This is a genomic window from Modestobacter sp. VKM Ac-2979, from assembly GCF_026967995.1.
Lineage (GTDB): Bacteria > Actinomycetota > Actinomycetes > Mycobacteriales > Geodermatophilaceae > Modestobacter.
In genome coordinates this window covers 113,133-169,682 of the sequence record NZ_JAPVBO010000006.1, presented here as the reverse complement: position 1 = coordinate 169,682, position 56,550 = coordinate 113,133, and the positions used below count along the sequence as shown (strand labels likewise).

The following is a 56,550-nucleotide window of genomic DNA, read 5'->3' as shown; positions in this document are numbered from 1 at the left end:
ACCGGCACCCCGTCGGGCACCAGCTGGACCCGGTCGGCGATCTGCAGGCTGTCCAGGAACGGCGATCCGGAGGCCTGCCGCCGGCACTGGTGCGCCACCGCTGCCATCAGCGGGGCACCGACCTCGGCGACCCCGCCCCCGAGCACCACGTGCTCGACGTCGCAGGTGAGCACCAGCAGCCGGACGGCGGCGGCGACCGCCCCGGCGAAGGCGTCCCGGACCCGCACGGCGGCGGCGTCCCCGGCAGCGGCCGCCCCGAACACCTCCACGGCGGCGGGCCGACCGGTGCGGCTGGGCCAGGCCGCGCCCAGCGCCGCCCCGGAGGCGTAGAGCTCCAGGCAGCCCCGCTGACCACACGGGCAGCGCGGGCCCGCCGGGTCGTACGGGATGTGCCCGATCTCCCCGGCGCCGCCGCGATGGCCGCGCCGCAGCTCCCCGCCGAGCAGCAGCCCCGCGGCCACCCCGGTGCCCAGGGAGAGGAAGGCCAGGTCGCCCCGCAGGCCGAGCACCCGGGCCGCGCCGACGGCGGCGACGTTCAGGTCGTTCTCCACGGCGACCGGCACACCCCCCAGCCGGTCGGCCAGCAGCGGGGCCAGCGCGACCGGCTCGTCGGAGATGCCCAGGTTCACCGCGTGGGAGACCTCGCCGGTCAGCGGGGCGACCAGCCCGGGCACCCCGGCGCCGACCCCGGTCAGCTCGCCCGGGGGGATGCCGGCGGTGCGGCACAGCTGCGCGACGACCTCGGCCGCGGCACCGACGACCCCCTCGGTGCCCGGCCGGCTGGGCACCCGCACGCTGGCCCGCACCGTCGCCGCGTCGTCCAGCAGCACCCCGAGCACCTTGGTGCCGCCGATGTCCAGCCCGACCGTGCACCCGCGCGCGCCTGCCGAGAGCGCGGTCACCCCTTCACCGCCCCGGCCACCAGACCGGAGCTCATCCGCCGTTGGACGAACAGGAAGAACACGATGACCGGCACGGTGATCAGCGCGGCGCCGGCCATGACCACCCCCCAGTCGGTGGCCCGGTTGGCCTCGACCAGGCCCTGCAGCCACAGCGGGAGGGTGCGCTCGTCCGGGTCGGTCATCACGACCAGCGCGAGGGTGTACTCGTTCCAGGCCTGCAGGAACCCGTAGACGCCGGAGGCGACCAGCCCGGGCGCGAGCAGCGGGAAGGTGATCCGGAAGAACGCGCCGGTCCGCGACAGGCCGTCCATCATCGCGGCCTCCTCCAGCTCGATCGGCACCCCGCTGACGAAGCCGCGCAGCATCCAGACGGTGAACGGCAGGACGGCGGCGACGTAGACGATCGACAGGCCCACCACCGAGTTGACCAGCTGCCAGGTGTCCAGCATCTGGTACTGGGAGATGAACAGCCCCTCGGCCGGGATCATCTGCACGACCAGCACCGTCACGACGAAGCTCTTGCGGCCCCGGAAGCGGAACCGGCTGATCGCCAGCGCCGCGACGAAGGCGAAGAGGATCGCGGCGGCCAGGGTCAGCCCGGTGACGGCGAGGGAGACCTTGACGGCGTCGTAGAACGACGGGTCGGTGAGCACCCGGCGGAAGTTGGCCAGGGTGCCGCCGAAGGGCAGGAACGACGGCTCCGGGGTGCGCAGCCGGTTGGTCGGCAGGAACGCACTGTTGATCATCCAGTAGACCGGGAAGACCCAGGCCAGCGCGGTCAGCACCGCCAGCACGTCGAGCAGCCGGCGGGCCGCGGTGCCCCGGCGACGCGGCCGACGCCGGGCGGGCACCTCCCGGGCCCTGGCCGGCACCGCAGTGGCCGGCGGCGGGACGACGGAGGTCATGCCTCCTCCTCGCGCAGCATCCGGCGGATGTAGGCGGTGGTCAGCACCAGCGTGATCACCAGCATGATCGTCGCCATCGCCCCGGCCATCGAGAACTCCTTGGACAGCGAGTAGATGTAGGTGCCCAGCAGGTGGGTCTCCCGGGTCGGCGCACCGGCCCGCTGCAGCACGTGGATCTGGGTGAACACCCGCAGGTCCCAGATCACCTGGAGCAGGGCCACCACGAAGAGCACCGGCTTGATCATCGGGAGCGCCAGCCCCCACAGCCGCTGCCAGCTGCTCGCCCCGTCCAGCTGGGCCGCCTCCATGCACTCCTCGGGCACCTGGAGCAGCCCGGCGTAGACGGTGAAGACGACGAACGGCACGCTCATCCAGACCACGATCACCGTGGCGACCGCGTAGAAGGACAGCGGCTCGATCAGCCAGGAGTGGCCGCGTTGCCCCTCCATCCCCAGCGGCCCGGCCAGCACCCAGTTGACGACGCCGTACTGGGAGTCGAACAGCCACTGCCAGACGGTCATCGTGGCCAGCACCGGCGTGCCCCAGGCCAGCAGCATGCCGACCTGCAGGGTGATCCGGGCGCCCCGACCGACCTTGGTCATCAGCACCGCCAGGGCGATGCCCAGCGCCATGGTCAGCGCGGCGTTGACCAGGCAGAAGGCGATCGACCGGGCGATCACCCCCCAGACGTAGGGGTCGGAGAGCAGGGTGACGTAGTTGTCCAGGCCGACCCACTCGGCCGGGCGGCCGAACTGCTGGGCCAGGCCGTACTCCTGGAAGGAGAAGACGAACTGGCGGACCAGCGGGTAGCCCAGCCCCACCCCGAGCGGGACCAGGGCCGGGACGAGCAGGAGGTAGGGCACGAGGCGGGAGCGGAGCGGCCGACGGCGGCGGCGCAGCGGGGCCGCGGAGGTGCTCCCCGTCGCCGGGGGCGACGTGCGGGGCGGAGGGGGTGCGGTCGCGGCAGGTGCGGGTGGCGCGGACATGGCGGGCTCCTGGATCCGGGCAGGACCGGGCCGGGCCGGGGACGCGATCGCGGCGCGCGGGCGCCGGACGGCGGGCGGGCGCGGTCGCGCCCCCGGCGGACGGGGTCAGGCGGTCAGTTGAGCGTGTCGGTGATCAGCTGGTCCGCCTCGGCCGCGGCCGTGGCCGGGTCGGTGCCGCTGGCGATCTCCTGGAAGAGGTCCTCCAGGATCCGGGCGCCCTCGACGTCGGCCCACTTCTCGGCCGGCGGCGTGAGCTCGGCGTCGACCGCAGCGGCCAGCGCCGCCTGGGCGTAGACGTCGTCGCCGAGCGCGTCGGCGTACTCCGTGTTGCCCGGGATCAGCCCGTTCTCGGCCAGCATCGTCTGGTACTCGGGGCTGAAGATGATCCGCAGCAGGTCCCGGGCCAGCTCCTGGTTGCCCGACTTCGCCGGGATGCCGATGTTCGAGCCACCGGAGAACACCGGCGCGACCGAGCCCTCCTCGAGACCGGGGAGGGCGAAGATGCCGGTCTTCTCCTCGTTGCACGCCTGCTGCTCGTCCAGCAGCGCCTTCGCGGCCTCGGACTCGTCGTCGGCGGCCACGCCCTTGTTGCACTCGGGCAGGTCGATGCTCCAGCGCGCCCAGGTCGGGGCGGAGAACATCGCCGCCTCGCCGTTGTTGAACGCGATCCACGGCTCGTCGGAGTCGGCGTCCCGCGGTGCGCTGGTGGCCGTGGTGAACAGCTCCTGGACCTCGGCCAGCCCCTCCTGCGACTCGGGGCTGGACAGCGCCCCGGTCCACTCGCCGTCCTCCTCGACGGCCAGCTCGCCGCCGTGGCTGTTCAACCAGGCGACGCCGTTGTACCAGTCCTGCCCGGGCAGCCAGAACCCGGAGAAGCCCGGCTGCCCGGACGGGTTGGCCTGCTGGAGCGTCTGCGCGACCTCGGTGAACTCGGCCAGGGTGGTGGGCACCTCGACCCCGGCGGCGGCGAAGAGCTCCTTGTTGTAGAAGACCGCGCGGGCGCCGGAGTAGTAGGGCACCGCGTAGAGGGTGTCGTCGACCGTGCCGGCGTCGACGAAGCCCTGCAGCAGGTCCTCGCCGCCCAGCTCCTCGTACATGTCGGTGATGTCGCTGAAGGCGCCGGCGTAGGTGAACGTCGGGCTCTGCGTGTTGCCGAGCTCGACCAGGTCCGGGGTCTGGCTCTCCGACGTCAGCGCCGTCTGCAGCCGCGGGACCAGCCCGTTCCAGTCCTGTTCCTCGATCACCAGCGTCGAGTCGGGGTGCTGCTCCTCGAAGGTCTCGACGAGGTGGTCGCGGAGCTCCTGCGGGGTGTCGGAGCCGGCCAGCCACAGCCGCAGCTCGCCACCGCTCTCACCGCCGGCCTCGGCGGCGTCCTCGCCGCCGCCGCAGGCGGTCAGTGCCAGCATCCCGGCGGCCAGAGCAGCCAGGCCTCTCGTGCGTACCCTCTTCATGTTGGGGTTCCTTCCCGATGCGCGGACGGTGCCGGACAGCGCCGTTCCAGGGGGGCGTGCTCTCCCGACGTGCAGGGGTCGGCTCGGGGTCGTCACGTGACCCCGAGCTGACCGGACAGCACGAGCACGGCGGCCCCGGACAGGGCGCCGTGCTCGCCGAGCGAGGTCATCCGCAGCTGGACGTGGCTGCTGACGACCGGGATGGTGCGCTCGCGCAGGGTGGCCAGCGCCGCCTCACGCAGCGGCCCACCCAACAGCTCCTCCGGGCCGCAGAGCACGACCTCGGAGAGGTTCAGGGCGCTGACCACGGGGGCCAGCACGATCCCCAGCCGGCGCCCGACCGAGGCCAGCGCGGCGTCGGAGGCGGCTGGGTCGAGCCCGGCGATCCGCCGGCGCATCGCCGGCACGGACAGCACCGTCTCCAGGCAGCCGCGGCGCCCGCAGGCGCAGGGCTGGGGGCGGCCGAGCGGGGCCTGGTCGTGCTCGTCGCGCTCGTCGAGGGCGGTGACGTGCCCGAGCTCGCCGGCGGCGTGCTCGTTGCCCTGGACGAGGGCGCCGTCCAGCACGATCCCGGCGCCCACCCCACCGCCGACGGTGAGCACCAGCAGGCCGTTGCCGGAGGCGCCGCCCCAGGTGAACTCGCCCAGGGCCGCGGTGTCCGCGTCGTTGGCCACGTGCACCGGCAGCTCCAGCGCGGCGCTCAGCTGCTCGGCGAGCGGCAGGTCGTACCAGCCGCGGTTGGGGGCCTGCAGCACCCGGCCGGAGGGGTCGATGACGCCCGGGGAACCCACGCCCACCCCGAGCACCGGGCGGGTGGTCGCCGCGACGAGCTCCCGGCACAGCTCCAGCAGCACCTCGACCGCCGCGGCGCCGGTGCGGCCGCCGACCGCCGCCGTCCGGCGTTCCTGGACGGCGCCGGACAGGTCGAGCACGGCGCCGTGCACCCGCTCGTCGTCGGCCAGGTCGACGGCGACGATCTGGAAGGCCCCGGCGTCCAGACCGACCAGCGTGCCGGGCTTGCCGACCTTGCCGTCGGCCTGCTGACCCAGCTCGGTGACCAGGCCCTGGGCGAGCAGGGAGGCCACGAGGTCGGAGATCGTCACCCGGGTCAGGCCGGTCGCCCGGGCCAGCTCGGCCCGCGACCGCGGCCCGGCGTGGAAGAGCAGCTGGAGCACCATCGACCGGTTGCTCGCCCGGGCGTGCTCGGGCAGCACCTTGGCGGTCGAGCGCAGGGCTCGTCGGTGCTGCGGGGTGTCTGCGACGGCGGTCACATTTGTTAGGCAACCGTCCTTACAAACAACTGTCAAGGGGGTGGCGCGCGGGTGAGCAGAACGAGACCTGCGGATGGCCTGGGCACATCGGCCCGGTAACGGCGGCACGGCCGGCGGTCATGCGGAGGGCGTGGGATTCGAACCCACGAAGAGCTGTGAATTCTCAGCGATTTTCAAGATCGCTCCGACGCACTCCTCTCACGTGTTCTTTCCGCAGTATCTGCAGCTCAGCGCGCTGATGGGACTCGCCGTCAGTCACCCCCCGCTGACCCTCCCGTGCCCGTCCTACGGGCACGTAGCGGGCACGGCCAGGGAGTTGATCGGTCCGTGCTGTTTCTGTATCTGAAACGGGCGGTCGACGCTCGAGCACCTGCGAGTCACCTCCTGGGACAACCTCGCTACAGCCCTTGAGGAAGCCGACCGGATCCTCGACCCGCCCATGCCCGTACGTGTCCGGTGGGGCCGTGAATGGCACACGCCCGCGCTGCTGCACGCCTGGGCGCAGAGCGAGGAACGCGGCGACGGCTGGCTCGGCTATGTCGAATACCACCGCGAGACCGCGCCCGGATTCCCCTTCGCCGTAGGCCGCTGGACGCCGGCGTGGAACGTCCAGCCAGAAGGCGCGACCACCCCGCGCTTCTGACTCCCAGCCCTACGCTGAAGCCAGCCTCCGCCGGTACCCCCGTATCGGCGGGGTCCCGCGCCATCCAGCGGCACAGGAGGTCCATCCCGTGGGTCGAGGACGAGCCAAGGCCAAGCTGGCAACGCCCATGCGAGAGCTGGCAGGCGCGGCGCTGGTAGCAGTGCCGGCCGTGACCGGGCTGACGGTCCCCGAGGCCCTCATGGTCGCCGGACCGTTCGGGCTTTCGCTGGTGAGCGTGAGCGGCGAACCACCCCTCGCACTGACCGGCCTCATCACCGCCCAACGGCCCGCACCAGGCACAACCGCGCCCCCTGGCACCGCCCTCACCATCTGGACGACCGGGCCGCACGGACCCGACGGACCCAGTCCCTCGCTGGTCTCGTGATCACGGTCGGCTCACGCCGGCGCAACCAGCCGGCGCCACCGCACGTGCTCTACGAAGCGCTGACCACGCCGAACCACGACCTCGCCCGTCCGTGGTTGCTGCTGCTGGATGACGAGCTGCAGCCCGACATCCTCACAGCCGAAAAGCCAGACCTGGTGGTCTGGTCATCGCTGTGGAAGCGCAGACCCGAGGCGCGGATCCGGTTCGAGCTGCCCGGTGACCGCAGCGGCTACGGCACCGACCTGAGTTGAGCCCAGCGCCACGATCAGCGACCACCCGAGCGACACAGCCGCGAGCACGCCGGCAAGGACCGGGGCGGCCGTCCCACGGCCCGCACGGTCGGTCCAGAGGGCACCGGCCGCGCAGCAGGGGCACGCCGAACAGGGCCACGGCGAACGTCCCACTGCCCTTCCACACCGCCCGGCCGCACCAGGCGGCGAAGCCGGCAATGAGCGACAGCGATACGACGAGCAGCGCGGACGAACCCCGGGAGGGAGCGGTCATGATCGGCCTCTTTCAGCGGAGGCCGGACAGTGGCAGCCGGGCACCCAGAGCACAAGGCACCACGCCTCGGTACCGGTCGAACAGCAATTCGAAGGCCTCCCCACCACCGGCCACACTGCGTGACCTCGTCCCAACCCGGCTGACCGAAACCGCTCGTTAACGGACTGCCCGAAACCTGACCGTTTTCGGGACGATAAGCGCTGGCGCCCCTGCGGGTGCGGTTCACGATTGCCTCACCCGATGTGCCGGGAGAGCCGGGTCGATCTTCGAGAGCCCGCGGGTGATGGGAAGGCGCTTCGCGCGTGTCGCCCTGGCTGGTGGCACGCGTCGTGCGCGACTCAGCGACGGCAGGCGATCAGATCGAGACCAGTCCGACAACTGCCGGCGGAACGCTGTCGCCTCAACGCGGCACGCCGTCGGACTGGTTCACGTGCTTCAGCCGAAGACCCAGGAGAGGATCCCCACCGCAAGGTAATAGGTGGGGATCATCAGGGCCGGCACCAAGGCGATCCAGCCTGATCGCTGGGCTGCCCTGTTCGCTCGCGGCTCAGGGGCGAGAGGGGAGGTGACGAGATCGTCGGCGGAGTCACCAGTCAGCTCGCGGTACTCGAGCCAGGACAGGGCGAGCACCACCACGAAGAGCCCGATCGCGATCACTGCCGGTGACACCGGAACAACGGTCGCTGACGAAGTCCCACTGGCTGCTGCGGCTCCGACACCAGCCGCGGCGACCACGGCGACGAGGGCGAAGAGGGCGGTGCCCAACACCCAAGGGCGCGCCATCAGCGGGCGCAGCACTCGAGGTAGGCACAGCAGCGCGGCCGCGACCACGGCGAGACAGCCGAGCTGCACCAGGTTGTAGGTCAGTGGCTCACCACTGACCCAGTTTCGGACCGCAGCGGTGCCCACGAGCATGGCCAGCACCTGACCGGCGCCGAGGGCGGCGATGGTCCACACCCCGGACACGCGCTCGGGAGAGCTCTCCGCATCGATCTCCCGGGCGTAGTCGGTGGGATCACCGAACGCTGCCGATGGGGGTTCACCGGTCTCCGTGCAGTGGCCCTCCACCTCGCCCAGGCGCTCCCCGATCACCGGACCGGGGACGTCCCGCAGCCGCAGCTCGAGCACGAACGCACTACACCACTCCTTGTGGGCCCGGACGAACGGACGCTCCCAGACCTCCTGCGGTGCGGCCTGCACGCCGGGGGACTCGCTCATGCTGAACTCCTCGAGGAGTGGGTGGAGTGGACGAAGGCGTTGCCGCCCGCGGCAAGGTGGACGCCGACCCGGGCCGAGAACGCCTCCCACCGGGTGACGCCGTGCTCCAGCTCGGCGCGGCCGGCGTCGGTGAGGGTGAAGTACTTGCGTCCCGGACCGGTGTCACCGGTCCGCCAGTCGACGATGACCAGCTCGTTCTTCTCGAGCCGGGCCAGCAGCGGGTAGAGCGTGCCGCCCTTGATGTCGCCGAAGCCCGCGTCGGCCAGCCGACCGGCGATGGCATAGCCGTAGGTGGGCCCATCAGCCATGACCCGCAAGACGCACAGCTCGAGGACCCCGCGGAGCCACTCGCTGGGCTGCGGTCCGGTCGGCACACCTTGATAGTGCCTCTACTTAGAGCGCCTGTCTAGCAGCTGCTAACCGAACTTCCCGGCGTGTCTCAGGCCGGGACCGTCCGCCCGTCCAAACGAAGTCCGAGCTCGCCACGCCGCCCACGAGCTCGAACGCCCGTTAGCGGACTGACCGGTACATCAGCGTTCTCGGCATGCAGAGCCGCCAGTGGCCCAAGGTGAGCGCTGCGTCCTGCGGCGGCCGACCGGCCGGCTACTGGCCGTTCTGCCGAGAGCAACTAGCGGAAACGGCCATCCTGCTCTGCGTGACCAGAAACGGGTTCCGAAACTGCAGCTCACAACCACCCGTCAACGGACTGACCACTACCCGACCGTTTTCGGGCCGCCCAGCACCCTTGGCCCGGCGTCCGCGGCGGCGCGGAGGGGGACACCGGAGTCAGGCGCACCCCGCAGCGTCGCCTGGAGACAGCCAGCCCGAGCTTCATCCACCACGCCCTTCGTCGTTCCTCCCGACCGTGACCGTTGCCGCACTGCCCAGGCGCTGCCACCGTCCCACACGTGGACTGAAGGCCCGGCGACGGACTGGGTCCGCCACGGCTCTCCCGTCCCCACGAAGTGGACGGGCCGTCACCGTCCGGCTCGCGCCCGGGCCTCCGGCGTGACCGGGGTGAAGAGGTTGACGAGGTTGCCGTCGGGGTCGCGCAGCAAGAGTGAGCGGTTGCCCCAGGGCATGGTCGTAGGCTCGTTGACGAACTCGGGTGCGAACTCCTGGAGGCGCACGTACTCGGCGTCGACGTCCTCGACGAGGAACTCGACGATCACCGTGTGGTTGTCCGCCGGCCGTGCCGACCCGGCCCCGAACAAGGCCACGGTGCGCGTGCTGCCGATGGCCACGGTCCCGATGGGGGTCCGCAGCTCGGCGAAGTCGGGGGTCGACCACGCGACGGGGGCGCCGGTGACCTGCTCGTAGAAGGCGGCCAGGCCGGCGACGTCGTCGGTGATGACCCGGATCGAGACCAGGGCCGGGCGGGCGGGGGGCGGCGGTGTCTGCGTCATGTCCGGCACGCTAGGAGCGCTACCGGACAAGATCCGCCCGGTTTGGGCGACGATGTCTGCGTGACCCGTCCCACGGCCAGGGTGCTGGCCCTGCTGGAGATCCTGCAGACCGGTGGCATGCACACGGTGGGCGATCTGGCGGCCCGGCTGGGTGTCGACGAGCGGACCGTCCGCCGCTACGTGGGCCACCTCGTCGACCTCGAGATACCGGTCGAGACGGTGCGTGGCCGCTACGGCGGCGTCCGGCTGGTCCCCGGGTACCGGATGCCGCCGCTGATGCTCACCGGGGAGGAAGCGCTCGCCGTCGTCCTGGGGCTGGTCGCCGGCCGCCGCGCCGGACTCGTCAGCACGTCGGTCCTGGCGGTCGAGAGCGCCGCCGCCAAGCTGCGGCGCGTGCTCCCGACGGCCCTGTCGTACCGCCTGGAGGCGGTACTGCAGACCGCGGGGTCCACCTCCGCACCGGGGCCGCAGGTGGCCGAGACGACGACCCTGCTGGCCGTTGCCGAGGCGGCGCGCGACCGCCGCGCGGTCGACCTGGCCTACGTCGACGGCCGTGGGCGGGCCAGCCGGCGCACCGTGCACCCCTACGGGATCGTGGCGCACGCCGGACGCTGGTACCTGACCGGCGCCGACGCATCGACCGGGGAGGCGCGCACCTTCCGGATGGATCGGGTCGCGGCGATCGAGCTGCTGCCCGGCACGTTCGAGGTCCCTGCCGGCTTCGACGGGGCGGCCGCGGTCGTGACCGCCATCGCCGAGGCGCCCCGGCAGCACGTGGTCTACCTGATCGTCGACGGCACGGCCGAGCAGGTGCGCCGGTCGTTGCCCGCCACGCTGGCGACCGTAGAGGAGCATCCCGACGACTCGGACCGGGTCCGCGTGCTCATCCGGGCGGAGCGGCTGGACTGGGTGCCCGGACTGCTCGCCGCGATGGACCTGCCCTTCCACGTCGAGGGCCCGGACGCCCTCCGGCCGATGCTGCGGGCGCTGGCCCAACGGCTCACCACAGCCGCCGAGCCCACGCCCTGACGAGGAAACGGGCCCTGCTGAGCGAGTTCTCCACCGATCGAATCGAGCGATGTCCTCACACGCCACCAGATCGAAGGGAAGATCATGCGCTACCTCAGCGCGCGCCAGGTGCGCCTGCCAGAACCGGACGGCTCGGCTAGGGCGCTGATCAAGATCGCCCGTTTCCGGACTGCCCGATACCGAACCGTTTTCGGGCCGATCAGTACCCAGGGGGCGGCGCGAGCGCCTCGTACGCATCCAACGCCCGAGGGTGGCTGCGGGTGACCGGTAACTCAGCGCGGTTGGGCGTCAGTCGACATGCCGATGAAGCGGACGCCGGGAACTGAGGGATAGGCGAACTGGCCGGTGACGAGGGCCAGGGACGCCTCCGGGGTCAGCGACACATCGTCGGCCTCTCCTGAGGCACCCTCGGCTACTGCTTCGCCATCGGACCGGACCGCCCACCCTTCGGCGGCTGACCCATTCCAGGCAGCAGCACCAGCGGTCGACAGCTGTTCTTCGTCCAGGACCTCGACGATGTAGGTGATTGTCACCGTGTAGTTCGCCACCAAGCCGAGCTTGCACCCAACCCACCGGCCACCGCGCATCCGGCGCTCGGAACAGCCAGCAACCGATGCCGCCGCAGAGCAGTTGCAGTCGGCCTCCCGATGGCGAGGGCCCAGGCGTCTTGCTCATCGAGTCGACGGCCAGCCACATGGCTTCTTCCGGCAAGCGATGTTCTAGGCGCACCGTCGGCTACGCGACTAGCGGAAATCGGCCGGCTCGCTGCGAGTGACCAGAAGGGGGTTCCGAAACACGTTCCGGGCGGGCGTCGCTCTCCGTGATCGACGGCTGAGCTGCGTGGAGGCATACGAGGAGCCGCACCCGCTGCGATGGCTGCATGTTGGCTGCGCGAATGTCCGAGCGACGTCAGCGCTGTCCAGTCCACGCGCGGACGCGCAGGTCAGCGGAGGGCGTGGGATTCGAACCCACGAAGAGCTGTGAACTCTTAGCGGTTTTCAAGACCGCCGCCATCGGCCACTAGGCGAGCCCTCCTGGCGGTCTGAGGCTAACGCCCCGGCCTGGAACGGGTCCGGCCCCGCCCCGCGGATGCGGGACGGGGCCGGAGTGGTGCAGTGGAGCGGGTTACTGCGCGCGGCGGCGCGAGGCGACGAGCAGACCGCCACCGACCCCGAGGGCCAGCACACCGGCGCCGACGAACGGCAGCGGCGAGAAGCCGGTGAAGGCCAGGACGGCGGTGCCTCCGGAGACGGTGACCTCGACGACCAGGTTGCGGACGTTGCCGTTCACGTCGACACCGGTGGCCACCAGGTGGTGGACGCCGTTCGCCAGGTCCTTCGGCAGGGTCACCGTGGCACTGAAGGTGCCGTCGGACAGGACGGTGACCGTGCCCAGCGAGACCGGGTCGGAGTAGACGAGCAGCTGGACCGTGGAGCCGGGCAGGAAGTCCTTGCCGGAGATGGTGACCTTCTCGCCGGCGACGACCTTGCCGTCGGCGTCGTCGCTGGTCAGGGTGCCATCGGCCTTGGGCAGCGAGGCGGCGACCGCAGTGGCCGGGACGGCCTCGGTGGTCACCCGGTCGGAGACACCGATCCGGTTGCCGTCGGCGTCCAGCGACTCGACACCGACGACGTACACGACACCGGGGGTGGCGCCGAGGACGCAGGAGGTGCCGAGCGCGGTCGTCGGCATGCAGAAGACGCTGCCGTCCGAGGACTGCTGGCCCTGCGGACCCGCGAAGGCGCGGTAGCCGGCGACGCCGGTCGCGTTCTCCGGTGCGGTCCAGCTGACCTTGATCTGGGACGCGCCGGCGACGGCGGTGACGGCAGCCGGGCCCGGCACGGCCGGCGACCCGGTGAGCACCGAGGAGGCCGCGGTGTGGCCCTTGGCGGTGGCGAAGCGGAAGGTGACCGAGTACGTCTTGCCGGTCGTCAGGCCCGTGATGGTGCCCTCGTACTGGTAGTCGCCCTGGTTGACCGTGGTCACGGCGGTCCACGTGGTGCCACCGTCGAGGCTGTACTCCACGCCCTTGACGAGGTCGTCGGAGGCGACCGTGGACGTGGTGAGCTGGAAGTCCAGGCCGTTCTTGACGCCGTACACCCACTTGGCCTGCGGTGCGCCGGTGACCTGCGTGTCCACGGGCGCCGGGGGTGCGGGGACGGCACAGGGGATGACGATGCCGGTCACGGCGCCGGGGCCGCTGCCGGCGACGGTGTCATCGGCGTCGGGGTCGGCCGGGAAGACGTCGGCCTCGTTGCCCGCGCCGGCGCCGCCGTTGGCGGGCTTGCCCGCGTCGGACCCGCCGTCGCCACCGAAGGCGCTCATGAAGGACGCGCCGTTCTTCGTCACCGTGGTGAGCCCGCCCCCGCCACCTCCCAGGCCGTCGGCGTCGTTGCCGGTGCCGGCCGCGCCCCCGGGGGCACCCCCCGCACCCGGCGTGCCGGGGACCGCGGGCTGCAGGACGGTGACGCCGTCCTGCTCGTAGGTCTCCGGGGTCCCGGGCTCGGCGTCCCCGCCCTGCTCGCCGACCGTGAAGGCGAAGACGTCGCCGGCGACCACGGTCGTCATGGTCTGGAAGCCGCCCCCGTCGACACCGAACGAGTTCTCGCTGGAGCCACCGGATGCGCCGTAGACCAGCCAGTCGATGCTGCAGTACCCGTCCGGGACGGTGAGGGACGCGAGCTCGTCCTGGCTGTAGGTGGCGTCGGTGTCGGTGGTGAAGTCGAAGGGCTCCAGCGGGGCGGCCGAGGCGACGCCGGTGACGCTGAGGACGGCGGTGGACAGGCCGATCGTGGTGACGGCCAGCAGGCCGGCCGCACGACGGGCCGGAGACGTGAGACGCACGTCGAACTCCAGGTGAGGGTGCCCGGAACGCCGGGCGCGTCTACCCGGAGGTCCGGGCGCTGCACGGAACCTGGCACCGACCCGGGAGCCGACTGTGCGCCGCCGAGCCGATGGTGCGTCGCGTTACCTGATCGTTATCTGCTGACGAATGTGCCGGTCGTCGGCATCATCAGACGTGAGACTCGCTCAATGTGGAGCCGCTTCACTGCCGCTCACCCCAAGTTGTGCCAGTGAAACGGCACGATGGTCTCCAGTCTCGCAATAGGGCATGATGGGCGCGCTGGCGGTGTTCCACCCAGCGACGGTCCGCGCACGTGCGCGTCGACCTCCCACCGCCTGATCCCTCAGCGAAGGACACTCCCTGCCTGTGACCGGCCCCCAGCACTCCCCCACCCGGCGCCGTGAGCGCAGCGCGGCCCGCGAGACCGCCTCCCGTGACGCCGACCGGGTGGCCGCGCGCGACGAGAAGCGCGCCCAGCAGATCTGGGTGGACGGCGCCGCGCCCGAGCTCCCCACCCGCGCCACCCGCCCGGAGAAGGTGGTCTTCCACCTCGGCCCGACCAACTCCGGCAAGACCTATGAGTCGCTCCAGGCGCTGGCCGCCACCGGCTCGGGCGTCTACGCCGCCCCGCTGCGGCAGCTGGCCCACGAGGCCTACGCCAAGCTCTCCGCCCAGCTCCCGCCGGGCACCGTGGGCCTGTCCACCGGCGAGGAGGAGATCGACCCCAACGCGGCGATCGTCTGCTGCACCGTGGAGAAGGCCCCCGACCGCGGCGAGCTGCTCGTCCTCGACGAGTCCCACTGGGTCACCGACCCCGACCGCGGCCACCACTGGGCCCGGCTGCTGCTGACCGGCGAGTACCGCGAGATGCACCTCATCTCCGCCGCCGAGGCCTACCTGGTGCTCAAGCCGCTGGTCACCGACGCCCAGCAGGTGCAGGTCGTCAACCACAAGCGGCTCTCCCGCCTCGACGTCCTCAAGGCCCCGGTGCGCACCGACGCCGTCCGCCCGCAGACGCTGGTCGTGGCCTTCTCCCGCAAGGCCGTCTACGCCGTCGCCGCCGAGCTCGACCAGCACCGGCCGGGCAAGGTCGGCGTGCTCTACGGCGCGCTGCCGCCGGCCACCCGTCGCCAGGTCATCGACCGGTTCACCCGCGGCGAGCTCGACGTCCTGGTGACCACCGACGTCATCGGCCACGGCATCAACGTGCCGGCCACCACGGTGCTGTTCGCCGAGACCACCAAGTTCGACGGCCAGGAGCTGCGCCCGCTGCGCACCTGGGAGGTCGCCCAGATCGCCGGGCGCGCCGGCCGGTACGGGCTCACCGGGCACGGCCAGACCGGGATCCTGATCGGGGTCGCCGGGCTCAAGCCGGTCGGCGCGCTGGTCGGTGCCGGTGCCGCAGTGGCCCGGGGTGACGAGATGAGCGACCTGCCCAAGCGCCGGCCCCGGCTCCGCCCGGAGCTGGAGGACCTCGGTGCCCACGAGGCGGTCGACCTGCCCGAGGCGCTGACCCGCTGGATGGCCTGGGCGCGGGTGGCGACCCAGGGCGAGGGCATGACCGCCGACGACGTCACCGGCCTGGTGCTGCGCGTGCACGCCCTGCTGCCGATGCTGCGCGGGCCGCTCGGCGAGGCCGGCGACCTGCAGACGGTGTGGCGGCTGATCAACCTGGCCATCGACTACAACCCGCCGCGGCGTACCCGCTGGCTGGTGCTGGCCCGGGCCGCCCTGCAGCACGCGGTGGGCCTGCCCGTCCCGGTGGCGACCGTGCTCCCCGAGTACCCGGTCAAGGGCTCGGTCGAGGAGTACGAGCAGGCCGCGGCCGCCGCGCGGGACGCCCAGACGCTGCTCCGCCAGTTCCCCGGCGTGGCCGGGCTGGACAGCGACGACGCCGCCGAGCTCGAGGAGGCGTGCGCCGAGACCATCACCGAGCTGCTGCCCGACGCGATCGCCATCGGCCGCTCGGGCACGTGCACGGAGTGCGGCACCTCGATCGCCCCCTGGTTCACCACCTGCCGCCCGTGCAGCGGCCCGCGGTCCGGCCGGGGTGCCGCCGAGCGCTCCCGGCCGGCGGGGGGTCGTGGCGGTCGCGGCCGTTCCGACGGTCGCCCGGCCCCGACCGCGAACACCGGCGGGGGCGCCGGACGGCGCAACCGCTCGTCCCGGGGGTCGCGCCACAGCTGACCGTGGTCGCCGGTGGGGGTCCCCCTACCGGCGCCCGGCCGCCACGGTCTGCGCGGCGTCGCGCACCTCGCCGACCAGTTCCTCCAGCACGTCCTCCAGGGCCACCACACCCACGGTCCGGCCGGTGTCGGCGTCGCGTACGACCGCCAGGTGGGCGCCCTCCCGCTGCATGGTCGCCAGCACCTCCCGCAGCCCCTGGTCGGTCGTCGCCCCGGCGAGCGGGCGGATGAGCGCGGGGTCGACCGGTGAGTCCCGCTGCTCGACCGGGACGGCGAGGAAGTCCTTGAGGTGGACGTAGCCCTCGAGGTCGCCGTCGCCGTCCACCACCGGGAAGCGCGAGTAGCCGGTGGCGCCACAGACCTCCTCGAGCTCGCCCACGGTGATCCGGGACGGCACGGTGACCAGGTCCGCCGTCGCGATCGCGACGTCCGCGGTCCGCTGCTCGTCGAACTGCAGGGCGCCGGTGAGCAGCTGGTGCTCGCGCTCGTCCAGCAGCCCCTCGCGGTGGGACTCCCCGATCAGGCCGGTCACCTGGTCCCGGGTGAACGTGGAGTTGACCTCGTCCTGCGGCGTGACGCGCAGGACGCGGAGCACCAGGTTGGCGACCTGGTTGAGCAGCCAGATCAGCGGGTGCAGCCCGCGGACGACCCAGTACAACGGCGGCCCGAGCAGCAGCGCCGCGCGCTCCGGGCCGGCCAGCGAGATGTTCTTCGGCACCATCTCCCCCAACACCATGTGCAGGAAGACCACGACGGTGAGCGCGATGGCGAACGCCACCGGGTGCACCAGCGCCTCGGGCATGCCGGCCGCGGCGAAGGGTCCCTCCAGCAGGTGGGCGACGGCGGGCTCGCCCACGGCACCCAGCCCCAGCGAGCAGACCGTGATGCCCAGCTGGGCGCCGGCCATCATCAGCGAGACGTGCTCGATGGCCTTCAGCGTCGTCCGGGCGCCGCGTGCACCCTCGGCGGCACGCGGCTCGATCTGCGTGCGGCGCGCGGAGACGAGCGCGAACTCTGCCCCGACGAAGAAGGCGTTGCCGGCCAGCAGGGCCAGGCCCACCAGGATGGCGACGGTGTCGCTCATCGGCCGACCTCCTCTGTCGTCAGTGCGTGCTCCGTGCGGGAGGCAGCGGTCGCGCCGCCGGTCCGCCGCAATCGGACGCGGTCGACCCGGTGCCCGTCGAGCCGGGTCACCGTCACCGCCACCTCCGTCGGGACGGGGACGCCGTCGGGGTCGGGGTGGGCGACGTCGTGGGCCTGGAGGACGACGCGGTCGCCGACCTGCGGGAGCCGGCCGAGCCGCTCGGTCAGCAGTCCGCCCAGCGTCTCCGACCCCTCGCCCTCGGGGAGCTCCAGACCGACGGCGTCGCCGGCCTCGTCGGGCCGGAGGAGCCCGGAGAGCACCCACGACCCGTCCGGTGCGCGACGTTGCCGGGTGACCGGTGCGTCCTGCTCGTCGTCGATCTCCCCGACGATCTCCTCGATGAGGTCCTCCAGGGTCACGATGCCCGCGGTGCCGCCGTACTCGTCGACCACCACGGCGAGCTGCAGCCCCGGCTCACGGAGGGTCTCCAGCAGCGGGTCGAGCTCCACCGTCTCGGGCACCGCGCGCACCGGCACCATCACCTCACCGACCGTGCGGGTCGCCCGCTGCGCGGCCGGGATCTTCATCGCGTGCTTGAAGTGCACCACCCCGATGACGTCGTCGACGCTCTCCCCCTCGACCGGGAACCGCGCGTGACCGCTCGACGCGGCCAGCTGCAGCAGCTCGGCGACCGACTGGTCGGCGCTGAGGAACCGGACCCGGGGGCGCGGCGTCATCACGTCGGCCGCCGTCCGGTCGCCGAACTGGATGGACCGGGCGACGAGGTCGGCCGTGCCCACGTCCAGCGTGCCGGCCTGGCCGGACCGGCTGACCAGGGACGCCAGCTCCTGGGGCGCCCGGGCCGAGGCGAGCTCCTCGGTCGGGGTGATGCCCATCAGGCGCAGCAGCCGGTTGGCCGACCCGTTGAGGAAGGCGATGAGCGGTCGGGTGGCGGTGGTGAAGGCCCGCTGCGGCCCGGCCACGACCTTGCCGACCCGGGTGGGCTCGGCGATCGCCCAGTTCTTCGGCACCAGCTCGCCGAACACCATCTGCACGCCGGTCGCGACCGCGAGCGCCAGCCCGACCGAGATCGCGGTCACCGCCCCGTCGCCCAGCCCGGTCAGCCCCAACGGACCACGCAGCAACGTCGCCAGCGACGGCTCGGCGATGAACCCGACGACCAGGCTGGTCACCGTGATGCCCAGCTGGGCGCCGGAGAGCTGGGTGGACAGCGACCGCATCGCCGCCACGACGCCGGCCGCCCGGCGGTCGCCGGCGTCCGCCTCGCGCTCCAGCGTGACCCGGTCGGCGGCGATGAGCGAGAACTCAGCGGCGACGAAGAGCGCGTTGGCGGCGACGAGCAGGACGGCGGCGAACAGCAGCAACCACTCGATCACCGGCTGCCGTTCCCTGCGACGTGGGTCCGTGAGCCGTGCGTCAACACGCTGTGTTCCTCTCGAGGGGCGGTCCGGGGTGCCGCACGGCAGGTGGGTGCCCAGCGCGCGGCGTCCGCACGCATGGCGGAGGACATCAGCGAGCGCAACGCCCGCGCGGACCAGCCGGTTCCACGGTAGGACTGAGGACTGGCCCACACCGGCCGGCACCGCTGCGCGCGGGACCGCCCGGGGAGCACCGATGACGTAGGGAGCCGCCTGGATGACCGAACAGCCCCGCCCCGAGCACGCCGTGCCGGACCCGGGCAGTCTCACCGACGAGGCCCCCAGCCGACTGGTCCGGATCGCCTACCGGCTGGAGAACGGCCTGCGGGACCAGCTCGCCCGGGTCGCCCGGCGGCGGGGCTGGCACCCGGCGGCCCTCAGCTACCCGGGCTACGGGGCGAGCGGCAGCGCACGGGTGCTGGGCCGGTTGCTGCTCGCCCCGGCCGGCACCGACCCGGGGGCCCGGCGGGACATCCCGGGCTGGCGGCGGCTGCTCACCCTCGAGCAGCCGCAGGGCGAGGTGGAGATCGAGCTGGGCGGGGTGCGGCACCGGGCCCGCTCCGACGCGGCAGGGCTCGTGGACGTCACCCTGGACGTGGAGCTGCCCCCGGGCCGGGCAGAGGCCCAGTTGGTCGTGCCCGGGCGCGAGCCCGTCCGGGCCACCGTGCACGTCGCCGGCCCGGACGTGCGCCGGGGGGTGGTCTGCGACGTCGACGACACCGTCTGGGTGACCGGGCTGCGGCACCCGCTGCGGGCCGCCTGGCGCACCCTCGCCCGGTCCAGCAGCGGGCGCACGATGGTGCCGGGGATGGCCGGGCTGCTGACCCGGCTGGTCCAGGACCATCCGCACGCCCCCGTGGTGTACCTGAGCAACGGACCGTGGAACCTGGCGGGGCCGGTGGCCCGCTTCCTCGACCGGAACCGCTTCCCGGCGGGGGCGCTGCTGATGACCGACTGGGGGGTCACGCCGCGCGGCTGGTTCCGGGACGGCCGGGCCCACAAACGCGGCGCCCTGGAGCGGCTGACCACCGATCTGCCCGGCATCCGCTGGGTCCTCGTGGGGGACGACGGCGAGCACGACCCGGAGATCTACCGCGACTTCGCCCGCCAGCACCCCGACCGGGTCGAGGCCATCGCGCTGCGCCAGGTGCACCCGGCCGACGCTGCGGAGCCGGACGGCGACGTCGACGGTGTACCGGTCGTCCGGGCTCCCGACGGCGCCCAGCTGGCCGCCCACCTGGACGGCGCGCTCGACCTGCCACCCGCGGCCCCGGTCGGTCTGGAGGCATGGTTCCTCTCCGCCACCGAGCGCGGCAACGACGCGACCCGGCTCCAGGCGTGGACCGAGGGCAACCGGGTCCGGCCCCTCGTGCACGGCCGCAGCTACCTCCCCGTCCTGGCCGACGTGCTGGCCGACGCAGGACGCGGCGACCTGGTCTACCTCGCCGGCTGGCGGGGCGACACCGACGAGCTGCTCACCGACGACGGCCCGACGGTGGGCAAGGCCCTGTCGGACGCCGTCCGTCGCGGTGCCCTGGTTAAGGGGCTGATCTGGCGGTCACACCTGGAGTCGATGGCGTTCTCCGCCGAGCAGAACCGCGACCTCTCCCGCGACGTCAACGAGACCGGCGGCGAGGTGCTGCTCGACCAACGGGTCCGGCCGATGGGCAGTCACCACCAGAAGTTCGTCGTCGTGCGGCACCGCGACCGCCCGGACGAGGACGTCGCCTTCCTCGGCGGGATCGACGTCGCGCACAGCCGCCGGGACGGCGAGGCACACGAGGGCGACCCGCAGCCCCGGCCGTTCGCCGACGCCTACGGCGACACCCCGGCGTGGCACGACGTCCAGGTCGAGCTGCGCGGTCCGGTCGTCCGCGAGGTCGAAGCGGTCTTCCGGGAGCGCTGGGAGGACCCCGCTGCGCTGTCCCGGATGCCGTGGCACGTGCTCCCCGACCTGTTCCGCGGCCAGGACCGGGCGCCCTCCTCCCTCCCCGAGGCGCGGCCGGCGCCGCCCGGCGAGGGGTCGTGCGCGGTGCAGCTGCTGCGCACCTACCCCAACCGCTGGCCCGGGTACCCGTTCGCACCGGACGGCGAGCGCAGCGCGGCCCGCGGTTACGCCAAGGCGCTGGCCCGGGCCGAGCGCCTGGTCTACGTGGAGGACCAGTACCTGTGGTCCACCGACGTCGCCCGGGTGTTCGCCGACGCGCTGCGCGCGCGACCTCGGCTGCAGCTGGTCGTCGTGGTGCCCCGCCACCCGGACAAGGACAGCCCGGTCAGCGTGGTGCCGGTGGCCCTGGGGCACGCCCGGGCGCTGGACATGGTCCGCGAGGCCGGCGGGGACCGCGTGCAGGTCTTCGACGTGGAGAACGAGCAGGGCGTCCCGGTGTACGTGCACGCCAAGGTGTGCATCGTCGACGACGTCTGGGCCACGGTCGGCAGCGACAACTTCAACCGGCGCTCCTGGACGCACGACTCGGAGCTGACCGCGGCCGTCGTCGACAGCGACCGCGACCTGCGAGAGCCCTTCGACCCGGGCGGGCACGGGGACGGAGCCCGTCGGTTCGCCCGGGACCTCCGTCTGCGGCTCATGCGCGAGCACCTGGGCCGGGCCGACGGCGACGACGCCGACCTGCTCGACCCGGACGAGGCCGTCGCCGCGGTGCGGCACGTCGCCGCCGCCCTGGACGCCTGGCACGCCGGCGGACGTCGCGGCCCTCGCCCGGCCGGCCGGCTGCGCGCGCACGTCGTCGAGCGCCCGCCCCTGTGGCAGCGGGTCCTCGCCGTCCCGCTCTACCGCTACGCCATCGACCCCGACGGCCGCCCGCCCCGGCTCAAGGTGCGCCGCAGCGTGTGAGCTGCGGGGCGTCCGGGCGGCGGCGGCCGCGTCAGCTCACTGGTCGATGGTCACGTCATTGAACGGGAGCATCGGCTCGACCCACGGGAAGACGACCAGCAGCAGCAGCGCGCAGACGGCGAGCACCAGGACCAGGGAGAGGAACGCCTTGCTCGCCCGTCCACCGGGGAGGGTCCGCCAGAGCCACCCGTACATCAGGCCTCCCCTCCGCCGTCGCGCAGTGCCGGCGGGCCGTCGGGCGCCTCGGCCTTGGAGATCGCGGCACCGTCCAGCCGGGCGTGCACGATCAGGCGCTGCCGCGCGGAGTACTTCGGGTGGCAGGTGGTCAGGGTCAGGTACTCACCCGAGGGCGGCGCACCGGCTGCGCCCGGCGTCGGGGCGATGACGTCGATGTCGGCCGGCGTGACGATGTGCTGGCCGGGGATCCCGCTGGGGTCGGTGGTGGCGTCGCCGGTGGCCGGGTCGCCGAGCACCCGGTAGACGAACCAGCTCTGTTCGGTCTCCACCACGATCGCGTCGCCGGGCCGGAGCTGGTCGAGGTCGAGGAACGGCGACCCCTTGCCCACCCGGTGCCCGGCCAGCGCGACGTTGCCGGGCTGCCCGGGCATCGCCGTCCCGGCGTAGTGACCCGGCCCCTGGGCGAGCTGGGCCTCCTCGGTGCCCTGCAGGACGACCTGCTGGTAGTCCTCGCCCAGCCGGGGGATGCGCAGCACGGCGATCGGCTCGCCGGCCGCCGGTTCGACCAGCACCGGCGGCGGGCCCGACGTCGGGGTGTCCGCCCAGACGTCGCGGATCTCCTCGGTGAGCTGGTCCTGCCGGCGGTCGTTGAGCAGGTCGGTGACGTAGACCTCGTAGACGACGAACAGCAGCAGGACCAGCCCCGCCGTCACCATCAGCTCGCCGAACCCGCGGGTCAGCACCCGCCAGACCGGCTCCCGTGCCGGCGACTCCGCCGCGGGCTCGTCCCACTCGGGCTCGTCCCACTCGGGCTCGTCGAACTCGGGCTCGTCGAACGACGACTCGTCCCACAGCGGCGGCAGGGCGCGCTGGGGAACCACCTGCTGGATCGGCTGCGTGTCCATGACGCACCGATGCTAGGGGCCGAACGCTCCGTGGCCGTGCGCCGCGCGGGTGGTCAGGACGGACGGATCCTGCCGAGCAGGTGCTCGGTGCCCGCCTTCGCGTTCCGGACGGCGACGTCCCAGCCACCCTCGACCGGCTCGGTCGACAGCGTCACCGTGCCGGGCAGCAGCAGCGGCTTGCGGAACGCCACGTCCACGCTCACGGCGTCGGGCAGCCGGCCGGCCAGCGCCGCCAGAGTGCGGCCCTTCACCCACATGCCGTGCGCGATCGCCCGCTTGAACCCGAACGCCTTGGCGGTGACCCCGGAGAGGTGGATCGGGTTCACGTCCCCGGAGACCGCTGCGTACCGGCGGCCGGTGTCGCCGGGCACCCGCCACTGCGCACCGACCCGGTCCAGCGCCCCGACCGACACACCGACGTCGGCCTCCGGCGCGCCCTCGGGCGCCGTGGCCCCGCGGGCCAGGTACGTCGACCGGCTGCGCCAGACCTCCGCACCACCCGCGGCGACCGAGGCACACAGGTCGACGGTCGCCCCGCGCACGTGTGCGGAGAACCGCTCGGCCCACACCTCGACGTCCAGCGCCTCACCGGCGCCGATCGGTCGCAGCTGGTCGACCTGGTTGCGGACGTGCACCAGGCCGGGCAGTGCGAGCGGGAACTCCCGCTCGGTCATCAGCGCCACCTGCAGCGGGAAGGCGACCAGGTGCGGGTACGTCACCGGCAGGCTGTCGGCGAGCGGGAACCCGCAGACCCGGCTGTAGGCCGCCACGGACGCCGGGTCGACCTCGACCCCGAGCCGGGCCAGCCGGGTGTCGGGCAGGTCTCCGCTCCGGCCGCGCGCGGTCAGCGCGGCCCGGGCGAACAACGCCGGCAGCGCCGGCGGGGCGTCGAGCACCGTCCGCGTCACGTCAGGCCCCCAGCAGGGACTGGCCGCAGACCCGGACGACCTGGCCGTTCACCCCGGCGCTGCCCGGTTGCGCCAGCCAGGCGATCGTCTCGGCGACGTCGACCGGCAGGCCGCCCTGCTGCAGCGAGTTGAGCCGGGAGCCGACCTCGCGGGTGCCCAGCGGCATCTTCGCCGTCATCTCGGTGACGATGAAACCGGGCGCGACGGCGTTGATCGTGGCCCCGCGCTCGGCGAACTCCGGTGCCCAGCTGCGCACCATGCCGATGACACCGGCCTTGGACGCCGCGTAGTTGGTCTGCCCGCGGTTGCCGGCGATGCCGGACTGCGAGCTGACGCAGACCACCCGGGCGTCGGGCTTCAGCGCCCCGTCGGTGGCCAGCAGCGCCTGCGTGAGGTCGAGCTGGGCCTGCAGGTTGACCGCCATCACCGAGTTCCAGCGGGCGGCGTCCATGTTGACCAGCAGCTTGTCCCGGGTGATGCCGGCGTTGTGCACGACGACGTCCACCCCGCCGTGCCGGGCCACCAGCTGGGCAGCGAGCCGCGGGCCGGCGTCGTCCCCGGTGATGTCCAGCGCGACCGCCGTCCCCCCGACCTCGTTGGCCACCTGGGCCAGCTGCTCGCCGGCCGCCGGCACGTCCACGGCGACGACGTGGGCGCCGTCCCGGGCCAGCACCCGGGCGATGGCCGCACCGATGCCGCGCGCGGCACCGGTCACGACGGCGACCTTGCCGGCCAGCGGCTGCTCGGCGTCCGCGGCGGCGGGCAGCTCGACGGCCGTGACCGCGAGCACCTGGCCGTCGACGTAGGCCGAGCGGCCGGAGAGGAAGAACCGCAGCGGGCTGGCCAGCGAGCCCTCCGCGCCGAGGGGCACGTGCACCAGGTTCGCCGTCGAACCGCTGCGCAGCTCCTTGGCCAGCGAACGGACCAGCCCCTCCAGCGCCTGCCGCGCGGCGGCCTGGGCCGGGGAGGACGTCTCCGTGGGCGGGTCGGCCAGCACCAGCACCCGGCCCGACGGCCGCAGCCGCTTGAGCGCGGGGGCGAGGAAGTCGTGCGCCCCGGCCAGGTCGGCCGGCCCGGTCAGCCCGGTGGCGTCGAGCAGGACCGCCGCCAGCCGCTCCCCGTCGGTCGAGCCGTCGGCGGCCACCGGGGACACGACGGTGACCCCGGCGTCGCGCAGCAGCCCGGTCACCTTTTTGCGCAGCCGGCCCTCAGCGGCCGAGCCGACCACCGCCGGGCCCGGCAGCAGTGGCTGCCCGGGCTCGTAGCGGCGCAGCTCCGCCGGCCGGGGCAGGCCCAGCTGCTTGGTGATGGTCGTGCCGAGGCCGGAGTTGGCGAAGTCGCGGTACCAGTCGCTCATGGGGCTCTCCTCAGGGACGTGCGCGCGGGCAGGGGATCAGGACTCGAGGATCGCGACGACGCCCTGGCCGCCGGCGGCGCAGATCGAGATCAGGCCGCGCTTGCCCGGCCCCGCCTCGTGCAGCGTCTTCGCCAGCGTCGCGACGATCCGGCCGCCGGTCGCGGCGAACGGGTGCCCGGCCGCCAGCGACGAGCCGTGCACGTTGAGCTTGGCCCGGTCGATCGAGCCCAGCGGCGCGTCCAGCCCCAGCTTGTCCTTGCAGAACGCCGGGTCCTCCCAGGCCTTCATCGTCGCCAGCACCGTGGAGGCGAAGGCCTCGTGGACCTCGTAGAAGTCGAAGTCCTGCAGGGTCAGCCCGTTCCGGGCCAGCAGCACCGGCACCGCGTAGACCGGGGCCATCAGCAGCCCCTCGCCGCCGTGCACGTAGTCGACGGCGGCGGTCTGCGCGTCGACCAGGTGGGCCAGCACGGGCAGGTCGTGCTCGGCGGCCCACTCGTCGGAGGCGAGCAGGACGGCGGAGGCGCCGTCGGTCAGCGGGGTCGAGTTGCCCGCCGTCATCGTGGCGTCCGCACCCTGCCCGAACACCGGCTTCAGCGTCGCGAGCTTCTCCAGCGAGCTGTCCGGCCGGAGGTTCTGGTCGCGGGTGAGGCCGAGGAACGGCGTCACCAGGTCGTCGAAGAAGCCGCGGTCGTAGGCCGCGGCGAGGGCCTGGTGCGAGCGGACGGTCAGCTCGTCCTGCTCCTCGCGGCCGATCTCCCACTCGGCGGCGGTGATCGCCGCGTGGTCGCCCATCGCCAGGCCGGTGCGCGGCTCGGCGTTGCGGGGGATCTCCGGGACCAGCTGACCGGGCCGGATCCCGGACAGCGCCTTGAGCCGCTGCTGCAGCGTCTTCGCGCTGTTGACCGCCAGCAGCGCCCGTCGCATGTCCTCGTTCAGCGCCATCGGCGCGTCGGAGGTGGTGTCGACGCCCCCGGCGATGCCGGACTCGAGCTGCCCCAGGGCGATCTTGTTGGCGACCAGGACGGCCGCCTCCAGACCGGTGCCGCAGGCCTGCTGGACGTCGTAGGCCGGCGTCGCGGCCGACAGCCGGGAACCGAGCACGCTCTCCCGGGTCAGGTTGAAGTCGCGGGCGTGCTTGAGGACGGCGCCGGCGACCACCTCGCCCACCTGCTGCCCCTGCAGCCCGAAGCGGGCGACGAGCCCGTCGAGGGTCGCGGTGAGCATGTCCTGGTTGCTGGCCCGCGCGTACGCGCCGTTGGAGCGGGCGAACGGGATGCGGTTGCCGCCGACGATCGCGGCCTTCCGGGTCTGCGGTGCCATGGGGACCTCCAGGAGGTGGTCACCACCAAAATGGCCATTTTGGTGGGGGGGTGTTCCAGTCGCGATTCCGATACCGAGAGTATCAGGTACCGTCGGTGTCGTGAACACGGAGACGGCGGCCAGCCCGCGCGACCGGCGCGACTCCCGGTGGGACGAGCACCGTCGGGCCCGCCGCGAGCAGCTGGTCGACGCCACCCTGGCCGCGGTCGGCAAGCACGGCGCCCGCGTCGGCATGGAGGAGATCGCCGCCGAGGCCGGCACCAGCAAGACCGTCGTCTACCGGCACTTCGCCGACCGCAGCGAGCTGTACGTCGCCGTCTGCGCGCGCGTGGCGGAGCAGCTCACCCGCAAGCTGCGCGAGGCGATGGGCAGCAGCGACCACCCGCGGCAGATGGTCACCGCCGCCGTCGAGACCTACCTGGCCTTCATCGAGGCCGACCCGGAGGTCTACCGGTTCGTCGTCGGGCAGGCGCTGGTCGACCGCCCGGTCGATGCCGACCCGATCAGCAGCCTGTCCGACCTGGTCGGCGACGAGGTCGGGGCGCTGGTCGGCGCCGCGCTGACCAGCGCCGGACAGGGGACCGCCGCGGCCGCCCCGTGGGGGCACGGCGTCATCGGGCTGGTCCGGGCCGCCGCCGACTGGTGGTTGCGCGCCGACCGCCCCATGCCGCGGGCCGAACTGGCGACCCACCTCACCGACCTGGCCTGGACGGGGTTGCGCGGCGTCGTGACCCCCGACCCCTCAACTCCTGCACCCGCGAGTCCGATGGAGGAATCATGACCAGCACTCCCACCCCCCTGCCGCCGGTCGAGCCCGCCCGGCTCACCGAGGTCCTCGACGGCCGCTGGGCGCAGGTCCGCCGGGACAGCCGCGCACAGCTCGACGACCCGCGATGGGCCCCGGTGTACGGCGAGTCGATGACCGAGGCGCGGGAGCGGGTCACCGCACTGGCTGCGGAGCTGGCCTCCACCGGCCGGGTCGCCTACGGCTTCCCCGTCGAGTACGGCGGCGCCGACGACGCCGGCGGCTCGGTCACCTCCATCGAGATGCTCGCCTACGCCGACCTGTCGCTGATGGTCAAGGCCGGCGTGCAGTGGGGGCTGTTCGGCGGGGCGGTCCAGGCGCTCGGCACCAAGCGCCAGCACGACCGGTACCTGCCCGACATCATGAGCTTCGCGCTGCCCGGCTGCTTCGCGATGACCGAGACCGGCCACGGCTCCGACGTCCAGCAGCTGCGCACCACCTGCACCTACGACCCGGCCACGCAGACCTTCGACCTGCACACCCCGCACGAGGCCGCCCGCAAGGACTACATCGGCAACGCCGCGAAGGACGGCCGGATGGCCGTCGTCTTCGCCCAGCTGGTCACCGGTCGCGAGGGCCAGGCAGCCGAGGGGAAGGGCGTGCACGCGTTCCTCGTCCCGATCCGGGACGACGACGGCGCTCCGATGCCCGGCGTCACGATCGGCGACGACGGCCCCAAGGCCGGGCTGCTCGGGGTGGACAACGGGCGGCTGACCTTCGACCACGTCCCCGTGCCGCTGGACATGCTGCTCGACCGCTACGGCCAGGTGGCCGCCGACGGCACGTACACCAGCTCGATCGAGAACGAGACCCGGCGCTTCTTCACCATGCTCGGCACCCTGGTGCGCGGGCGGGTCAGCGTCGGCGGATCGGCCGCGTCGGCGACGAAGGTGGCCCTGGAGATCGCCGTCCGCTACGGCGACACCCGCCGCCAGTTCTCCGCCCCCGGCGAGGACCGGGAGGTCGTGATCAACGACTACCTGGTGCACCAGCGCAAGCTGCTGCCGGCCCTGGCGAAGACCTACGCCCTGAGCTTCGCACAGGAGGAACTGACCTCGACCATGCACGACGTGCTGGGCGCCGCCGACCTCGACGAGGCCGCCCAGCGCGAGCTGGAGTCCCGCGCCGCGGGGATCAAGGCCGTGAGCACCTGGCACGCCACCCGGACCATCCAGCTGTGCCGTGAGGCCTGCGGCGGGGCGGGCTACCTGGCCGAGAACCGGCTGCCCACGCTCAAGGCCGACACCGACGTCTTCACCACCTTCGAGGGCGACAACACCGTGCTGATGCAGCTGGTCGCCAAGGGCCTGCTCACCGGCTACCGGGACGCCTTCGGCTCACTCGACGGCTGGGGCCGGGCGGCCTTCGTCGCCGAGCAGGTGCGCGAGACCATGCTGGAGCGGACGGCGGCCCGCGGGCTGATCCAGCGGCTGGTCGACGCCGTGCCCGGGCGGGACGAGGACGTCTCGATGCTCGACCGGGGCTGGCAGCTGGCCGCCTTCGAGGACCGCGAGAAGCACCTCCTGGAGAGCGCCATCCGGCGGCTCCGCGGGGGCGCGGCGGCCAAGAAGGACCGGCCGTTCGAGATCTTCAACGACGTGCAGGACCACGTGCTGACCATGGCCGAGGCGCACATCGACCGGGTCGTGCTGGAGGCCTTCGTCGCCGGCATCGAGCGCACGACCGACCCGGCCGCGAAGGCGCTGCTGGCGAGGGTCTGCGACCTCTACGCGCTGAGCACCATCGAGGCCGACAAGGGCTGGTTCCTCGAGCACGGCCGGCTCACCCCCACCCGGGCCAAGGCGCTGACCGGGGTGGTGAACGACCTGCTCAAGGAGCTGCGGCCGCACATGCGCACCCTGGTCGACGGCTTCGCCATCCCCGAGTCGTGGCTCAACTGCGCGATCGTGGCCGAGGAGCCGGGCCGGCAGGAGGCGATGGCCGCGCACGACGCCGCGCTGCGGTCGGCCGGGGCCCAGCCCCAGCAGGACGCCACCGCGACCGCCCTGGAGATGACCCCCGCCCAGTAAGAGAACCCCCTTGCCCCCCACCCCTCGCGAGCTCGCGGCGGGACCCTGCAGGGGGCCGAAGGGACCACCAAAATGGCCATTTTGGTGGTCCCTTCCGTCAGCTGGAGCCGGCTGCCGCCGGGTTGACGTCCGGGGACGGCTCGATGCCCGGCGGGACCCGCTGGGGGCCGGCCTCGGGGGGCCGCGGCGCGTCCTGCGGGTGCAGCCGGACCGCCAGCAACGCGACGTCGTCCTCGGTGTCGGGCAGGTACATCCGCTGCAGCAGCCGATCGCACAGCGCCTGCAGCGGGAGCTCGGTGAGCCCGGTCAGCACCCGGCACAGCTCGGCGACCCCGGCGTCGAGGTCCCGGTCGCGCCGCTCCACCAGCCCGTCGGTGTAGAGCAGCAGGGTGCCGCCGCGGCCGATGACCGCGACCCGGTCGTTGCGCGCGGTGCCCGGCTCCACCCCCAGCAGCAGGTCGGGGTCGTCGCCGTCCAGCACGGTCACCTCGCCGTCGGCGCTGATCAGCACCGGCGGCGGGTGCCCGGCGGTGGCCCACCGCACCCGGGTCTGCGCGGCCGACAGCTCCGGGTCGTCCTGCTCCAGCCGGGCGATCAGCGCGGTGGCCATGACGTCGAGGTCCAGGCCGGCACTGGCCCGGTCCAGGCCGGTGAGCACCTCGGCCGGGGTGCCGCCGGTGTGGTGCCCGATGCCGCGCAGCAGCCCGCGCAGCTGGCCCATCGCCGCCGCGGCGCGGCTGTCGTGCCCGACGACGTCCCCGATGACCAGCATGGTCGCGCCGTCGGGCTGGACGAACGCGTCGTACCAGTCACCGCCGACCTCGGCCCCGGCCGCGGCCGGCACGTACCGGACGGCGATCTCGCAGTGGTCCGGCGACGGCGGTGCGGTCAGCATGCTCCGCTGCAGCGTCTCCGCCAGCTGCCGCTGCTGGCCGAACAACCGCGCCTGCTGCAGCGCCACCCCGGCCCGCCGCCCGAGCTCCAGGGCGGTCTCCAGCGCGGCGTCGCTGTGCCGGCCCCGTTCGGCGCTCACGTACAGGCCCAACGCCCCGAGAGTGCGCCCCCGGCTCACCAGCGGGACGACGATGCCGGAGTCGGGGTGCAGCCGCGCCAGCTGCTCACGGGCGACCGGGTCCGGCAGTGCCCGCGCGATGTAGGCCTCGTCCAGGCCGGGCACCCGCAGCGGTCGCCCGGTGCGGGTGACGACCCGGGCGGCGGCGTGCTCGGTCATCCCGCCGACCATCGCGCGCACGTAGTCGGCCAGCTCGCCGGACCTGGCCGGGTCGCGGTGCGCCGAGGCGATCTGGTGCATCCGGCCCTGCTCGTCGGTGACGACGACCCAGCACCAGTCGCCGAGCGCCGGCACCACCAGCTCGGCCAGCCGGCCCAGCTGCTCGGTGATCTCCAGCGTCCCGGAGAGCACCCGGCCGGTCTCGGCCAGCAGCTCCAGCCGGGCGTTGGCCGCGGCCATCTCCGCGACCGCGGCGTCCCGCTGGGCGTCGGCGTGCAACCGGGAGACGCTCAGCCCGATCTGCGCCGTGAGCGCGCCCAGCAGCTCGACGTCCTCGGGGCTGAACGGGTGGTCCTCGGCCCACACCGCCACGAAGCTCCCCAGCACCCGGCCCTCGAGCCGGAGCGGCAGCGCGGCCAGGGCGCGGACCCCGACCAGGTCCCCCACATGGGCCATCCTGGGGAACCGGGCCACCGCCGAGGCGCGGTCGGGCAGCAGCACCGTCTCCCCGTACCGGGCCACGTACTGGGTGGGGAGCTCGTCGTCGAGCGGGAGCTCCACGCCCTCGTCGGACAGGACGGCGTCGGTACCCGACTCGACCGCGTCGACCAGGCGGCGGGTCATGTGCAGCCGCAGCGGCCCGCGCCCGCCGGCGAAGACGGCCAGCGCGCTGGCGTCGGCGCCGAGCACGGCCACGCCCCGCAGGGCCGCCTCCGCCAGCTGCGACATCCGGTCGGCATTGGCCAGCTCAGCAGCGACCTCGGCGATCACCGCGGCCCGCTGGACCGCCGCCAGCCTCAGCTGCGCCTGTCGGCGGGCCTCGGTGACGTCGACGGTCGTACCCAGCAGCCGGACCGGCTCGCCCGACTGGTCGCGTTCCAGCCGACCGCGGGAGACCGTCCACCGCACCTCACCGTCGGTGCGCAGCACCCGCATCTCGACGACGAACTCCCCCGTGCCGGCGAGGGCGGTCTGCATCGCCTGCTCCACCACGCCGTGGTCGTCCGGGTGGATCCGCTGACTGATCAGCTCGTCGCCGGGCAGCTCGACGGGGCCCCGGAGCCCGAAGATCGCCGCGTTGCGCTCGTCCCAGGACGCCACCCCGGTCTGCAGGTCCCGCTCCCAGCTGCCGACCTCGCTGGCTTCCAGTGCGACCTCCAACCGGCTCAGCGAGGACTGCACGGCGATCGATGCGGCGACCAGCTCCAACTCGGTGACGACGGTGGCCGCGACCTCCCCGGCGAGGGCGACGTCGTCCTCGCTCCAGGACCGGGGTTCCGGGGAGAGCAGGGTCAGCGCGCCCACCACGTCACCGCCGGTGAGCACCAGCGGCAGGGACAGGCAGGCGCACACCTCGCCGGAGGCCACCGCCGACAGGTCGGCGACCCGGGGGTCGGTGGCGGCATCGGGCACCACCAGCGGCGCCCGCAGGCGCGCGGCGACGCTGCCGGGCACCTGGTCCAACGGGGTGGCCGACCCCATCGCCGTCGGCCGGCCGAAGCCACCCACCCGCACGGCGACGTCGGTGAGCAGCACGACCTGCGCCGTCGGGACGCCCAGCAGCCGGGTGGCCAGGTGGGCCAGCCGGTCGAACGGCGCGCTCCCGTCCAGCGCGGCGAGCAGCCGGCGGACCACCGCGACGCGGGCCGGGACGGCCAGCGGGTCTGGTTCGGCAGGCGTGCTCGGTGGGGGCACGGCTGGCAGCCTCCCCTGCTGGCGCCGGCGGTGCCGGACACGGGTGTCGGCGGCCGCCGACACGCCCGACTCGGAGCGGGCTGCCCCATGCTGGCACGTCCGGCCCACCGAGCCCGGCACCGACGGCCGTCGCGGTGTCCGCTGCCGGATCGTGGGCGGCCTCAAGCAGCTGGGCGGTGCGGCCGATCCAGAAGGGGTGACGTCGACCCTCCCGGACCACTGGGACTGCCGCCCGCTGCTCGCGGGTGAGGAGGACCTGACCGTCGTCTTCCAGCCGATCGTCGACCTGGCCTCGGCCGAGGTCGCCGGCTACGAGGCGCTCGCGCGGTTCCCCGGCACCGCCTCCCCCGACGTGTGGTTCGCCGCCGCCGCCGAGGCCGGCCTGGGCGCCGAACTGGAGGCGCTCGCCCTGCGGAAGGCCCTGGCCGCCCTGCCGGACCTGCCGCCCAACACCTTCCTGACCGTCAACGTCAGCCCGCACCTGCTGGGCACCGCGCCGGTCGCCGCCGCCCTCGCCCAGCCGGCCACGCTGCGCCGGGTGGTCGTCGAGCTGACCGAGCACATGCCCACCCCGGACCTGGCGGCGCTGCGGGAGCAGACCGCCGCGCTGCGGGGCCGCGGCGCGCTCATCGCCATCGACGACGCCGGCTCCGGCTACGCCGGGCTCCAGCAGCTCGCCGAGGTCCGGCCGCAGCTGGTCAAGCTGGACCGGGCCCTCGTCTCCGGCGCCGACACCGACCCGGTGAAGGCCGCGCTCGCCGAGATGGTGGGCACCTTCGCCAGCCGGATCGACGCCTGGCTGCTCGCCGAGGGCGTGGAGACCGCAGGTGAGCTCGCCGTCTTCGCCCGGCTCGGCGTCCCGCTGGCCCAGGGGTGGCTGTTCGGCCGCCCCACCCCGCACTTCGCCCCGCTCACCCCCGAGGTCACCCAGCTGGTGCGCAGCCAGGTGGCCCGCGCCCAGCTGGCCGAGAGCGTCGCCAGCCTGCTGCGCCCGATCCGCCAGCGGGAGGCCTGCGACTCCGACGACGGCCCGCCGCCCTACGTCGTACTGGACCGCACCGACGTGCCCACCGAGCTGGTGCTCGCCGACCCGCGGACCGGTGCGCCGTACCGGGCGCCGGTGTCGCTGCGCGTGCACCCGTCGGCCGGGGTCACCGAGACCCTGCACCGCGCGCTCACCCGCCCGCCCGTGCACCGGTTCGACCCGGTGCTGTGCACCGACCGCAACGGCGCCGTCCTCGGCCTGCTGCGGGTCGAGGACCTGGCGGCGGCGGCCGCCACCTGCTGAGCCCCCGGGGCCCTGCCCCAGCCCCGGCGCACTGCCCCGACCGTCGTCCGGCGGCCGGGTCCCCCCACCACCTGCGCACCGGAGCCCACATGAAGGCCTTCGCCTGCGGGGACGTCGTCCCCGGCTGCACCATGACGTTCACCGGCCCGAACGAGGACGCCGTCCTCGGTCAGGTCGCCGCGCACGCCACCGCCGACCACGGGCTGGGCAGTGTGCCGCCCGAGCTCGTCGAGCAGGTCCGCGCCCACATCGTCGCCGTCTAGAGGCAGCTCCCCCGGCCCCTGGACCGGGGCCGGGGAGCCGACCTCATGCGCTGGCGTCGGTGAGGCGCTGCCGCTCCTCGTCGGTGAGCACCAGGTCGAGCATCGGCAGCAGGTCGGCCAGCTGCTCGACCGAGCGGCCGCTGGCGATCGGCGCGGTGACCGCCGGGGAGTCGGCCAGCCAGCGCAGCGCCACCGCGGCACCGGTCACCGCGTGCGCATCGGCGACCTCGGCCAGCGCGGCCAGCACCCGGTCGCCCTTCTCCCCCACGTACTTCGCGGCGCCCTTGGCCCGCGGCGAGTCGATGGTCTCCCCCGCCCGGTACTTGCCGGTCAGGAAGCCGCGGGCCAACCCGAAGTAGGGCATCGACCCCAGCCCGCGCTCGGTCACCACGCCGGCCAGCTCGGCCTCGTAGACCTCACGCTCCATCAGGTTGTAGTGCGGCTGCAGCGCGACGTAGCCGGTGACGCCGAGCTGCTTGGCGGTGTCCAGTGCCTCGGTCAGCCGCTTCGCCGAGTAGTTCGACGCCGCCGCGTACCGGACCTTGCCGGCCTGCACCAGCTCGTCGAAGGCGGTGAGCGTCTCCTCCAGCGGCGTCGTCTCGTCGTCGTAGTGCGCGTAGTACAGGTCGATGCTGTCGACCTGCAGGTTGCGCAGCGAACGCTCCGCCGCGGCCCGGATCTCCGGGGCCGAGAGCGGGTGCTCCTTCTCCCCCGGCGAGGCCTTGGTGGCCACGACCAGCCGGTCGCGCACCCCGCGCTCGGCCATCCAGTTGCCGAGGATCGTCTCGGAGACGCCGTTGCCGTACATCTCGGCGGTGTCGACGAACGGCGACTGGGTGCTGGGGACGGCGTCGAGGAAGCGGTCGAGCAGGGCGAAGGACGTCGGCTCGTCGGCCGTCCAGCCGAACACGTTGCCACCCAGGCAGAGGTCGCTGACGGTCAGATCGGTCCCGGGGAGCTGAGGCATGGCTCCAACGCTAGGACGACCGTGGGCGGGTCGCGCGCCGGGCGGGAGGGCCACGGAACGTGACGGTTGTGACCAACGAGCAGGAAATCCCCGGAAATCCGGGGTCACCGCTCGCCAACACCCAGGTCGGCATGGCAACGTGCCCGCCGTTCCTGGTCGACGACGGGGTCGGCCAGATCCGCCCACCGGACCCCCGCTGCACACCTGGTGTCCAGCGAGTTGGCACGGTGGAGACTCGGAGGTCCACCAGGACGACCGGGGAACGCACCCGGTCGACCAGGCGTGACACCACGTCTGCGCCCACCCCGCACCGGGGTGGGCTGCTCCACCCACGCGAGAGGAACACCATGAACAAGGCCGAACTCGTCTCCGCCATCTCCAAGCGCGCCGACGTCCCGGCGTCCACCGTCGACTCGGTCCTCAACGGGCTCCAGGAGGAGCTCGTCGAGGCCATCACCCGGGGCGACAAGGTCGCCGTCCCCGGCCTGCTGACCGTCGAGCGCTCGCAGCGTTCGGCGCGCACCGGCCGCAACCCGCAGACCGGCGAGTCGATCGAGATCGCCGCTGCGCACACCGCCAAGGTGACCGCCGGCTCCAACCTCAAGAAGGCTGCTGCCGCCGTCCCGGTGCAGTGAGCTGAGGCCCCGTCCCGGGGCCGCACCGAGCACCACCCGACGCCCCCGTCGCGCTCCTGGCACCCCGTGCCAGGATGCCCGGCGGGGGCGTCGCTCATCGGGGAGCGGTGCCCGCGACGAGCGGAGTGCCGCGTGACGGCTGTGCAGACCGACCTGTCCGTGACCACCGACCCGGCCGAGGTCGGGCTGGACGCCGGCCGGCTGCAGCGGCTGGACCGCCGGCTGGCCCGCTACGTGGACGAGGGCCGGCTGCCCGGGTTCCTGGTCACCGTCGCCCGGCACGGCCGGCTGGTGCACGTCGGCCGGCACGGGCAGCGCGACGTCGAGGCCGGCCTGCCGGTCACCGACGACACCCGCTGGCGCATCTACTCGATGACGAAGCCGGTCACCTCGGTCGCAGCGATGTCGCTGTACGAGGAGGGCGCCTTCGAGCTCACCGACCCGATCAGCCGCTGGCTGCCCGAGTTCGCCGACACCCGGGTCTGGACCGCCGGCCCGGCGCAGAAGCCGGTGACCGTGCCGCTGCTGGAGCCGATCCGGGTCTGGCACCTGCTGACGCACACCTCCGGGCTGACCTACGGCTTCCACCACGCCCACCCGGTCGACGGGCTGTACCGGCTGCGCGGGCACGAGTGGGGCACCCCGCCCGGCGCCGACTCGGCCGAGGTGGTGCGCCAGTTCGCGGAGATGCCGGTGCTGTTCCAGCCGGGCACCGAGTGGAACTACGGCGTCTCCACCGACGTGCTCGGCCGGCTGGTCGAGGTGATCGCCGGCAAGCCGCTGGACGAGGTCTTCGCCGAGCGGGTGTTCGGGCCGCTGGGCATGACCGAGACCTCCTTCGGGCTGCGCCCCGAGGACGACGTCGACTCCCTCGCCCAGCTCTACGGCCCCGGGGTGACGCTGCTGCCGGCCCCGTTCGCCCAGGCGGCGCTGCGCAAGCCCACCTTCCTCGCCGGCGGCGCCGGGCTGGTCTCCACGGCGGGTGACTACCTGAGGTTCGTCGAGATGCTGCGCCGCGGGGGTTCGGTCAGTGACGACCCGGACGCCGGCCGGGTGCTGGGCCCGCGCACCGTGGCGCACATGGTGCGCAACCACCTCCCCGGCGGGCTGGACCTGGAGACCGCCGGCCGGCCGCTGTACGCCGAGACCCCACTGCGCGGCGTCGGCTTCGGGCTCGGGTTCTCCATGGTGCTGGACCCGGTGCGCTACGGCGGGGTGTCCAGCGTGGGCACGTACAGCTGGGGCGGGGCGGCGTCCACGGAGTTCTACGTCGACCCGGTGGAGGACCTGACGGTCACCTTCTACACGCAGCTGCTCCCCTCGAGCACCCTGCCGGTGCGCAACCACCTCCGCCCCCTGGTGCAGCAGGCGTTGGTCTGAAGAAGGACCCCGCGACAGAAATGGCCATTTCTGTCGCGGGCAGGATGAGGGCATGGAGCCTGGTCACGTCCTGTTGCCCGACGAGCGCACGCTGCACGGGTACTGGGACCCGTCGCTCCCGCCTGCCCTGACCGTCGAGCCGGGGACGACGGTGCGCATCGGGACGCTGGACTCCGGCTGGTCGACCGGTCCGTACACCGGCGCCGACACCGCGGCCGACCTGGCCGAACGGCCCCGGCACCCGTCGTACGACCCGGCGGCCGGGCACGCGCTCACCGGCCCGGTCTGCGTCCAGGGCGCCCAGCCGGGGCAGGTGCTCGCCGTCCGCATCGACGACGTCGTCCCGGGGGCCTTCGGGACGACGTACTGCGGGCTGCGGTCCACCGCGCTGAACGAGCGACTCGGGGTGACGGCGGCGCCCGTCGTCCACCGCTGGACGCTGGACGGCACCGCCGGGATCGGGCGCAACCAGGCCGGGCACTCGGTCGCGCTGCGGCCGTTCCTGGGCGTGATGGGCGTGCCGCCGGCCGAGCCCGGTCAGCACTCGACCATCCCGCCGTACTGGCACGGCGGGAACATCGACTGCCGCGAACTGGTCGCCGGCTCGACGCTCTACCTGCCGGTGACCGTGCCCGGCGGGCTGCTGTCGGTCGGCGACGGGCACGCCGCGCAGGGGGACGGCGAGGTGGCCGGGACGGCGATCGAGTGCCCGATGGACGCCGTCGACCTGACCCTGGACGTGCTGCCGGACCTCTTCGGCGCCCCGGTCACCACGCCGGTCGCCCGCACCCCCGCCGGCTGGGTGACGATGGGCGTGGCCGAAGACCTGGACGAGGCGATGGCGATCGCGCTGGACGCGATGCTCGACGTCCTGGCCGCGCTGCACGGCATCGGCCGCTCCGACGCGCTCGCCCTGGCCAGCGTGGTGGTCGACCTGCGGGTCACCCAGGTGGTCAACCAGGTCGTCGGCGTCCACGCCGTCCTCCCCTGGGGCGCCATCCGCTGACCCGAGGGGCCAAAATCGCGACTTTGGTCCCCCACCAAAATGGCCATTTTGGTGGTCGGGTCAGTCGCCGGTGGCGCCGTCGATGCGTTCGCGGAGCAGGTCGGCGTGGCCGTTGTGCCGGGCGTACTCCTCGATCATGTGCAGGTACACCCAGCGCAACGACACCCGCTCGCCGTACCGGAGCCCGGCGGCGACGTCGTCCAGCGAGGTGTGCTCGGCGGCGATCGCGCGGCTGGCCTCGACCTCGGCGGTGAAGGCGGCCAGCTCGGCCGGGACGGCGGTGGTCGGGTCGTCGCCGTCGGCCCCGACCCCGTCGAACTCCGCGTCGTCCTCGTCGGCCCAGTAGACCGTCGGCGCCTCGCGACCGGCGACCACCCGGGTGAACCAGTACCGCTCGACGTCGGTCATGTGCCGGAGCAGCCCGCGCAGGCTGAGACGCGAGGGCGGCACCGACCGCTCACCCAGCTGCTCCGGTGTCAGGCCGGCGCACTTCGTCAGCAGCGTCGCCCGGTGGAAGTCCAGCCAGGCCTCCACCGCAGCACGCTCGCCGTCGGTGAACGGCGGGTCGACCCGGGTGGGCGCAGGTGGGGACGCGGTCACCCGACCAGTCTGCCGGGCCGACCGTCCCCCGAAACGCCATCGCCGCGAACCGGGGGGCCAAAAACGCGACTCCGGCCCCCCGGAACCACCACAATGGCCATTTTGGTGGTGGGCGGGGTCAGTCGCCGGTGGCGCCGTCGATGCGTTCGCGGAGCAGGTCGGCGTGGCCGTTGTGCCGGGCGTACTCCTCGATCATGTGCAGGTACACCCAGCGCAGCGAGACCTGCTCCCGGCTCCGGCTGGTGCGGCCCCGGCCCAGGTCGTCCAGCGACCCGAACCCGTCGGCGATCTCCCGGCTGACCTGGCACTCCTCGGCGAACCGGGCGAACTCCCCGGCCACCGTGTCCGGCTCGTCGGCGTCCCGGCCCACGCCGTCGAAGTCCCCGTCCGGGTCGTCGGGCGTGCAGTACTGGTCCGGGGCGTCCTGGCCGGCCAGCACCCGGCGGAACCAGCCCCGCTCGACCTCGGTCATGTGCCGGACCAGCCCGCGCAGGCTGAGCGACGACGGCGGTACCGACCGCTCGCCCAGCTGCTCGGGGGTGAGACCGGCGCACTTGGTCAGCAGCGTGCCCCGCTGGTACTCCAGCCAGGCCCGCACGGCGGCCCGTTCGCCATCGAGGTAGGGCGGTTCCACGCGCTCGGGTGCGTCCACGAAGTCGTCCATGACCGCAGATCATGGCGGGCCGGGCGTTACAGCAGGGACAACCCCAACCGTTCGCTGAGCAGGTGTAGCGCGGCCCGGCCGGCCCGGGAGTTCCCGGCGGCGTCCAGGGGCGGGGACCAGGCGCAGACGCCGAACCGGTTGGGCACGTCGCCCATCACCGCGCCACCCACCCCGCTCTTGCACGGGAAGCCCACGTCGTAGGCGAACTGCCCGGCCGCGTCATAGGTGCCACAGGTCAGCATCACCGCGCTGACCCGCCGGGCGAGGGGCTCGGTCAGCACCCGGTCACCGGTCCGTGGGTCCACCCCGTCGTGTGCCAGGAACCGGGCGGCCCGTGCCAGCTGCCGGGTGGTCACGGTCAGCGCACACATCTGCGCGAAGGCGTCCACCACCTCGGCCACCGGGTGGTGGAAGTTGTCGAACGACCTCATCAGGTGGCCCATCGCCGTGTTCATGGCGGCGCTGGCACGTTCCTCCTCGAGCACCTCGGGGTCGATCTCGAGCCGCTCGCCGACCAGGTCGGACAGCAGGTCGGTGACCGCGTCCACCGCTGCCTCGGCCGACCCGGTGGCGCCCACCAGTACGTCGCAGACGACGACCGCGCCTGCGTTGATGAACGGGTTGCGGGGCAGGCCGCGCTCGCGTTCGAGCTGGACCAGGGAGTCGAACGGGTCGCCCGAGGGCTCTCGGCCGACCCGCTGGAAGACGTCCTCGCCGACGCAGCGGAGCGCCGCGGTGAGTGCGAACACCTTGACCACGCTCTGCACCGGGAAGCCGACGTCGGCGTCGCCGGCGACGTGCTCGGTGCCGTCGAGCTCGCACATCGCCAGCGCGAACCGCTCGGGCCCGGCCCCGGGTGAGGCGACCTCGTCGTCCTCGGCCAGCGGCCGGGCCTCGGCGGCCACCTGGTCGAGGACGTCGGTGAGGTCGTCGGGCACGTCATCGGGGGTCGTGGACACCCCCGGACGGTGTCACGGCGCGCCCGACCGGGCTGGTTGAGTGGGTCCGTGCTGCGCATCGGTCCCCTGGACGTCCCGGACGGCGGGCTGGTCGTGATGGCGATCGTCAACCGCACCCCGGACTCGTTCTACGACGGCGGCGCGACCTTCGCGCTGGGGGCCGCGCTGGCCCGGGTGGAGCGGGTGGTGGCCGAGGGCGCGGACATGGTGGACGTCGGCGGGGTGAAGGCGGCGCCGGGCGCGGAGGTGGACCCGGCCGAGGAGATCCGCCGCACCGTCGACCTGGTCGCGGCGATCCGCGCGGCACACCCGCAGCTGCCCATCTCCATCGACACCTGGCGGGCCGAGGTCGGCCGGGAGGCGTTGGCCGCCGGCGCCGACGTGGTCAACGACGCGTGGGGCGGGGTCGACCCGGAGCTGGCACACGTCGCCGCCGAGGCCGGTGCCGGGATCGTCTGCACCCACGCCGGCGGCCTCCCGCCCCGCACCCGGCCGCACCGGGTGACCTACGACGACGTCGTCGCCGACATCGTGCGGCGGACGACGGCGCTCGCCGAGGCCGCGGTGGCCGCGGGCGTGGACCGCGAGCGGGTGCTCATCGACCCCGGGCACGACTTCGGCAAGAACACCCGGCACTCGCTGGAGGCGACCCGGCGGCTGGACGAGCTGGTCGCGACCGGCTGGCCGGTGCTGGTGGCGCTGTCGAACAAGGACTTCGTCGGAGAGACCCTCGACCTGCCGGTGGACCAGCGGCTGACCGGCACCCTGGCGGCGACCGCGGTCAGCGCGTGGCTGGGGGCCCGGGTGTTCCGGGTGCACGACGTCGCCGCGACCCGGCAGACGCTGGACATGGTGGCCTCCATCCGCGGCGACCGGCCGCCGGCCCGCACCACCCGCGGCCTGGCCTGAGGAAGGACCCCGGAGGTGCGGGGATAGGTTGCCCGGCATGGCCGCCACCGGGTTCCACACCGCCGACGAGCTCAACGACCTGCTGCCGGGCACCTTCCCGGGGCTGCTCGGCATCGTCGTCGACACCCACGAGCCGGGCCGGCTCACCGCCCACCTGGACGTCCGGTCCGAGCTGCTGGCGCCCAACGGCTACCTGCACGCCGGCACCGTGGTCACCCTCGCGGACACCAGCTGCGGCCTGCCCACCCGGGCCCTGCTGCCCGAGGGGTCCAGCGGCTTCACCACCATCGAGCTGAAGAGCAACCACCTGAGCACCGCCCGGGAGGGCCGCATCTCCGTCGTCGCCACCAACGTGCACGCCGGCCGGACGACGCAGGTCTGGGACGCCGTGGTCACCGCCGAGGCCACCGGGAAGACGCTCGCGCTGTTCCGCTGCACGCAGTCCGTCCTCTGGCCCCGCTGAACCGCGGAGCTACCGGCGGGTAGCCCCGGCTGTGGCGCGCGACACGCCGAATGTGAGACTGGCGTCACCGCACCTGAGTCGAGGAGGACCCCGTGGCGTTCGCCAGTCGCTATCCCGATGTCGAGATCCCCGAGCTGTCGGTACCGCAGTTCGTGCTGGGCGGTGCCGCGGAGCGCGCCGACCGCCCGGCGCTGATCGACGGCCTCTCCGGCGAGACGATCACCCACGGTGAGCTCGCCTTCTACGTGGAGCGGGTGGCCGCCGCGCTGCACGCCCGGGGCCTGCGCAAGGGCGACGTCGTCGCCGTCTTCAGCCCGAACACCATCTGGTACCCGGTGGTCTTCCACGGCATCGCCGCGGCCGGCTGCGTGATCAGCCCGGTCAACGCGCTGTACACGCCGGAGGAGATCGCCTTCCAGCTGAAGGACTCCGGCGCCAAGGTGCTGGTCACCGTCTCGCCGTTCCTGGACCGCGCGCTGGCCGCGGTGGAGAAGGCGCCCGTCGACGAGGTCATCGTGATGGACGGCGCCGAGGGCCACACCTCGCTGCGCGACCTGATCACCGCCGACGCCCCCGCGGTCCAGGTCGACATCGACCCGGCGAACGACCTGATCACGCTCCCGTACTCCAGCGGCACCACCGGCCTGCCCAAGGGCGTCATGCTCACCCACCGCAACCTGGTGGCCAACGTCAGCCAGTCCCGCCCGCTGGCCGGCGTCGACGAGGGCAACGAGCGGATCATCGCCGTCCTGCCGTTCTTCCACATCTACGGCCTGACCGTGCTGATGAACCAGGGCCTGCAGTGGGGCGGCGCCGTCGTCACCCTGCCCCGGTTCGACCTGGAGCAGTTCCTCCGCACCATCCAGGACCAGAAGATCACCCGGGCCTTCGTCGCCCCGCCGATCGTGCTCGCGCTGGCCAAGCACCCGATGGTCGACCAGTTCGACCTGTCCTCGCTGCGCAGCGTCACCTCCGGCGCCGCCCCGCTGGACGAGTCGCTGGCCCAGGCCGCCCAGGACCGGCTCCGCAAGGGCGCCGCCGAGGGCACCGCGGTGGGCCAGGGCTACGGCATGACCGAGCTCTCCCCGGTCTCGCACACCACCCCCGAGGCCGGGCTCGAGCCGGCCGGCGCCGGTGAGACCCCCAAGGGCACGGTCGGCTACGCGCTGCCCAACACCGAGTGCCGGCTCATCGACCCGGCCACCGGCGAGGACGCCGCCCCCGGCGAGCGCGGTGAGCTGTGGGTGCGCGGGCCGCAGGTGATGAAGGGCTACCTGAACAACCCGCAGGCCACCGCCGAGACGCTGGACGACGAGGGCTGGCTGCACACCGGTGACGTGGCGATCGTCGACGACGAGGGCCGCTACACCGTGGTCGACCGGGTCAAGGAGCTGATCAAGTACAAGGGCTACCAGGTGGCGCCGGCCGAGCTGGAGGCCGTGCTGCTGAACAACCCGCAGATCGCCGACGCCGCGGTGATCGGGGTGCTGGACAAGGAGAGCGGCGAGGAGCTGCCCAAGGCCTTCGTCGTCCGCGCCCCCGGCTCGGAGATCACCGAGGACGACATCAAGGCCTACATGGCCGAGCACGTCGCCCCGCACAAGAAGATCCGGCTGGTCGAGTTCATCGAGCAGGTGCCCAAGTCGATGGCCGGCAAGATCCTCCGCAAGGACCTCAAGAACCGCTGAGGCGGCCGGGACGGGGCCGCGAGCACGTCTGCGGCCCCGTCCCGGGCCCTGCGAGGGGTGGGAACGACCGAGTCCTCCTAGGGTCGAGGCATGCGTGCGGTGACGATCTCCTCCCCTGGCGGCCCCGAGGTGCTCGGCTGGGGTGACGTGCCCGACCCGGTCTGCGGGCCCGGTGAGGTGCTGGTCGACGTGGCCGCCACCGCGGTGAACCGCGCCGACACGCTGCAGCGCCAAGGCCACTACCCAGCCCCGCCGGGCGCCAGCGAGGTGCTCGGCCTGGAGTGCAGCGGCGTGATCAGCGAGGTCGGCGCCGACGTCACCGGCTGGTCGGTGGGCGACGAGGTGTGCGCGCTGCTGTCCGGTGGCGGGTACGCCGAGCGGGTCGCCGTCCCGGCCGGGCAGCTGCTCCCCCGGCCGGCCGGCGTCGAGCTGGCCACCGCCGCGGCGCTGCCCGAGGTCGTGTGCACCGTCTGGTCCAACGTCTTCATGCTCGCCGGGCTGCGGGCCGGCGAGGTCTTCCTGGTGCACGGCGGCTCCAGCGGCATCGGCACCATGGCGATCCAGCTGGCCGCCCGCGCCGGGGCCCGGGTGGCGACGACGGCCGGCAGCCCGGAGAAGCTGGCCTTCTGTCGCGAGCTGGGCGCGGACATCCTGGTCGACCACCGCGAGCAGGACTTCGTCGAGGTGGTGCGGGAGGCCACCGACGGGCACGGGGCGGACGTCGTCCTGGACATCATCGGCGCCAAGTACCTGGCCCGGAACCTCGACGTGCTGGCCACCGGCGGCCGGCTGGTGGGCATCGGCATGCAGGGCGGCACCAAGGCCGAGATCGACCTCGGCAAGCTGATGCGCAAGCGCGGGTCGGTGCACGCGACCACGCTGCGCTCGCGGCCGGCGACCGGGCCCGGCGGCAAGGCCGAGATCGTGGCGGCGGTGCGGCACGACGTGTGGCCCGACGTCGAGCGGGGCGTCGTCCGGCCGATCGTGGACCGGCGGCTGCCGATGTCCCGGGCCGGCGAGGCGCACGCCCTGCTGGAGTCCAGCGCCCACATCGGCAAGGTCCTGCTCGTCCCCGACGCCTGACGGCTACCGCAGGTCGGCGACGGCCTCGACGAGGCGGTCGACCTCCTCGTCGGTGTTGTAGTGCATCAGGCCCAGCCGCACGGCGCCGCCGGTCTCGTTGACCCCGATCGCGTCGAACAGCTCGCGGGAGTAGAAGTCGCCGTCCCAGGCGCAGACGCCGCTCCGGGCCAGCTCGGTGGCCGCCTGCCGGGGGCGCAACCGGTCGACGGTGAAGGACAGCGTCGGCGTGGTCCACGCCGGGTCGCCCAGCACCTGCACGTGCCCCATCGACCGCAGCGCCGCGTCCAGCCGGGTGAACAGCTGCTCCTCGTAGCGGCTCACCGCGGCCATCGAGGTGCGCAGCCGCTCCCGCCGGGTGCCGGTGGCCTCCAGGCAGAGGGCCGCCAGGTGGTCCACCGAGGCCGCGACGCCGGCGTAGAGCTCGAACGGCGGCGCGCCCGTCTCGAACCGGTCGGGCACCCGCTCCGACGCGGGCAGCAGCTTGTCCGGCCACAGCTCCTCGAGCAGCCCGGGGTGGGCGACCAGGGCGCCGACGTGCGGACCGCACCACTTGTAGGCCGACAGCAGGAGGAAGTCCGCACCCAGCTCGTCGACGTCCAGCGGGGCGTGCGGCGCGGCGTGCGCGGCGTCGACGACGACCAGCGCCCCGACCCGGTGCGCGCGCTCGGCGATCGAGGCGACGTCGGGGCGGGTGCCGATGGCGCTGCTGGCCGCGGTGACGGCGACCAGCCGGGTGCGCTCGGTGACCAGCTCGTCGTACTGCCAGTCCGGCAGCTCCCCGGTCTCGATGTCCACCTCGGCCCACCGCACGGCCAGGCCGAGCTCGTCGGCGACCGTCAGCCACGGGCGGATGTTGGCGTCGTGGTCCAGCCGGCTGACCACGAGCTCGTCGCCGCGGCGCCAGTGCTTGGCCAGCGCCCGGGCGACGGCGTAGGTCAGCGTGGTCATGTTCGGCCCCAGGACGACCCCGCCGGGTGCGCCCCCCACCAGGTCGGCCACCGCGGACCGCGCACCTGCGACCAGCTGCTCGGCCCGGGCGGAGGAGGCGAAGACGCCACCCCGGCCGGCGATCGGCACCCGCATGGCCTGGGAGACGGCGCGCACCACGCTCTCCGGCACCAGCGCGCCCCCGGGCCCGTCGGCGTGCACGAGGCCGTCGGACAGCCCCGGGAACAGGCCCCGGACGCGGGCCACGTCCAGTTGGCCCTCCCCCGACGACATGCGGGGAGCGTAGCCAGTCGGCCGCCCGCGCCGGACCGGCGCGGCCCCTCGACAGGCACCCCGACGACACCGGGGCAGGATGGGGGGCATGACAGCACCAGGCACCGGTGAGCCAGGCCGCCAGCAGGTCCTCGTCGTGGGCCCGGACGGGCAGCCGGTCGGCGGCATGCACCTGCCGGAGGGCGACGAGGGCGGCATGGCGGGGGTCGGCGACCTCGTCGAGCAGCCGGCGAAGGTCATGCGGATCGGAACGATGATCAAGCAGCTGCTCGAGGAGGTCCGGGCGGCGCCCCTGGACGACGCGAGCCGCAACCGGCTGCGCGACATCCACGCCTCCTCCATCCGCGAGCTGGAGCAGGGGCTGGCCCCCGAGCTGCGCGAGGAGCTGGAGCGGATCACGCTGCCCTTCACCGAGGGCGAGACCCCCTCGGACGCCGAGCTGCGGATCGCCCAGGCGCAGCTGGTCGGCTGGCTGGAGGGCGTCTTCCACGGCATCCAGACCGCGCTGTTCGCCCAGCAGATGGCCGCCCGGGCGCAGCTGGAGGAGATGCGCCGCAAGGCCCTCCCACCCGGTGCACCGGCCCAGGAGCAGCGCCCCGGTGGAGGCCAGTACCTCTAGTCGGGCTCAGCCCAGCGGCAGGCCCTTGACGATCCGGGCCGCCGTCCGGCCGGTCCTGCGCCAGTCCCGGGGGCCGGCGTCCGGGCCGGTCGTCGTCGCCGGACGGTGAGCGGGCAGCTTGCCGTGGTGCACCGCGACCGCCCCTGCGGCGTCGACGCCGACGCCGACCTCCAGCGGGGAGTCCCGGGCGGCCGCGTGCGCCAGCCCGACGGCGTCCTCCGGCTGATCCGGGACGTCGACGACGTCGGTCGGCACCCCCTCCTCCTCCGCGCCGGCGCAGACCTCGCGCAGCACCGCCGCCGGCGCCCCGGGGGAACGGTGGACCACCACGGCCGGCCGCTGCCGGGCGTCGGTCACCCGGCCGGGCACGGCGACGACGCAGCGGCGTGCGCCCGGACCAGCCCGGACGCGACCGCGTTGCGGGGGCCCTGGGTGCCCAGCACGTTGCCGGTCCCGCAGACGATGCCGTAGGGCGCGAGCTCGTCGGCGATCAGCTCGGGGATCTCGAAGTCCAGCGCGGAGCCGCCCAGCAGCACCACGAAGTCCAGGGCCCGCAGGTCGCCCCCCGGTGCCACCTGCCGCAGCGCCCGGACGGCGTTGACCACGAACACCCGGCTCTTCGCCGCCCGGCGCACCCGGCGGACGTGGTCCAGGCCGTGCCGGGTGTCGACGGGCACCGGGCCGTCCGGGGTGAGCACCACGACCCGGGCGAACACGTGCGGCGGGAAGGGCTGGTCGAAGAACTGGACGGTGCCGTCCTCGTGCCGCAGGTGGAAGAAGCTCTCCACCTTGGCCAGCGGGTGCCACTTCACGCCCTCGGCGACCTCCCGGTCACCCAGCGCCAGCTCGGAGTCGATCAGCTTGGTGACCAGCTCCCCGGCGCCGGCCACGTGGACGGCGGTGCACACGCCGTCCACGGTCATCAGCGCGGCGTCGGTCGACCCGCCACCCAGGTCCAGGACCGCGACCGGCCGGTCGACGCCGGGGGTGGTCAGCGCCCCACCCACGGCCATCTCCCCCTCGACGCCGCCGATCTCCGTCCGCGCCCCGAGCTCCGCGGACACCTGGTCGGCGACCAGCTGCATGCGGCTGCGGCTGGTCCGCACCATCGCCGCGAGCGCGACGGCGTTCTCCAGCGCGATCTCACCGGCCAGTCCCCCGCGCACCTCGGCCGGGACGAACGTGTCGACCGCCAGGACGTCGCGGATGGCGATCTCGGCCGCCGGCTGCGTCGATCCGTCGGCGCCGCGCAGCACGTCGGACATGGTGTCGCGGACCTGGGCGAGCATCCCGCCCACGTGGGTGCCGGGCTCCCCGTGCACGTCGTCGAGCGGCTGCAGCCGGGCGACGGTGGCCATGATCGCCTCGGCCCCGGCGTCGACGTCGATGCGGAGCTCCCGCCCCGCCCCGCGCAGCACCAGCTCGCCCACCGGGATCCGCCGGTCGGTGACGTCCCCGGACGGGGTCCGCACCACCACCGCCGACCGGTTACCGGTGAGCGCACGCGCGACCGGCGAGACCGCCCGGGTCTGGTCCGGGTCGAGGTCGAACACCGACGCCAGGCCGTAGGAGTCCGACAGGGTCCGGATGGTCCGCCCCGGTGCGGCCACCTCGACCGCGGCCAGCATGCCCAGCGGCACCTTCTCGACCGCCCGCACCTCGTCGACGACGGGCACCGCCCGGTCCAGCCGGTTGGTGACCAGCACGGCGTCGTCCCCGGCGAGGACGGCGGCCACCACCGCCACCCCACCGGCGACGGCGGCGTTGACCGCCCGCGCCACGTCGTCGAAGTCCCATCCGGCCGGCACCACACAGACCACCGGCTCGCCCGGCGGCTGCGCGGTGAGGTCGGCGATCGACACGGTGGTGCCGACGGCGAGCCCCTCGCCGCCCGGGGTCGTCGGGTTGTGCCCGATCATCGTGGACTCGGTGATGATCGTCTCGGTGATGGTCTCCATCGCCAGGCCGCTGATCACCGGGGTCGCCTCGTTGAGCAGCACGGTGTGCACCTCGTCGGGGCGCCGGCCGGCCCGGGCCAGCACCTCGCGGACCACCCGGAGCGCGCCGACGGTGTTGTCCGGCGTGCCCTTGACCCCGGTGGTCCGGGTCAGGTCGGCGCCCAGGTACGTCAGCGACCCGTCCGGGGCGAGCGCGGCCAGGCACGCCTCGGTCGTCGAGTTGCCGATGTCGACGCCGACGACCAGCCGGGCCGACGACGGGTCGTGGCCGGGCGCACCCACCTCAGCCCGCGTCGGTCAGCTCGAACACGGCCTCGACCTCCACCGGGCCCTGACCTGCCGCGATGCACTCGAACTCCTTGAGGTGCAGGAGCGCGGCCTTCGCCTGCCAGCGCGGTCTGGCCATCTGGTCGTTGCGGGTGGGCACCGGCTGGGGCGACTCGCCCTTCGCGTACTGCGCGGCGTTGGAGCCGATCATCCGGAACACCGCCGGGTCCAGCAGCGGCGACTGCGGGAACAGCTCCAGGTTGCTCAGCCGGGCGAGGTCCTTCTGGTGGATCATCGTCGTCCCGCGGGACAGGATCCCGACGGAGATGCCGGAGCCGGAGAGCTTGGCCCCGATGTGCGCGATGGCCGCCAGGTCCGCGGTGTCCCGGACCCGGACCAGCCGGACGCCCACGCCCTGCTCCTCGATGCCGGCCATCAGCTGGCGCAGCACCTCGGCGTGCGGGACGTCGACGATCGTCTTGGTGAAGTGCCCGGCGAAGGCCGGGGACACGGCGATCACCACCTCGTCGGGCCGCGTCCCGCGGGTCGCCGGGGACAGCTCGCGGAGGCTGACGGTGCGGGTGGGCGTGGAGAGCGTCATGGTCAGCCGACCTCGGTCTCGGGGTCCGTCGCCGACGTGACGTGCCGGAGCTTCTTCAGTTCCGCCCAGCGTTCGCCCTGCAGGCGGTAGCCGGTGCCGGGGCCGGCGTAGTCGTTCGGGTCGTTGATGGCCGACAGCGGGGTGAAGTCGGCGGTGAGCACCGCGGAGGTCTGCAGCAGGTCACCGGACACCCGCTGGCGCAGCACCGTCAGCAGGTTCTCGGCGACGTCGTGGAACCCGCTCGCCTCCAGCCCCTTGACGATGTCCAGGCCGGTGATGCCGCGGTCCATCACCGCCTGGGCGCCCTTGAGGTCGGCCAGCACGTCCCGGAAGGGGTAGTCGGCGGAGGAGTTGGCGTAGGTCGCCGCCTCCACCTCCTCGTCGGTGACGGCCGGCAGGTCGAGGTACGCGAACAGGGCCTGGAGGGCGCGGGCCGCCTTGCCCCGGGCCAGCAGGATCTCGTCCTCCCGCACGTGCCGCAGCCCGCCGTCGACCTGGAAGTCGCGCTGGATGGTGTTCCAGTCGTCGTAGTCCTCGGTGTCGAAGTTCGACCCGGCGAACATGTTGTCCGCGTTCGGCACCGCGGAGAATCCGGAGCAGACGAAGTCGGTGCCGGGCAGCAGCTGCGGCATCATCCGGGCGGTCCGGCGCATCGCCGAGTGCGAGAAGGACTGGTCGTTCCCGGAGGCGCACTCCAGGTCCATCATGCTGGCGACCAGGTTCTCCGCGGCCACCGCGCGCAACCCGCCCGGCACGGCACCGGGCACCCCGATGCAGCTGATCGAGCCGTTCTGCAGCCCCTGCACCCCCGCGCCCTTGGCCATCAGGATGCAGCGGATCTCCAGGTAGAGCATCGACTTGCCCTCGGCGTTGCCCATCTGCACCTCCGACCCGGTGCCGGAGGTGAAGCGCATCTTGATCCCGCGGGAGGCGTAGGCGGAGGCGAGGAACGCCTTGGACCAGGGGGTGTCGTCCCCGTCGATGAACACCGACTCGGTGCCGTAGATGGAGATCGTCTCGGCGTAGGCGGTGATGCCGCGCATGCCGAGCTCGAGCTCGGTGGCCTCCTCCAGCGCGCACTGGGTCAGCACGCCCCCGCGCCCGACCTGGGCACCCACCTGCAGCGCGATGGCCACCAGCGGTGCGTAGCGCAGCACGCCCAGCGTCGTCTCCAGCTCGGCGAAGCCGCGCAGCGCTCCCTCCGCCGCGTCGGCGGCGACCTGGACGGGGTTGTCCCGGGCGCTGGTGGAGTGCGCCTGGTTGGCCGGCGTCCGCCGGGCCCGCATCTTCTGCATCCCCTGCATGATCTCGACGACGTTCATCAGCTTGAGGACGTCGAGCACCTTCGCCGGGGTCAGGCCCCGGGTGACCGCGAGTACGTCGTCCCGGGAGGCCCGGGGGTCGATCAGCATCCGGGCGATCTCGGCGGAGGGGAGGGCGTTGGACTCCTCGGCCGAGGCCACGTCGATGGCGTGGTCGGCGATGAAGGTGTCCATGAAGTCGAAGTCGGCGCGCTGCCGGCCGTCCAGCTCGACGATGCGCCCGTCCTCGACGCGCACGCTGGGCGCCGGGTCGTACGCGCTCTCCATCGCGACGAGGCCCTTCTCGGGCCACTCCTCGACGAACCCGTCGAGGTTGACCGGCCGCGCTTCGAGGACGTCGGTGCGCAGCGAGTGCCGTGGCTCAGGCGAGCGCCGCGGTTGGGTGGTGGTCATGGACGTGTCCTCTCAGCTCTCGGACCCGGCGGCGGGCCGGGCGAGCAGGTCGCGGCGGGCGTAGACCTCGGCCGCCTCTCGGACGAGGGCCGCACAGACGGGCGCCGACCAGGTCCCCTCCAGCCGATCGGCCATCGAGGCCAGCTGATCGGCGGTGGAAGCGCGCGGGCGGAGCGCGTTGTACATCCCCAGCACCTCGGCGTCGGGGATCGCGCACATCTCCGCCGCCCGCCGGAAGTTCATCGCCAGCTGCGGGCGGTTGCTCGCGTCGGCCAGCTGGGCCTGCAGCTCCAGCGTCTCCGGGGCGATCCGCAGGTCCTCGGCCGACAGCTCCCCCGACAGCACCGCGTCCATCGTCAGCGCGGTGATCGGCTTGCCGGTCGGGGTCCGGAGCAGCTCCGGTCGGTTGACCGACAGCGGGTAGTCCCCCGTGCCCAGCCTGGTGTCCTGCGAGGTGCTCATCGGGACTTCCCTCCTCGTCCGCCAGTTCACCGAGACTGTGACACAGGACACGTTGCCTGTTCGTTGCCTCCGACGGCTCGAGGACGGGGGTGTACCGACGGCCACCTGGACTGCTTGGGTGTGACGATGACCACATCGCTCTCGCACGCCGACGCCCGCCGGGTCCTGGACGCCGGCCTCGCCCGGGCCGAGGAGATCGGCCAGCCGATGAACGTCGCCGTCGTCGACGACGGCGGCCACCTGCTCGCGTTCGGGCGGATGGACGGCGCCATCAAGGCGAGCATCGACATCTCCACCCGCAAGGCCGTCACCTCGGTGCTGATGGCCCTGCCCACGGCCGCGCTGACCGACCTGGTGCAGCCGGGCGCCGAGCTCTACGGCCTGGAGCAGACCGCCGGTGGGATGGTCGCCTTCGGCGGCGGGATCCCGCTGGAGCGGGACGGCGTGATCGTGGGTGCCGTCGGGGTGAGCGCGGGCTCGGTGGCCCAGGACGTCGACGTCGCCACCGCCGCGGCAGCGGCCCTCGGCTGAGCCGCGGCAGCGGCCCTCGGCTGAGGCGCGGCAGCGCCCTCCCGCTGAGCTGAGGCCCGGGAGCGCGGAGCGACCTCCCGCGGCTGGTTGCCCGGGGTCCGGGCGTGAGCGATGATCCGCACCGACGCCAGTGCCGGCGTCTGGGCTGCGAGGCCGCTCGGGGGTGCGATGTCGTGCGATGCAGAGCACCTGGCCGGCGAGGACGAGCACCTCGACCCCCGCGAGCGCGCCCGGGCGCTGGCTGAGACCTTCGACGCGGTGCTCGGTCAGGACACCGTCCGCCGCGCCCCCCGTCCGGTGGTCTCCGCGTCCTGGGAGCGGAGCCTCGCCGCCCGGGTCGACCCGGAGCGCCGGACCCCGCCGGTGGTCCACGCACCCGACGAGCTGGACGACCTCCGCGCTGCCCATCCGTTGAACGTGGTCATGCCCCTGCTGCGCAGCGCGCTGGCGGGCGTCGCCGACGAGGTGGCGCACCTGGTCCTGGTGACCGACGGCGCCGGCCACGTCCTGTGGCGCGACGGCGACCGGGAGCTCCTCGGGCGGGCGGACCGGGTCGGCCTCTTCCCCGGCACCGACTGGAGCGAGGGGGCCATCGGGACGAACGCGATGGGGACGGCGCTCGCCGTCGGGGCGCCGGTGCAGATCCACTCGGCGGAGCACCTGGTCCGCACGTACCACTCCTGGACGTGCGTCGCGGCGCCGGTGCACGACCCGGACACCGGGGCGGTCATCGGCGTCCTCGACGTGAGCGGCCCGCTGCAGACGGTGCACCCGGCCCTGGCGCAGCTGGTCGCGGCCACCGCACGACTCGCCGAGGACCAGTTGCGGGTCCGGCTCGCCATCGCCGACCACAACCTGCTGCTCCGGCTCTCGCTGCCCCGCCGGGACGGCGAGGCAGCGGCGTTCGTGACCCCCAGCGGCCGGGTGCTGGCCGCCGAGCCCGACGGGCGGTGGCCTGCGCGGGTCCAGCTGGACGACACCGACCAGGTGCGGCTGCCCGACGGCCGGGAGGCGCAGGTCGAGCGGCTCCCGGACGGCTGCCTGCTCCGGACCGCGGTCCGCCGCGCCCGGCCGGCACCCCGCCCGGCTGGGCACGCGCTGTCGTTGCGGTGCACCGGGGAGGGGACGCCCACGGTGGTCGTCGACGGCCGCTGGATCCCGCTGCCCCTGCGACTGGCGGAGGTCCTCCTCCTCCTCGCCCGGCACCCCGACGGCCTCACCGGGGAACAGCTCGCCCGGCTGCTGTACGGCGACCGCGGGAACCAGACGACGGTGCGCGGCGAGATCCGCCGGCTCCGTGCGGTCCTCGGCGCGGACCTGCTGCAGACCCGGCCGTACCGGTTGGTGGCCGAGGTCGCCAGCGACGTCGGGACCGCGGGTCGGGCGCTGGCGGCCCGGCACGTGGGCGCCGCCCTCAGCGCCTGCCGCGGCCCGGTCCTGCCCCGGTCGGAGGCGCCGACGATCCGGCAGCTGAGCGACGAGCTCACCGCGGGCCTGCGCCGCGCCGTGCTCGCCACCGACGATCCCGAGCTGCTCCACACGTTCAGCACGCACCCCCTGGGCGAGCACGACGGCGCGGTCCACGACCGGCTGGCCGAGCTCCTGCCGCCGGCCGACCCGCGGTCTGCCGCGGTGGCCGCCCGCCGGGCGCGACTGCTCATCGACTGACCACGGAGCCGGTCCCGCTCAGTGGACGAGGAGCTCCTCGTCCAGGGCCGGCCGGGGCGCCGGCACGGCGGACCGGCCGTGCATCGTGCGGGCCACGTGCTGCAGGTCCAGACACGGCAGCAGCCGGGTGTCGGCACCCACCTGCACGAGGGGCGAACGCCGCAGGAGGTCCGCCAGCCGGTCCGCGCCCGGCCGGCCGGGCTGGTCGGGGTCGGTCCAGGTCAGCGGGTCGATGCTGCGCAACGCGTCGACGGCGAACGCCACCGGCTCGCCGACGTCCACCACCAGCAGACAGCTGGCCGCCGTCACCTGCAGCTGGGGCAGCCCGAGCAACGTGGCCAGGCACAGCACCGGGACGGCCGCGCCGCGGTGCACCACGACGCCCAGCACACCCTGGCCGACCGACGTCCCGGTGACCTCGGCCGGGTACGGGACGATCTCGCCGACCTGCTCCAGCGGCGTCGTGACGTCGATGCCGACGGAGAAGGTCAGGTACGGCGGCGCACCGGTGGCGCTCGCCCGCCCGCTGCCGCCCGGCGAGCCGGGGTCCGCACCGGCCGCCGGGGTGTTCATCGCGGCGAGCGCCAGCACTCGCGGATCGGCCAGCAGCGCGGCGCCGTCCAGCACCAGGCAGGTCGTGCCGTCCACGTCGGCCAGGCCACGCAGCAGCTCCGGCCGGGGGACGGCGAAGGCCGGCACCGGGAGCACGGCGCCCTCGGCGAGGTCGGTGAGCGCGATCAGCGCGTCCACGGCGAGGACGACGTGACCACTGCCGGTGTCGACCACGACCCCGGCCTCAGCGGTGGCGGTGCCCAGGCTGCCCAGCCCGAGCAGGGCCAGTGGGTCGACGACGGCGACGTCCTGCCCGGCGAACCCGGTCACCCCGGGGCACAGGCTGCCGGACAGCACCGAGGGCCGCGGCGACGGGCTCGGCAGCGTGGTGTGCACCTGGGCGACGTCCAGCGCGAGCACGTGCGGGCCGCACCGCAGCAGGGTGACCGACGTCCGGTCGCCCGACGGGACCGGACCGCCGGCGCCGACCGACGAGGCCGACCGCGCCACGTCGGCCACGGTGGGCAGCCCCGGCCGGCACACGACCGCCGCCGCGTCGAGCACGCTGGTGGCCCGGCCGGTCTCCGGGTGCTGGAAGGTGTGCGAGAACAGCAGCTCCCCGGCCGCCACCCGCATCGGCAGCAGCGCGGTGTGCGGGACCCTGGCGACCCCGCACACCTCGTCGGCCAGCAGACCCAGCGACTGCCCGTCCACCGCGACGACGACCACGACCTGGCCCGGGTGCCGCGCCGCCGGGCGGCCGAGCACCAGCCGCAGGTCCACGACCGGCAGCACCGTCGTCCGCAGGTCCATGGCCCCCAGCAGGCCCACCGCATCGGCCGGCAGGCCGGCCAGCTCGGCCGGGCACGGCACGACCTCGCGCAGCACCGCCAGCGGCAGCGCGACGTCGACCCCGGCCAGCCGGATCATCCCGTAGACCTCACCGGCCGCCGCCCCGGTCGACGCGGCCGGCTGCACCCCGGTCATCGCCCAGTCCTCGCCGGGCCGGCTCAGCGGGCCGGGTCGGCGGAGGTCAACTGGGTGATCAGGGCGTCGACCTCCTGCGAGGCGGCCTGCTGCCGGCAGGTGGCCGAGGAGATGGACTTGATGACCTCGTTGGTCTGCCCGACGCTGTCGACGATCCGGGCGAACGCCGCCTCGGCCCGCTGGGAGACCGTCGACCCCTGCTCGACCCGCTCCGCCGACTCCTCGATCAGCTTGCCGATCTGCTGCGCGGCGTCGAACGACCGCTCCGCGAGACGGCGGACCTCACCGGCCACGATCGAGAAGCCCACCCCGTGCTCGCCGGCCCGGGCGGCCTCGATCGAGGCGTTGAAGGCCAGCAGGTTGGTCTGGTTGGCGATCTCCCCCATCACCCGGACGATCTCGGAGATCGAGACCGAGGAGCGCTGGATCAGCGCGATCGCCTCGAGCGAGGCCCGGAGCGCCTCGACGCCCTCCGCGGCGTCCCCGTGGGTCTTCTCGGCCAGGCCGGTCGCGGCGGCCGAACTGCGGGCGATCTCGTCGATCGAGGTGGCGAGCTTGCGGACCGAGGCCGTCATGTCCCGGGTGCCGTCGGACACCCGGCGTTCCCGCTCGACCTCGTTCGTCACGTCGTAGGCGTACTTCACCACCTTGACCGGAGCACCGGACAGGTCGAGCACCGGGTTGTAGGTGGCCTGGATGTGCACGTCGCGGCCGAACTTGCCCTTGCGGTGGAACCGGCCGGCGATGAGCTCGCCCTTGCCCAGCCGCAGCCAGAAGTCCCGGTACTCGGGGGAGACGCGGTACTCCTCGTCGCAGAAGAGGCTGTGGTGCTGACCGGTGACCTCGCGGAGCGAGTAGCCCATGGTGCGCAGGAAGTTGTCGTTGGCGGCGAGCACGTTGCCGTCGAGGTCGAACTCGATGACCGCCTGCGCGCGGTCGACGGCGTTGACCCGCGCCTCGATGTCGGCGTTGCGCAGCTTGGCGTCGGTGACGTCGCTGGCGAACTTCACGATCTTGAAGGGGCGGCCGTCGTCGTCCAGGATCGGGTTGTAGGTGGCCTGGATCCAGACCTCACCGCCGTCCTTGCCGACCCGGCGGTACTCGCCGCCGGCGTACTGACCCCGGCCCAGCAGCTCCCAGAACTGCCGGTACTCGTCGGTGGCGGTGTACTCGGGGTCGCAGAACATGCGGTGGTGCTGGCCGACGACCTCCTCGAGCCGGTACCCCATGACCTCGAGGAAGTTGGGGTTGGCGCCCAGCACCACGCCGTCCAGGCCGAACTCGATCACCGCCTGGGAGCGCTCGATGGCGGCGACCTTCCCCCGCGACTCGGCGTTGTGGGCGCGCTGTTCGGTGAGGTCGCTGGCGAACTTGACGACCTTCACCGGACGACCGGCCAGGTCGAGGATCGGGTTGTAGGTGGCCTGCAGCCACACCTCACGGCCGCCCTTGGCCACCCGCTTGTAGAGACCGGAGGTGTAGCGGCCGGTGCCCAGGTCGGCCCAGAACCTCCGGTACTCCTCGGTGGCGGCGTGCTCGGGCTGGCAGAACATGCGGTGGTGCTCGCCGACGACCTCGTCCAGCGCGTAGCCCATCGTGTCCAGGAACAGCTGGTTGGCGGAGAGCACGTGCCCGGCCAGGTCGAACTCGACGACCGCCTGCGAGCGCTCGATGGCCGCGACCTTGCCCGCGGAGTCGGCGGCGGCGAGCTTGACGGCGGTGACGTCGCTGGCGAACTTGACCACCTTCACCGGCGTCCCGGCACTGTCCAGGATGGGGTTGTAGGTGGCCTGCAGCCACACCTCGCGGCCACCCTTGGCGAGCCGGCGGTACTCCCCGCTGCTGAACGCCCCGGTCGCCAGGGCCGCCCAGAACTGCCGGTACTCCTGGGTGTCGGCGTGGGCGGGGTCGCAGAACATGCGGTGGTGCTCACCGACGACCTCGTCGAGCTCGTACCCCATGACGTCGAGGAAGTTCTGGTTCGCGGTGACCACGTGACCGGTCAGGTCGAACTCGATCACCGCCTGCGCCCGGTCCAGCGCCGCCACCAGGCTCGCGTACTCGTGCAGCTGGGCGGGGATCGGGGTGGATCCCTTGGTGGTGGCTGCGGGCATGGGGGCCTCCGGTTGCTACGTGGCGTCGTCGCCTGCGGCCGGGTGTTGGACCGGTGACGCGGACCTCATCGGCAGGCCGCAGATGCGGCGTGACCGGGTGGGCGCCATCCGGTGCCGGACAACGCGAACGGCCCCGACGCACCGCGCCGGGGCCGTTCGTGCCGATCGGTCAGACGGTGAACCGCCGGACGGCGTCCTGCAGCTCGTCGCTCATCCGGGCCAGCTCGACCGCGGACCGCTGGGCGTCCTCGACCCGCTGGTTGGTCTCCGCCGTCCCGGCAGCCAGCCCGGTGATCGCGGTGGCGATGCTGCGCGAGCTGCCCGCCGCCTCGGCCACGTTCCGGTTCATCTCGTTGGTGGTGGCGGTCTGCTCCTCCACCGCCGCGGCGATCGTGGCCTGGAAGTCGTTGATCT

51 protein-coding genes and 2 tRNA genes (2 of these 53 running past the window's edge) are annotated in these 56,550 nt (G+C 73.6%); 20 read left to right on the top strand and 33 right to left on the bottom strand.

Features of this window, described 5'->3' with window-relative positions; translation table 11 throughout:
- From O2W15_RS18100 to O2W15_RS18075, 6 genes are all read right to left on the bottom strand, one after another.
- Positions 1–902 carry the 5' portion of an ROK family protein gene (locus tag O2W15_RS18100; RefSeq protein WP_269161140.1) on the bottom strand. Its footprint begins 79 nt before the window's first position, so the window shows 902 of its 981 coding nt (coding positions 1–902); the start codon lies at positions 900–902; its stop codon lies off the left edge, out of view.
- Positions 899–1,807: a carbohydrate ABC transporter permease gene (locus tag O2W15_RS18095; RefSeq protein WP_269180388.1), complete on the bottom strand. Its 909-nt coding sequence runs from the start codon at positions 1,805–1,807 to the stop codon at positions 899–901. The genes O2W15_RS18100 and O2W15_RS18095 overlap by 4 nt, the downstream gene beginning before the upstream one ends.
- Positions 1,804–2,793, bottom strand: a complete 990-nt coding sequence (locus O2W15_RS18090; RefSeq protein WP_269180387.1) for a carbohydrate ABC transporter permease — start codon at positions 2,791–2,793, stop codon at positions 1,804–1,806. The genes O2W15_RS18095 and O2W15_RS18090 overlap by 4 nt, the downstream gene beginning before the upstream one ends.
- Before the next feature lie 113 nt (positions 2,794–2,906).
- Complete coding sequence (locus tag O2W15_RS18085) at positions 2,907–4,244, bottom strand: extracellular solute-binding protein (RefSeq protein ID WP_269180386.1); 1,338 nt, start codon at positions 4,242–4,244, stop codon at positions 2,907–2,909.
- Positions 4,245–4,336: 92 nt separating this feature from the next.
- Positions 4,337–5,515, bottom strand: coding sequence for an ROK family transcriptional regulator (locus tag O2W15_RS18080; RefSeq protein ID WP_269180385.1), 1,179 nt, complete (start codon positions 5,513–5,515; stop codon positions 4,337–4,339).
- 122 nt (positions 5,516–5,637) lie between these two features.
- Positions 5,638–5,779 (bottom strand) — tRNA-Ser (locus tag O2W15_RS18075).
- A 175-nt stretch (positions 5,780–5,954) separates the two neighbouring features.
- Here O2W15_RS18075 and O2W15_RS18070 point away from each other — a divergent pair.
- From O2W15_RS18070 to O2W15_RS18065, 3 genes are all read left to right on the top strand, one after another.
- Positions 5,955–6,158, top strand: coding sequence for a hypothetical protein (locus O2W15_RS18070; RefSeq protein WP_269180384.1), 204 nt, complete (start codon positions 5,955–5,957; stop codon positions 6,156–6,158).
- Between the two features lie 127 nt (positions 6,159–6,285).
- Positions 6,286–6,543: a PASTA domain-containing protein gene (locus O2W15_RS24090; RefSeq protein ID WP_442928858.1), complete on the top strand. Its 258-nt coding sequence runs from the start codon at positions 6,286–6,288 to the stop codon at positions 6,541–6,543.
- Positions 6,540–6,794, top strand: a complete 255-nt coding sequence (locus O2W15_RS18065; protein ID WP_269180383.1) for a hypothetical protein — start codon at positions 6,540–6,542, stop codon at positions 6,792–6,794. The genes O2W15_RS24090 and O2W15_RS18065 overlap by 4 nt, the downstream gene beginning before the upstream one ends.
- A 688-nt stretch (positions 6,795–7,482) precedes the next feature.
- Here the strand turns inward: O2W15_RS18065 and O2W15_RS18060 are convergent.
- From O2W15_RS18060 to O2W15_RS18050, 3 genes are all read right to left on the bottom strand, one after another.
- A complete protein-coding gene (locus O2W15_RS18060) occupies positions 7,483–8,247 on the bottom strand; it encodes a hypothetical protein (protein ID WP_269180382.1) in 765 nt (254 codons plus the stop codon).
- 14 nt (positions 8,248–8,261) lie between these two features.
- Positions 8,262–8,639 (bottom strand): PadR family transcriptional regulator, encoded by a 378-nt coding sequence (locus tag O2W15_RS18055; RefSeq protein ID WP_269161131.1) that lies wholly within the window; start codon positions 8,637–8,639, stop codon positions 8,262–8,264.
- A gap of 603 nt (positions 8,640–9,242) precedes the next feature.
- Positions 9,243–9,671, bottom strand: coding sequence for a VOC family protein (locus O2W15_RS18050; RefSeq protein WP_269180381.1), 429 nt, complete (start codon positions 9,669–9,671; stop codon positions 9,243–9,245).
- A 60-nt stretch (positions 9,672–9,731) separates the two neighbouring features.
- Between O2W15_RS18050 and O2W15_RS18045 the strand changes: the two genes are divergently transcribed.
- On the top strand, positions 9,732–10,700 hold the full coding sequence (locus O2W15_RS18045) for a helix-turn-helix transcriptional regulator (protein ID WP_269180380.1): 969 nt from the start codon (positions 9,732–9,734) through the stop codon (positions 10,698–10,700).
- A gap of 272 nt (positions 10,701–10,972) precedes the next feature.
- Here the strand turns inward: O2W15_RS18045 and O2W15_RS18040 are convergent, their stop codons facing one another.
- From O2W15_RS18040 to O2W15_RS18030, 3 genes are all read right to left on the bottom strand, one after another.
- Entirely contained in the window at positions 10,973–11,248 is a 276-nt protein-coding gene (locus tag O2W15_RS18040; protein WP_269180379.1) for a hypothetical protein, read from the bottom strand.
- 399 nt (positions 11,249–11,647) lie between these two features.
- Positions 11,648–11,735: transfer RNA gene (locus tag O2W15_RS18035), tRNA-Ser, on the bottom strand.
- Between the two features lie 90 nt (positions 11,736–11,825).
- Entirely contained in the window at positions 11,826–13,544 is a 1,719-nt protein-coding gene (locus O2W15_RS18030) for a hypothetical protein (RefSeq protein WP_269161127.1), read from the bottom strand.
- Positions 13,545–13,911: 367 nt separating this feature from the next.
- Between O2W15_RS18030 and O2W15_RS18025 the strand changes: the two genes are divergently transcribed.
- Positions 13,912–15,732, top strand: coding sequence for a helicase-related protein (locus O2W15_RS18025; RefSeq protein ID WP_269180378.1), 1,821 nt, complete (start codon positions 13,912–13,914; stop codon positions 15,730–15,732).
- A gap of 24 nt (positions 15,733–15,756) precedes the next feature.
- Here O2W15_RS18025 and O2W15_RS18020 read toward each other — a convergent pair whose 3' ends face one another.
- The gene (locus tag O2W15_RS18020; RefSeq protein ID WP_269180377.1) at positions 15,757–16,815 is read right to left on the bottom strand and encodes a hemolysin family protein; all 1,059 of its coding nucleotides are present in this window, start codon (positions 16,813–16,815) and stop codon (positions 15,757–15,759) included.
- Entirely contained in the window at positions 16,812–18,212 is a 1,401-nt protein-coding gene (locus tag O2W15_RS18015) for a hemolysin family protein (protein ID WP_269180376.1), read from the bottom strand. The genes O2W15_RS18020 and O2W15_RS18015 overlap by 4 nt, the downstream gene beginning before the upstream one ends.
- 259 nt (positions 18,213–18,471) lie before the next feature.
- Here O2W15_RS18015 and O2W15_RS18010 point away from each other — a divergent pair, with 259 nt between their 5' ends.
- Positions 18,472–21,108: a phosphatase domain-containing protein gene (locus O2W15_RS18010; protein ID WP_269180375.1), complete on the top strand. Its 2,637-nt coding sequence runs from the start codon at positions 18,472–18,474 to the stop codon at positions 21,106–21,108.
- A gap of 36 nt (positions 21,109–21,144) precedes the next feature.
- Here O2W15_RS18010 and O2W15_RS18005 read toward each other — a convergent pair whose 3' ends face one another.
- From O2W15_RS18005 to O2W15_RS17985, 5 genes are read right to left on the bottom strand one after another with little or no spacing between them, the layout of a single operon-like run.
- Positions 21,145–21,303, bottom strand: coding sequence for a hypothetical protein (locus tag O2W15_RS18005; RefSeq protein ID WP_269180374.1), 159 nt, complete (start codon positions 21,301–21,303; stop codon positions 21,145–21,147).
- Positions 21,303–22,190 (bottom strand): class E sortase, encoded by an 888-nt coding sequence (locus O2W15_RS18000; RefSeq protein WP_269180373.1) that lies wholly within the window; start codon positions 22,188–22,190, stop codon positions 21,303–21,305. Before O2W15_RS18000 ends, O2W15_RS18005 begins: the two co-directional genes overlap by 1 nt.
- A gap of 53 nt (positions 22,191–22,243) precedes the next feature.
- On the bottom strand, positions 22,244–23,098 hold the full coding sequence (locus O2W15_RS17995) for a MaoC family dehydratase (RefSeq protein ID WP_269180372.1): 855 nt from the start codon (positions 23,096–23,098) through the stop codon (positions 22,244–22,246).
- A gap of 1 nt (position 23,099) precedes the next feature.
- Entirely contained in the window at positions 23,100–24,455 is a 1,356-nt protein-coding gene (locus tag O2W15_RS17990) for a 3-oxoacyl-ACP reductase (protein ID WP_269180371.1), read from the bottom strand.
- Positions 24,456–24,491: 36 nt separating this feature from the next.
- Positions 24,492–25,775, bottom strand: a complete 1,284-nt coding sequence (locus tag O2W15_RS17985) for an acetyl-CoA C-acetyltransferase (RefSeq protein WP_269180370.1) — start codon at positions 25,773–25,775, stop codon at positions 24,492–24,494.
- A gap of 100 nt (positions 25,776–25,875) precedes the next feature.
- Here O2W15_RS17985 and O2W15_RS17980 point away from each other — a divergent pair, with 100 nt between their 5' ends.
- Complete coding sequence (locus tag O2W15_RS17980) at positions 25,876–26,556, top strand: TetR family transcriptional regulator (protein WP_269180369.1); 681 nt, start codon at positions 25,876–25,878, stop codon at positions 26,554–26,556.
- Complete coding sequence (locus O2W15_RS17975) at positions 26,553–28,610, top strand: acyl-CoA dehydrogenase family protein (protein WP_269180368.1); 2,058 nt, start codon at positions 26,553–26,555, stop codon at positions 28,608–28,610. Before O2W15_RS17980 ends, O2W15_RS17975 begins: the two co-directional genes overlap by 4 nt.
- Positions 28,611–28,707: 97 nt before the next feature.
- Here O2W15_RS17975 and O2W15_RS17970 read toward each other — a convergent pair whose 3' ends face one another.
- Positions 28,708–31,536, bottom strand: a complete 2,829-nt coding sequence (locus O2W15_RS17970) for a SpoIIE family protein phosphatase (protein WP_269180367.1) — start codon at positions 31,534–31,536, stop codon at positions 28,708–28,710.
- A 151-nt stretch (positions 31,537–31,687) separates the two neighbouring features.
- Here O2W15_RS17970 and O2W15_RS17965 point away from each other — a divergent pair, with 151 nt between their 5' ends.
- Together O2W15_RS17965 and O2W15_RS17960 are read left to right on the top strand one after the other, a co-directional pair.
- Positions 31,688–32,824, top strand: coding sequence for an EAL domain-containing protein (locus O2W15_RS17965; RefSeq protein ID WP_269180366.1), 1,137 nt, complete (start codon positions 31,688–31,690; stop codon positions 32,822–32,824).
- 89 nt (positions 32,825–32,913) lie between these two features.
- Complete coding sequence (locus tag O2W15_RS17960; protein ID WP_269180365.1) at positions 32,914–33,087, top strand: DUF1059 domain-containing protein; 174 nt, start codon at positions 32,914–32,916, stop codon at positions 33,085–33,087.
- A gap of 43 nt (positions 33,088–33,130) precedes the next feature.
- Here the strand turns inward: O2W15_RS17960 and O2W15_RS17955 are convergent, their stop codons facing one another.
- Positions 33,131–34,054, bottom strand: coding sequence for an aldo/keto reductase (locus O2W15_RS17955; protein ID WP_269180364.1), 924 nt, complete (start codon positions 34,052–34,054; stop codon positions 33,131–33,133).
- 347 nt (positions 34,055–34,401) lie between these two features.
- Here O2W15_RS17955 and O2W15_RS17950 point away from each other — a divergent pair, with 347 nt between their 5' ends.
- The 3 genes from O2W15_RS17950 to O2W15_RS17940 all read left to right on the top strand — a co-directional run bounded on the left by O2W15_RS17950 (position 34,402) and on the right by O2W15_RS17940 (position 37,075).
- On the top strand, positions 34,402–34,689 hold the full coding sequence (locus O2W15_RS17950) for an HU family DNA-binding protein (RefSeq protein ID WP_269161111.1): 288 nt from the start codon (positions 34,402–34,404) through the stop codon (positions 34,687–34,689).
- Between the two features lie 132 nt (positions 34,690–34,821).
- On the top strand, positions 34,822–36,069 hold the full coding sequence (locus tag O2W15_RS17945; protein WP_269161110.1) for a serine hydrolase domain-containing protein: 1,248 nt from the start codon (positions 34,822–34,824) through the stop codon (positions 36,067–36,069).
- A 52-nt stretch (positions 36,070–36,121) separates the two neighbouring features.
- A complete protein-coding gene (locus O2W15_RS17940) occupies positions 36,122–37,075 on the top strand; it encodes an acetamidase/formamidase family protein (protein WP_269180363.1) in 954 nt (317 codons plus the stop codon).
- Positions 37,076–37,135: 60 nt separating this feature from the next.
- On the opposite strand, the gene O2W15_RS17935 is transcribed toward O2W15_RS17940, so the two are convergent.
- From O2W15_RS17935 to glsA, 3 genes are all read right to left on the bottom strand, one after another.
- Positions 37,136–37,675 carry a DinB family protein gene (locus tag O2W15_RS17935; protein WP_269180362.1) on the bottom strand — a complete coding sequence of 180 codons (540 nt, stop codon included), beginning with the start codon at positions 37,673–37,675 and terminating at the stop codon, positions 37,136–37,138.
- A gap of 118 nt (positions 37,676–37,793) precedes the next feature.
- A complete protein-coding gene (locus O2W15_RS17930) occupies positions 37,794–38,339 on the bottom strand; it encodes a DinB family protein (protein WP_269180361.1) in 546 nt (181 codons plus the stop codon).
- Positions 38,340–38,365: 26 nt separating this feature from the next.
- Positions 38,366–39,298, bottom strand: a complete 933-nt coding sequence (glsA, locus tag O2W15_RS17925; protein ID WP_269161106.1) for a glutaminase A — start codon at positions 39,296–39,298, stop codon at positions 38,366–38,368.
- 48 nt (positions 39,299–39,346) lie between these two features.
- Here glsA and folP point away from each other — a divergent pair, with 48 nt between their 5' ends.
- The 4 genes from folP to O2W15_RS17905 all read left to right on the top strand — a co-directional run bounded on the left by folP (position 39,347) and on the right by O2W15_RS17905 (position 43,441).
- Positions 39,347–40,207 (top strand): dihydropteroate synthase, encoded by an 861-nt coding sequence (gene folP, locus O2W15_RS17920; RefSeq protein WP_269180360.1) that lies wholly within the window; start codon positions 39,347–39,349, stop codon positions 40,205–40,207.
- Positions 40,208–40,244: 37 nt separating this feature from the next.
- A complete protein-coding gene (locus O2W15_RS17915; protein WP_269161104.1) occupies positions 40,245–40,670 on the top strand; it encodes a PaaI family thioesterase in 426 nt (141 codons plus the stop codon).
- Between the two features lie 92 nt (positions 40,671–40,762).
- Positions 40,763–42,358, top strand: a complete 1,596-nt coding sequence (locus O2W15_RS17910) for a 4-coumarate--CoA ligase family protein (protein ID WP_269161103.1) — start codon at positions 40,763–40,765, stop codon at positions 42,356–42,358.
- A 90-nt stretch (positions 42,359–42,448) separates the two neighbouring features.
- Positions 42,449–43,441 (top strand): NAD(P)H-quinone oxidoreductase, encoded by a 993-nt coding sequence (locus O2W15_RS17905; RefSeq protein ID WP_269180359.1) that lies wholly within the window; start codon positions 42,449–42,451, stop codon positions 43,439–43,441.
- Positions 43,442–43,444: 3 nt separating this feature from the next.
- On the opposite strand, the gene O2W15_RS17900 is transcribed toward O2W15_RS17905, so the two are convergent.
- Positions 43,445–44,662, bottom strand: coding sequence for a cysteine desulfurase-like protein (locus O2W15_RS17900; RefSeq protein ID WP_269180358.1), 1,218 nt, complete (start codon positions 44,660–44,662; stop codon positions 43,445–43,447).
- A gap of 88 nt (positions 44,663–44,750) precedes the next feature.
- On the opposite strand from O2W15_RS17900, the gene O2W15_RS17895 reads away from it, so the two are divergent.
- The gene (locus O2W15_RS17895) at positions 44,751–45,281 is read left to right on the top strand and encodes a bacterial proteasome activator family protein (protein WP_269180357.1); all 531 of its coding nucleotides are present in this window, start codon (positions 44,751–44,753) and stop codon (positions 45,279–45,281) included.
- 6 nt (positions 45,282–45,287) lie between these two features.
- Here O2W15_RS17895 and O2W15_RS17890 read toward each other — a convergent pair whose 3' ends face one another.
- Genes O2W15_RS17890 through O2W15_RS17870 form a run of 5 tightly spaced genes read right to left on the bottom strand, consistent with a single transcriptional unit; the run spans position 45,288 to position 50,284 of the window.
- On the bottom strand, positions 45,288–45,650 hold the full coding sequence (locus O2W15_RS17890; RefSeq protein ID WP_269180356.1) for a glycerol dehydratase reactivase beta/small subunit family protein: 363 nt from the start codon (positions 45,648–45,650) through the stop codon (positions 45,288–45,290).
- Positions 45,635–47,521: a diol dehydratase reactivase subunit alpha gene (locus tag O2W15_RS17885; protein ID WP_269180355.1), complete on the bottom strand. Its 1,887-nt coding sequence runs from the start codon at positions 47,519–47,521 to the stop codon at positions 45,635–45,637. The genes O2W15_RS17890 and O2W15_RS17885 overlap by 16 nt, the downstream gene beginning before the upstream one ends.
- Position 47,522: 1 nt before the next feature.
- The gene (locus O2W15_RS17880; RefSeq protein ID WP_269180354.1) at positions 47,523–48,107 is read right to left on the bottom strand and encodes a propanediol/glycerol family dehydratase medium subunit; all 585 of its coding nucleotides are present in this window, start codon (positions 48,105–48,107) and stop codon (positions 47,523–47,525) included.
- Positions 48,108–48,109: 2 nt separating this feature from the next.
- A complete protein-coding gene (locus tag O2W15_RS17875; protein WP_269180353.1) occupies positions 48,110–49,822 on the bottom strand; it encodes a propanediol/glycerol family dehydratase large subunit in 1,713 nt (570 codons plus the stop codon).
- Positions 49,823–49,834: 12 nt separating this feature from the next.
- Positions 49,835–50,284, bottom strand: a complete 450-nt coding sequence (locus tag O2W15_RS17870; protein WP_269180352.1) for a diol dehydratase small subunit — start codon at positions 50,282–50,284, stop codon at positions 49,835–49,837.
- A gap of 126 nt (positions 50,285–50,410) precedes the next feature.
- On the opposite strand from O2W15_RS17870, the gene O2W15_RS17865 reads away from it, so the two are divergent.
- Positions 50,411–50,815: a GlcG/HbpS family heme-binding protein gene (locus O2W15_RS17865; protein ID WP_269180351.1), complete on the top strand. Its 405-nt coding sequence runs from the start codon at positions 50,411–50,413 to the stop codon at positions 50,813–50,815.
- 168 nt (positions 50,816–50,983) lie between these two features.
- Positions 50,984–52,483 carry a GAF domain-containing protein gene (locus O2W15_RS17860; protein WP_269180350.1) on the top strand — a complete coding sequence of 500 codons (1,500 nt, stop codon included), beginning with the start codon at positions 50,984–50,986 and terminating at the stop codon, positions 52,481–52,483.
- Between the two features lie 18 nt (positions 52,484–52,501).
- Here the strand turns inward: O2W15_RS17860 and O2W15_RS17855 are convergent, their stop codons facing one another.
- The 3 genes from O2W15_RS17855 to O2W15_RS17845 form a co-directional block, all read right to left on the bottom strand.
- Positions 52,502–54,022: a chemotaxis protein CheW gene (locus tag O2W15_RS17855; protein WP_269180349.1), complete on the bottom strand. Its 1,521-nt coding sequence runs from the start codon at positions 54,020–54,022 to the stop codon at positions 52,502–52,504.
- Between the two features lie 23 nt (positions 54,023–54,045).
- Complete coding sequence (locus O2W15_RS17850) at positions 54,046–56,136, bottom strand: methyl-accepting chemotaxis protein (protein WP_269180348.1); 2,091 nt, start codon at positions 56,134–56,136, stop codon at positions 54,046–54,048.
- Between the two features lie 169 nt (positions 56,137–56,305).
- Positions 56,306–56,550, bottom strand: the 3' portion of a protein-coding gene (locus O2W15_RS17845) for a methyl-accepting chemotaxis protein (protein ID WP_269180347.1). Its footprint extends 1,396 nt past the window's final position; only the last 245 of its 1,641 coding nucleotides appear in the window; the start codon falls outside the window, past its right edge — the gene reads right to left on this strand; it ends in the stop codon at positions 56,306–56,308.

What these genes read in the sequence shown, in the direction of transcription:
- O2W15_RS17850 (WP_269180348.1), bottom strand. Translation starts at nt 56,136, where the DNA reads ATGCCCGCAGCCACCACCAAGGGATCCACCCCGATCCCCGCCCAGCTG.
- O2W15_RS17900 (WP_269180358.1), bottom strand. Translation starts at nt 44,662, where the DNA reads ATGTCGTCGGGGGAGGGCCAACTGGACGTGGCCCGCGTCCGGGGCCTG.
- O2W15_RS17875 (WP_269180353.1), bottom strand. Translation starts at nt 49,822, where the DNA reads ATGACCACCACCCAACCGCGGCGCTCGCCTGAGCCACGGCACTCGCTG.
- O2W15_RS17930 (WP_269180361.1), bottom strand. Translation starts at nt 38,339, where the DNA reads ATGGACGACTTCGTGGACGCACCCGAGCGCGTGGAACCGCCCTACCTC.
- O2W15_RS18005 (WP_269180374.1), bottom strand. Translation starts at nt 21,303, where the DNA reads ATGTACGGGTGGCTCTGGCGGACCCTCCCCGGTGGACGGGCGAGCAAG.
- O2W15_RS17880 (WP_269180354.1), bottom strand. Translation starts at nt 48,107, where the DNA reads ATGACGCTCTCCACGCCCACCCGCACCGTCAGCCTCCGCGAGCTGTCC.
- O2W15_RS17865 (WP_269180351.1), top strand. Translation starts at nt 50,411, where the DNA reads ATGACCACATCGCTCTCGCACGCCGACGCCCGCCGGGTCCTGGACGCC.
- O2W15_RS17855 (WP_269180349.1), bottom strand. Translation starts at nt 54,022, where the DNA reads ATGACCGGGGTGCAGCCGGCCGCGTCGACCGGGGCGGCGGCCGGTGAG.
- O2W15_RS18090 (WP_269180387.1), bottom strand. Translation starts at nt 2,793, where the DNA reads ATGTCCGCGCCACCCGCACCTGCCGCGACCGCACCCCCTCCGCCCCGC.
- O2W15_RS18050 (WP_269180381.1), bottom strand. Translation starts at nt 9,671, where the DNA reads ATGACGCAGACACCGCCGCCCCCCGCCCGCCCGGCCCTGGTCTCGATC.
- O2W15_RS17905 (WP_269180359.1), top strand. Translation starts at nt 42,449, where the DNA reads ATGCGTGCGGTGACGATCTCCTCCCCTGGCGGCCCCGAGGTGCTCGGC.
- O2W15_RS18095 (WP_269180388.1), bottom strand. Translation starts at nt 1,807, where the DNA reads ATGACCTCCGTCGTCCCGCCGCCGGCCACTGCGGTGCCGGCCAGGGCC.
- O2W15_RS17870 (WP_269180352.1), bottom strand. Translation starts at nt 50,284, where the DNA reads ATGAGCACCTCGCAGGACACCAGGCTGGGCACGGGGGACTACCCGCTG.
- O2W15_RS17975 (WP_269180368.1), top strand. Translation starts at nt 26,553, where the DNA reads ATGACCAGCACTCCCACCCCCCTGCCGCCGGTCGAGCCCGCCCGGCTC.
- O2W15_RS17895 (WP_269180357.1), top strand. Translation starts at nt 44,751, where the DNA reads ATGACAGCACCAGGCACCGGTGAGCCAGGCCGCCAGCAGGTCCTCGTC.
- O2W15_RS18000 (WP_269180373.1), bottom strand. Translation starts at nt 22,190, where the DNA reads ATGGACACGCAGCCGATCCAGCAGGTGGTTCCCCAGCGCGCCCTGCCG.
- O2W15_RS17990 (WP_269180371.1), bottom strand. Translation starts at nt 24,455, where the DNA reads ATGAGCGACTGGTACCGCGACTTCGCCAACTCCGGCCTCGGCACGACC.
- O2W15_RS18020 (WP_269180377.1), bottom strand. Translation starts at nt 16,815, where the DNA reads ATGAGCGACACCGTCGCCATCCTGGTGGGCCTGGCCCTGCTGGCCGGC.
- O2W15_RS17940 (WP_269180363.1), top strand. Translation starts at nt 36,122, where the DNA reads ATGGAGCCTGGTCACGTCCTGTTGCCCGACGAGCGCACGCTGCACGGG.
- O2W15_RS18085 (WP_269180386.1), bottom strand. Translation starts at nt 4,244, where the DNA reads ATGAAGAGGGTACGCACGAGAGGCCTGGCTGCTCTGGCCGCCGGGATG.
- O2W15_RS17985 (WP_269180370.1), bottom strand. Translation starts at nt 25,775, where the DNA reads ATGGCACCGCAGACCCGGAAGGCCGCGATCGTCGGCGGCAACCGCATC.
- O2W15_RS17960 (WP_269180365.1), top strand. Translation starts at nt 32,914, where the DNA reads ATGAAGGCCTTCGCCTGCGGGGACGTCGTCCCCGGCTGCACCATGACG.
- O2W15_RS17860 (WP_269180350.1), top strand. Translation starts at nt 50,984, where the DNA reads ATGTCGTGCGATGCAGAGCACCTGGCCGGCGAGGACGAGCACCTCGAC.
- O2W15_RS18070 (WP_269180384.1), top strand. Translation starts at nt 5,955, where the DNA reads ATGCCCGTACGTGTCCGGTGGGGCCGTGAATGGCACACGCCCGCGCTG.
- O2W15_RS17955 (WP_269180364.1), bottom strand. Translation starts at nt 34,054, where the DNA reads ATGCCTCAGCTCCCCGGGACCGATCTGACCGTCAGCGACCTCTGCCTG.
- O2W15_RS17915 (WP_269161104.1), top strand. Translation starts at nt 40,245, where the DNA reads ATGGCCGCCACCGGGTTCCACACCGCCGACGAGCTCAACGACCTGCTG.
- O2W15_RS24090 (WP_442928858.1), top strand. Translation starts at nt 6,286, where the DNA reads ATGCGAGAGCTGGCAGGCGCGGCGCTGGTAGCAGTGCCGGCCGTGACC.
- O2W15_RS17950 (WP_269161111.1), top strand. Translation starts at nt 34,402, where the DNA reads ATGAACAAGGCCGAACTCGTCTCCGCCATCTCCAAGCGCGCCGACGTC.
- O2W15_RS18010 (WP_269180375.1), top strand. Translation starts at nt 18,472, where the DNA reads ATGACCGAACAGCCCCGCCCCGAGCACGCCGTGCCGGACCCGGGCAGT.